Origin of the sequence: Psychrobacter sp. SC65A.3 (assembly GCF_025642195.1) — a bacterium.
Classification (GTDB): Bacteria; Pseudomonadota; Gammaproteobacteria; order Pseudomonadales; family Moraxellaceae; genus Psychrobacter; species Psychrobacter cryohalolentis.
The window spans coordinates 2,883,572-2,941,242 of sequence record NZ_CP106752.1 but is presented as its reverse complement, the minus strand read 5'-3'; the positions used below and the strand labels follow the sequence as shown (position 1 = coordinate 2,941,242).

Below are 57,671 nucleotides of genomic sequence, written 5' to 3'. Positions count from 1 at the left end.
GGGTACCGGCGATACCGAAGTGACCCTTGATAGGGGTGAAGTGAGTATCCCCGATAGCTGGCATGTGGCGCATATGGCGCAGGAAGTTGGCGCGACCACACAGACGGCGATTGATTATGTGTTAAGCGGTGATGAGCAGTGGTACGAGATTAATGCTACTTTGAGTGACTTAAGCAGCGTCAGTGATGAGCAGATTGGTGTGCTGCATCAGCAATTTGATGAGATTGATGGTTATCGTACACCAACCAAAGCCGCGCAAATCATGGCAGGACTTGGTTTTAATACTAACCAGCATGAGCTACCGGTAGAAGGGTTTTCGGGGGGTTGGCGTATGCGCTTAAACCTTGCTAAGACCTTGATGAGCCGCGCTGACTTGATGCTACTCGATGAACCAACCAACCATTTGGATTTGGATGCTATCTTGTGGCTTGAGACGTGGATTAATGCTTTTACTGGTTTGGTCATCGTGATCTCACATGATCAAACGTTCTTAGATAACACCGTTGGTCATATCTTGCACGTTGAGCAGCAAAAAATCACCCTTTATACCGGTAACTATCAGCAGTTTATTCGAACCCGTCATGAGCGTATGGCGCAGCAGCAACAAGCTTTTGAGAAGCAAGAAGCGACCAAAGCACATTTGGATGACTTTATTCGTCGTTTCCGTGCTAAAGCCAGTAAAGCAAAGCAAGCGCAGAGCCGTATCAAGCAGCTTGAGCGCATGGCTGAGCTGTCGCCGATGATGGCAGATAACCCGTTTTCGTTCCGCTTTTATGAGCCGGCTAATATGAGCTCGCCATTGATTGAGTTGACCGATGCAGATATTGGTTATAGCGACACGCCGCTACTTTATAATGCCAACGTACAAGTCACTCCTGATACTCGTATTGGGCTGCTTGGAATGAATGGCGCTGGTAAGTCGACCTTGATTAAAGCCTTGGTCGGTGAGCTTGGCGTATTAAAGGGCAGTTATAACGTTTCTGATACGCTAAAGCTTGGCTACTTTAACCAGCATCAAATGGATATCCTTGATCCGAAGGCAACGCCGATAGAGATGTTGCGTCGTTTAGCAGGCAAAACGTCTGATGCGATGTTACGCTCGTTTTTGGGTAGCTTTGATTTCCGTGGCGACCGTATCGATACCATAAGCGAGCTATTTTCTGGTGGTGAGCGTGCGCGCTTAACATTGGCTTTGATTGTTTGGCAACGTCCGAACGTGCTGGTACTCGATGAACCAACCAACCATTTAGACTTACAAATGCGTCAAGCCTTGACCATTGCTTTGCAAGGCTTTGAAGGGGCAGTAGTACTGGTCTCGCATGACCGCGAGTTGATTGCCAATGTCTGTGATGAGCTATTTTTGGTACATGATGGTCAAATCGATGAGTTCGATGGTGACATCAGTGATTATGGTAAATGGCTTGCTGAAAAACGTAAACAAGAAAATTCGCAAGACAAAAATACCAGTAAGAAGAAAAGCAAAAAAGAGAGTAAGAAGTTTGTTTCACGTGAAACAGATGCCAATTCAGTAGGTAGCCAAGCAAGCAAGCAAGTGGGTAAAGATGCACAGCGCAAGCTGGCGGCTGAGCAACGCAAATTAACCGCGCCTATTCGCCGTGATATTGAAAATACAGAAAAGACCTTGGCAACAATTGATGGAAAGCTGCTGGTGTTAGAAGAAAAGCTGGCGAATACGGATCTTTATGAAGAAAGTCGTAAGGCTGATTTGATGGTATTGCTGAATGAGCAAACCGCGCTACAGCAACAACATAGTCAACATGAAGAAAAATTGCTACTGGCAATGACAACCTTAGAAGAAATGGAAGCCAATATCGACTAATATAGTGAAGTTTTTATCAATTGGTTTTTAATCGAAACCAAGCGATAAAACTCAGTCATTAAAAAAGGGAAGGCTTACGCCTTCCCTTTTTTTTACTTTATTGCCTTACTCTCTACGATATCGACCATCACCATAAGATAGGATTTCCATCGTAGTAGTACAAAGCTGACAGTTTATTTGACCAGCAGCAGCTTTAGATAAATCAAGGATGCGACCTCGTATAAAAGGCCCTCTATCTGTAATTTTCACAATCACACTCTGCTTTGTCTTTTTGTTGGTCACTTGTACCTTCGTACCAAACGGCAGCGTTCTATGTGCAGCTGTCAGGGAGTTCATATTGAAGATACTACCACTTGCCGTACGCTTACCGTGGAACTTGCTACCGTAGTAGCTGGTATTGCCGGCGAAAGCAGTGGCGCTCAATAGTATTGATAAAGTGATGACTAAAGACTTGATTAAATAAGACATTTAAAACCTTTTCGCTATTGAAGAAATAGACAGATACTCTTGCCTATGTTATGCATACTCCCTATGAGTACAAATAATATAAAACATCATACAAGAAATAACTTTTCACATTCTTACAGCTCTGTAAAAAAACTCTTTAGGTCAAAAACGCTGTTTTAACAGTAAGTTATGATATATATACCTATTTTGCTATATTTAGATTGCTGTTAATATAAACAATTTATTGGTCGATTCTCTCATTATAAAATCAGTTGAAAGTAAAAATTTTTCGTATTAACTAGTATGTTTTAGAGACAGAGATCCCTTGCATACTATTATCCGTCTAGCAGAGACGATAATAATGTATAGCAAGCGCACGGTATCGCTTTTAAGTTGAATCCCCTATATTGGTAATATTTCTATAACGGTATTTGGTTTTTTTAGCGCTATCATTATAAGTAGACTAGGGTCACAATCTGTTATATCGCCAACCTAATTTCGATTACTAGCGTTTACAATTGGCATTTCATTATTATTAATAGATCTTATTTTGAGGAACATAACATGGCAGAAAAAAACTACTATGACATTTTAGGGGTCAACAAAGACGCCTCAGACGCCGATATTAAAAAAAGATATCGTAAGCTCGTCCGTCAATATCATCCGGATGTCAGCGATGCGCCAGATGCCGATAATAAGATTGCTGAGATTAATAATGCTTATGAAACCATCAGAGATAAGGACAAGCGTGCTGAATATGATGCGATGCTAAACAATCCTTTTGCTGGTCAAGGTGGCGGTTTTGGCGGGCAAGCAGGTGCTGGTCAGGGCGGCTTCCGTTGGGAAGATATCAAAGATCAGTTTGGGGAAGGTGAGGCTTACGGCGATGGAGGTTTCCGCTTCGATGATATTTTTTCGGCATTTGGACGCGGCGCACGCGGACAAAATAGTGGACAGGCGGGTGGTCAGTCACAGTATGGCGGCTTTGGCAACCAAGATAGCAAAGGTCAAGATCAACATGCCGAGATTACGGTTGATTTGGCTTCAGTCTATAACGGTGATGACTATAGTATTAAGTTAAATGTTCCGGTGCGTCAGCCAAATGGCAGTGTGGGCTACGATAATAAGACCCTTAAAATTAAAATTCCTAAAGGCATTACGGATGGCAAGCAAATTCGATTAGCTGGACAAGGAGCAGCTGGCAGCGGTAATGGTAAAAATGGTGATTTATTTTTAAAGGTTAAGATCAGTCATGCTTCAAATATCCGTATCGAAGGCGCAGATATTTACCAAACTGTAAACATCGCCCCATGGGAGGCAGCACTGGGTGAAAAAATTAATGTTAGTACGCCAGCGGGCACACTAGGTGTGACAATTCCTAAAAACAGCAAGTCAGGTAGTAATTTACGTCTAAAAGGCAAAGGTATTCCTGCTAAAGAAGCAGGCGATTTATACTTAACCCTAAATATTGTCAATCCGGATATCAATAGTGAAGCCGCTACCAATGCTTATGAAGCACTAAAAAAAGCCTTCACTGACACAACCATTGAGCGATAAACAAATAGATTTATAAAAGCCGTTTAATACCCTAATAGAGATGTAGACGATAACGATAAAATAAAGAAAAACGAGGATAATCGCCATGAAACACTCGCCTGAATTTAATGACATTATCATGAGCTTAGATGAGCTGATATCTGCCTGTGGTCAAGAGCGCCAGTGGGTGATCGAGCTGATTGAAGAGAACATCATCGAATATGATGTACCAGAGCGCGAGCAGTTTACTGGCTATCAGCTGACGACTGTGCGCCGTGCGTCCCGCCTAAGTCGCGACTTTGAAGCCAGCGTGCCAGCAATTGGTCTGATACTTGAGCTGCTAGATGAAATCGAGCAACTGCGCCAATTAAAACGTCAATTGGGTATGCAAGCACCTGTTATTGAAGTCACGATTGACCAATTAAAATAGTTAAATGAACAGTGAAAGCCGATCATAAAAAAGAGCCCAATCATTTATTGAGCTCTTTAGCATTTAAGCATACGATTTTATAGCAAATTAACGAGCATATTTTGGATCAGCAGCAGCGGTAAATAAGACGTCTGTTGATGAGTTCAAAGCAGTTTCTGCAGAATCTTGTATGACGCCGATGATGAAGCCAATAGCGACCACTTGCATCGCAATGTCATTTGGAATACTAAATAGGCTTGCCGCTAATGGAATCAGTAGCAATGAACCACCAGCAACACCAGATGCGCCGCAGGCACTAATCGTCGCGACCAAGCTTAATAGCAGTGCTGAGGCAAACGTCACTTCGATACCGAGCGTATGAGCAGCAGCAAGCGTTAAAACGTTAATGGTGATTGCAGCGCCCGCCATATTGATGGTAGCACCCAGTGGAATAGTCACTGAATAGGTGTCTTCATGTAGACCCAATTTACGCGCAAGGTTCATATTGACAGGGATATTTGCCGCTGATGAGCGGGTAAAGAAGGCGGTGATACCAGACTCACGTAAGCAGATAAACACGAGCGGATAAGGATTTTTTCCTGTCTTAACTAAGATAATGAGCGGATTGACGACTAGCGCGATAAATAGCATACAACCGACCAATACCATCAAGATGCGTGCATAGCCAGCTAAAGCTTCAAAGCCTGTCTCAGCAACCGTATTGGCAACCAAACCCAAAATACCAAAAGGCGCTAAGGCAATAACCCATTTTACCACTTGTGAGATGGCATCAGAAAAATCCCCGACCACGGTACGAGCAGTATCACTCGCCTGACGTAAAGCAAAACCAATGATAATTGCCCATGCCAAAATACCAATATAGTTGGCTTCAGCGATAGCCTGAACGGGGTTGGCGACCAAATTCATCAGCAAGTTGGTCAACACTTCTTTTAAATTTGCTGGCGGTACTTGTTCAATTACCGCATTGACTAAAACCAGCTCGGTTGGAAATAAGAAGCTTGCCCCTACAGCAGTCAGCGCTGCTAAAAAAGTGCCAAACATATACATGATCAGCACGGGTTTAACATAGACCTCGTTGCCACTACGATGTTGGCTAATGGCTGCCATGACCAAAACGAATACCAGTATCGGCGCGACGGCTTTTAGTGCCCCCACAAATAAAGTACCCAATAATCCTAATGCAATACCAACATTTGGTGCCAACCAACCTATTAATACCCCTAATACTAAACCGATAATAATAAGCGGTACCAGTCCTATACGCTGGTACATCGCAATCAATGAACGCATCTATACACCCTCAACCTTGTCAATAAATAAGATATTTATAGCGAAAACAGAAAAATAATCGGAGGATGGTAGCATTTTTTGGGATAAGCGCCTACCTTTAACCCGCATCTGACTGGGCTGGTAGAGCTAAAGAAAAGGCGTTATATGTGACAAAAAGAATGATTTTACCGTAACAAATAAAGCGGTTTGAAGAATTAAACTTTAAAGTGGGTCAGCTCATAGCCGAGTTGTTGATAGCTTTTATATTTATGACGACCTTCTTGCACACTAGCTGCATCAGGTTTTATCAGCTCAAGGACGCGAGTAGGTTTCGCATTGATAGTAGCTGTCATAAAAGTGCTTACTGGATGTATAGTGGTATTAAGAACCATACCTTTAAAGTTAGCAGGTATATAATTGCTAAGAAGTACAGGCGCTAACGCTTTATGGTTGATATCAGTATCAGCATTCAAAAGGCGTTGATGTGGGATAAAGCTAGTAGCCTCTTGCGCCCATAATGCCTTATCAAGCGTCGATAGCAATTCATCATCGTCGATAAGAATTAACAACGATTGATTGCTTTTATTAAGCGCGGTTTGGGTCAGCTGACAAATAAAGCCCAAGAAATCTTGGGCTTTATTCTCAGTTAATACATAGAAGCTAACGTTCATAAACTAATTTTCATTAATTGGTTTTCATTAATAAGTTATGCCATGTTTACACTATTTCTCAGATATTGCATAAACAACGGTACAGGACGACCAGTCGCAGCTTTGTCTTGACCTGAAATCCATGCCGTACCAGCGATGTCTAAATGCGCCCATGCTTGGCCTTCTTCTATAAAGCGCGATAAGAAACATGCGGCAGTCACAGCGCCAGCACCTTTACCACCGATATTTTGAATATCAGCGATAGGCGAGTCAATCTGCGCTTGATACTCGTCATCCATTGGCATGTGCCAGATAAGATCACCCGATAAATGACTCGCGTTTTCTAAGTCGAACAACACATCTTCGTCATTACTAAAGACTGCTGAGCGGACATGACCCAAAGCGACCACACAAGCACCAGTCAAGGTTGCGACATCGATGATGGCTTTTGGCTGATAATACTTCTGTACGTAGCACAAGGTATCGCACAATACTAAACGACCTTCAGCATCGGTATTTAATATCTCAACTGACTTACCGTTCATTGCTATGATGATATCGCCAGGACGCGTCGCCTCTCCTGATGGCATATTTTCAGCACAAGCTAGCGCACCGACGACGTTGATAGGTAGACGCGCTTCACATAATGCTTTTAGGGTACCGAGTACCGCAGCAGAACCGCCCATATCAAATTTCATCTCATCCATCGCCGCACCCGGTTTGATTGAGATACCACCTGAATCGAAGGTGACGCCTTTACCAACCAGTACGATAGGCGAGTCGTCATTTGCAACTTGCACATCGTCATTACTATCTTGTTTCGCGGCTTTTTTGCTAGCAGCTTTGGTTGGTAACTTATCAGCCAATGCTTTTAGACCACCCGCTACTTTTGCGCTGTTGGTAATGGCTTTACTAGTATCGCCATCAGCATTGACGCTAAAATTAGACTTGCCACGATATTCCATTAACACCAGCTTGCCCTCTTTGGTCGAGCCTTGCGCGACTGATAAGAAGCAGTTCATACCTAATGCTGACATCTCGTCTTCACCTAATACAGTGACTTTTAATAGGTCAGGATAGGTGGCTGCCAATTCCTGTGCTTGCTCAGCCATATACGCTGGGAAACAGATATTACCCGGCTCATTGGCGACGTCACGGGTTAAGCTTTGACCAGTAAAGACCGCTTGTGCAAAGTTTAACGATTCCTCTAAAGATGGCTCTGCCAGTAAGTAAATATCCGTTAAAACAGGCGTTTGCTGCTCAGATTTGTACTTGTCAAAACGATAGCTTGCTGCCAGTAGGCTCAGCGCGAATTGACTAAAATGGTTTTCTTCTAAAGCATCGCCCAGCGCAACAGTGATAGAGTCAACACGCTTTTGCGTGCTCTTATAAATGGTATTGGCAATTTTTTCTAGAACGCTATGACGCAATTTATCAACATTACCCACACCGACCAATAACAGCTGTACTGGATTTTCTTTAGTGGTTTTTTTATCGCCAGCCAACGCATAGTCAGCAACTGTCTCACAAGCTTTGCCATTAAAGTGCGATACTTCAATCAATTGCTCAATACGGGTTTGATAATCACTTAATACCGACTCAGCTAAGATGTTTTTCTTATCATCGATTAAGACGACAAGGCAAGCGGCGTCTTTACTTTTAGCTTCTTTTTTAAGAATTTTTTGTGTATGGGTTTTCGGTAAACTTTGCGTTAATTTAATATTCATATATTGTTATCCTTATTAGATGAATGCATTTTTTTAAAAGCGTGAATACAGTAAGGTGTCAAATTTAAAAAGATATCAAATTTCAACTGCTAACGCCTTTGAATCGATAGTGTATTCTAACTGCTACTTATCTTAAATAGCATGCCTATCAAGCAAGCATAGTAGTGTAGCATATCGGCACACAGTACGCAGTTAGCAAGGGTTAGGTAATGTTTCTGGAGCTATTTCTTGCATTATTTTAGCGTCTGTCGTTAGCTGTTAGTCAACTTATCAGTCGCTACTAGAGCGGCAAATCTATCTTGAAGTGCAGCCATCGCACTATCATGCACAGTACTAGCCGTTATGACTTGTCCTGCAACACTAGGCAGATCGCGCGTGGCACAAGCATCATGACACACGAAATTTTCAAAACCCAAATCAAAGGCTGCTCTGACGCTTGAGCTGACGCACATATGGCTCATAAAGCCTGCAAAAATAATTTGTTGCTTACCAGCCGATTTTATTAGCGCTTGCAGCTCGGTATCATAAAATGCATTAGGGTGCATTTTAACAATGGTTTTTTCGTCATTAATGGGCTGCAGGCTATTAATAATATCTACTTTTGATGATAATGGATTGAAAATTTTATCATTATCCTGCCCGTGATGAGTAACATGAAATATCGGGATAGCTTCGTTTCTAGCTCTATCGAGTAGCAGGCGCGCGTTCGCAGTGGCTTTATTACCGGCATCACCTAACGGCATCGCGCCGTCAACATATTCATTCTGAAAATCAATCATGACGATAGCGCAATTTGACCAATCAATCTCATTAAATTGACCACCAGCTAATCCAAGTAAAGTAGAGGGAATAGACATTTTATGCTCCGTTAATTAATAGACGATATAAGTGTAGATGCTAAATCTTAGATAATTTTGAATGGGAACTAACGTTAAATACTAACAACTAATGCTGATAGTATTCAGTACGTGATACGTACAGTACACAAATTCAGTTAGAAAGCATGCATGAGAGACTTAATCGTGATGTCTGAGTTAAAGCGCTTATATCTTATATAATGCGATTAGGTTTTAAATAGCGCAGTTACGTCCCCATTTAACCCTGTTGATGAGTGAGTACTAAATGCGTTATTGATAACGGCTAGGTAATGTTTTCAAACACATTTCCACGCTATTTTTTCTAGAAATATGCTAGCATTAGCGGTTATGCCTATCGTCTCTGGTCAAGCTTAACTGTCCTTATTAATACAGATGCGATGAACCGCACGAACGCCAACTTCTACAACCGCTAAGAGTGCCTACTGTGATATTACGCCGCTATATGACCCAACAAGTTGCCTCAACGACCGCATTGGTCTTGGGGTTTTTAGTGGTAATGATGCTTGGCGGACGTTTGATACGCTATTTTGGTATCGCAGCTGAAGGTAATTTAGACATCGGCTTGCTGTTTACCATCATTGGTTATAACCTACCGTATTTCTTAGAGCTTATCCTACCATTAGCGTTTTTTATTGCGTTAATGCTGGTATTTGGGCGCCTGTATGTTGATCAAGAAATGGCAGTGATTAATGCCAGTGGCGTGTCGCGCGGTCGGCTTGGGCGCTTGATGACGCCATTGATTTTGGCATTGTTCGTTGGTGAGGCAGCATTATCCATCGTTGGTAAGCCATGGGGCGTGCGTTCATCTGAGAATGTCTGGCAACAGCAAGCGTTGACCAGTGCCTTTGACTTAATTCGCCCCAATCAATTTATTAGCAGTGGCAATTATCATCTGTATGTGGGCAGTTTAAGTGATGATAAAAAACAATTACAAGATGTGATATTGATTCAGTCTGAGCCTGAAAAAAAGGGCAGTGGGGCTAAAAATAATACTGCTAAAAATAGTACCATGGATCTTGAAAATAACATCGATGTCGAAACTACCGAACAGCTCAATATTCCAGAATTGCCCACAGCGCTTGCCAATAATAATATTAGCAAAGACACGATTACGCTTGCCAAACGTGCTGAACAAGTAGATACGGGCAATAGTGGCGTAACCCAATTGGATTTGTTCCAAGGTCGCCGTTATGAAGTCGGGGCTGGTAGCTTGAAATACAATCAAGTAGGTTTTGATCGCTATCGTATTACCTTGACGGAGTCGTCGAAAGAAGTCATCACTGAAGACAATATCGAGACGCAAGCGATTGGACCGTTATGGCAAGCGGCAACAGGCAATGCGCAAGTGGGCAGTAATAATGCCATGCGTGCGGCCCAAGGCGAGCTTGGTTATCGTTTATCGTTACCATGGCTGATGATTATTGCGCCGATGCTCGCCGTACCACTGGCGCAAGTTCGTCCACGTCAAGGTCGTTGGTTACGCCTATTTCCCTCTATTTTACTGTTTGTCAGCTGCGCACTCGGTATCATCTCACTCAAAAATGCTGTCGGTAAAGGCAGTGTAAGCGTGTGGGCTTATGCATGGCTCATCTTAGGATTTATGGCATTGGCACTGTATATGAATTGGGGTAGCCGCGTGCAGCACCGATTGCGCTTTCGCAAGCCAGAAAATGAGCTTTTGACGGTTACCGACAATCAAAATAGTAGCTCACAAGGAGGGCAATCCTAATGAGTGCTCTATTCTCTAAATCATCGAAGCCGAATTCGCCAAATGCTAAATCTCTACTTAGCCCAAAACCGACTAACCTCAAAGTGCTTAGCCGCTATGTGAAACTAAATGCCTTGCTGGCGATTATCGCTGCGGTCATAGGATTGTGGGCATTACAGCTGGTATTCTCTTATTTATCTGAGCTTGATTCGCTAGATGCTAGCTATACGATGGGAGAGGCAATCAGATATATCTTTTATCGCTCGCCTTATTTTTTAGAGCAATTTATCCCAACAGGGGCATTATTGGGTGCGGTCGTTGGTTTGGGCTTGCTGGCCAATAACAGTGAGCTGGTCGTCATGCGAGCTGCGGGTATTAGCGTTTATCGAATCGTCAGTTGGGTATTGCAGCCAGCTATGATTTTTGTAGTATTAGCATTATTCATTAACCAGTTTGTGTTGCCGTATTCCAATCAATTGGCAAATGAGATTAATAGTGAGGATAACAGCTCGCTAGTGACTTCAGTACGCGGTTACTGGACAGTGCAACCACGCTTTGAGAATACAAAAGACGGCAGTGCCAAGCCGGATGGTAGTGATATCTTGTATATCGATTATGCTGATGTCAAAGGGAATATCGGTCAGGTAAAGCGTTGGCACTTAGATAATAACGGCAACTTGCAAACCGCCATTCATGCTGAAGGTGGTAAATATATCGGGCGCGAGGCGCTTGCTACCGCTAGCAGCAAGCCGAGCGAGCAATATCGTTATGAGTGGCAGCTGAACAATATGACCAAGCTGATGATTAATCAAGGCTTTGAAAGTAGCCAAGCCATATCGCCCACAGACACATTGAGTTTACCGTTTGCCCCTGAGTCTGTGTATTTGCTCACGCGTCAAGCTGAGGATTTATCTCTTACGCAACTTTATGAGCATCGTCTGTTTATGCGTCAACAAGGCACTCGCTCTTTAAGTCATGAGCTGGCGTTTTGGCAAAAGCTATTATCACCTTTATCAATTCTGTCACTAGTGATTGTCGCCTGCTCGTTTGTCTTTGGCTCCCTGCGTACGCACAGTCTCGGCTTGCGAATTGTCGTGGCATTATTGTTTGGGCTGCTATTTAGCTATGTACAGGATTTGGTCGGTTTTGTCTCGCTGGCGACAGGCTTTTCGCCGCTACTGATGGTGATATTACCGATTATTGCCAGTGCATTGTTGGGTGGATATTTACTGAAACGGCAGATGTAACTCTCAAAATGAGGTAAATCTAAAAGTTTAGCCATAAAAAAGCACGCTAAATCCTTATAATTTAGCGTGCTTTTTATTTGTCTGATTCTAGCGTTTAATCTTTGGTTGCCATGGTAATCGTATAAGTCTTGCCCTGTTTTACCTTTTCACTATTACCAAAGACTTCGGTAAATGAGCGTTTCATAAATTGACGTAAGCCATTAATCGTCACCACGTAAAAGCGTCCACCTTTACGCATACGCGCATGAGCATCTAGGAAATAAAGGTAATGCTGCTCTTTGCCTACTTTAGCTGGTAAGTTTGACATCACAAGGCTAAAGTCTTTGTCTTTGGCCACGTGATTAAAGCCATTTGATAAATGTACATCGACATTTTTTAGACCATTCTTTTCACAATTAAGGCGCGCATATTCTACTGCCATAAAGTCTTTATCAATCAAAGTATGCTGACCATTAGGACATTCGCGCGCTGCTGCCATACCCAGAACGCCGTAGCCACAGCCCAAATCTATCGAGTCATCATCCGCCTGAAAATCCACATAATCAAGTAACATCAAGCTACCGTCATCGAGCTTTTGTGGTGAAAAAATACCCCACGTGGTCGCAAAATCAAACGGCTTGCCGAGTACGTCTTCGCGAAAATTAATATCTTCGCGCCAGTATTTGGCTTTTTCTAATAGATCGCTAGGTGGTCTATGGCTCATGGAATTCTCGGATTATAGATAAGTAAAAGGTGGTGCATTGCTCAAATGAACAGGGTGCACATTATGATGAGTATTGTAACGATAAAAGGGAAGATTTGCAGCTACGTATTAGTGGAAATTGTGATGGGCACTAAAGGAGGGGTATTTGACAGGAACCATTATCAGATTTATGTCAGGTTGAAGTTACCCGTTTACGCATTTATATCGTAAATGCTATAGCATCCTTATTGAAGCTATGGAATACTAATAAAGCTAACTAATTGGTCAACTATTTATTGTAGTGTCTTCTTGATATGAAGAATTACGGTCATACTAGGAGTTGTACCAGCTTACTAAGATTAAACTCACCAAGCTTTACTTAATTAGAAAGGATGCTTAAATATGAAGTCTAAAATCAAAACGAAAATAAATCCAGCGCAAGAAACATTTATTCATATTGTACATAGTAAGCGTATTAAGCCTCTCAAAAAACAGCCGGGTGTCAAATGTGTGGAAGCAGTAAAAACTATCGACAAAGCTTATTTGGCTGAGCTATCTGGTTGTGATGAATATGTGTCTATCGCTTTTTGTTATAAAAACTATAATGAAGAGAGCAAGCCTCGTCTTAGTGAAAATGAAAGCTGTGCTGTGATTAGTGTGGCCAAAGCCAAAGAGCTATTAAATACCACAGAGTTGGCTGAAGAAGCATTGTCTGCTGTCAGTATTATTCTGTTTAGCGCTGTATCACAGACGTTTGGTGGCTTCTTAACGGATGGGGAAACCAGTAAGCGTTATGTACTATCAAAAGGCACAGAATATGCAGGCTTGTCCTCATTATCGCTATAGCATATAAGCAAGATTACGTTGCTATTAAGTATGAAAAAACGGCAGTATTATTATAATATTGCCGTTTTTTTGCTTCAATATATAGGTTTTTATATTGGTAATAATATCTCGTAAATCAGCAAGCTAACCCCTTGGATGATGTTCAGCATGAAGTTTTTGCAATCTAGCCGTCGCCACATGGGTATATATCTGCGTCGTCGATAAATCACTATGTCCCAGCAATAACTGCACGCTCCGTAAATCCGCACCGTGATTGAGTAAATGGGTAGCAAAAGCATGGCGTAAGGTATGCGGTGACAGCTCTTTATCAATACTGGCAACTTTGGCGTATTTCTTTAGCAGATACCAAAAGTTTTGCCGGGTCATATAGCCACCTTGCGCAGTTAAAAACACTGCTTGGCAATTTCCTGCTTTTAAATAGGCTATCAAATCACCACGTCCATGCGTCAAATAATCTTCAAGCGCATCTGATGCATATTCCCCTAAAGGCACTAAGCGGGTTTTATTGCCTTTCCCCGTGATTTGTAGCCAGCCTGAGTTTAGATTCACTTGTTCAAGAGACAAATTAACCAATTCACTGACGCGCAAACCGCAAGCGTAAAGTACCTCTAACATGGCTTTATCACGTAGCCCTAGCGCAGTACTGCTATCGGGCGCGGCAAGGAGATTATCAACGTCAGCTTCTGCCAAATCTTTTGGCAGTGGACGACCAAGTTTTGGGCTTTTGATACGCTCACAAGGATTGTCTTCACGTAGGTTGCTGGCAATCATCCACAGATAAAACTGACGCAAACTTGAAAGCATGCGCGCTTGCGTACGCGGCGTTTTACCATCTTGAGTAAGAATAGACAGGCAGTGCAGCACATCTTCGGGCTGCCAACGCGTTAATGCCGTATGATTGGTTAATTCGCAGGAGCGCAAATCACGCACATAGGCGTTACGGGTACGCGTGGCCAAACCACGAGCCAGCATTGCTTGACGAAATTCGGTTATATAAGCCGGTTCATCATCTACGGCCAGCGCTTTTGGTTGGCGCTGCTGTACGGCACGGTCGCGGCTCATAAGACATACTCGGCAGTGGTATAAGAAATTACAAGTGGATATAAATGATATTTTTTATATTAAGTTGACTATCAGTTAATAAAATTTTGCAAAGTCATTTTTACCCTTTAAGTATTAACAGCTACCAAACACCATAGCGAGGTAACTTCCGCATTACGCGCTGCAAATAGTGGATCAGTATCGTCTTGGCTTCGACCGTGTTTAGGTTGGGTATCGAGACGGTATTTTACTTCTAAACCAGCATTAGCAAACCAGCCCAATAATTCATCGCGGCTGCGCAACTGCAAATGTTCTGCCAAATCTGACAGAATCAACCAGACCTCTCCTTGCTCAGCTAAATGTTGCTTTGCGCCTTGCAAAAACCCACGCAACATCGTGCTATTGGCATCATAGACGGCGAATTCTAAGGGCGAGGTTGGCTTGGCAGGCAACCAAGGTGGATTACAGACCAGCAGATTAGCCAGTGGCGCATCAGTCGGATACAAGTCCGCTTGCTGCAATTGCACTGCAGGTAAATCTAAACGTGTAAGGTTGTCACTAGCGCAGGCTAATGCACGCGGATTTAAGTCTGTCCCAATCACTTGCTTCACACCGCGCTGCGCCAGAATAATAGCAAGCAAACCGGTTCCGGTACCGATATCAAAGGCGACATCATAAACAGCTGGCAACGGTGCATCGAGTAACAGCTGCACGTATTCATGACGGGTTGGTGCAAAGACGCCATAATGTGGGAAGATTGATAAACCCAAATTTTCGATTGCCACCCCTTTTACGCGCCACCCTGCCGCACCTAAGGCACCTTGCAGGTCACGAAATGAAATTAGACATGACTCATTCAACTCACCAAAAGCAGCGGTACAAGCAGCACTGACATCAGGGGCGCGGCGTAACTGGCTGACATAACCGGCATCAAGCTCTAATAATAAACGGCTTAATAGGCGCGAACGCTGAGATTGGACTTGGCGTTGCTGATGAAAAAGATTAGGGATGTCTTTAGAGGGTGCCAAAGTCTCATCTGTAGATTTAGCGGACTTAGCAGGTTTATTAGCTGCTTTATTAGCTGCTTTATTAATTTTACGCTGCTCAGAACGCTCATTCGCACGGTCAATGCGTCGAGTGATGGCTTGCAGCAGTTGCCTTGCATTATTAAAGTCACCGCGCCATAGCATTGACGTTCCAGCACAAGCCAAGCGATAAGCCTCATCGGCTGTCGTTTTGTCGTCGACCACAACAATACGTGCAGGCGGCACATGATTGCTTTGAGACAACCAGCGAGCCTGACATAAGGTTTCATTTTCGTGCCATTGCACGTACTGTATTTCTGTTGCTAACACGCGACCTACCTTTCAGATGTGAATGATGTATTTTTTATAATGCAAAGATATTTCTGCATTATATATTGCGCTAAGCGCTCTTTTTCTTGACTAAATAACGATAGGTTGGCGCATCGTTTAGCGTTTCTTGATGGACAAGGGTATGTCCCAAGTGCCGGCAGAAATTAGGAATGTCACGCGTAGTGGCAGGATCAGTGGCTAATATCTCAATCACATCGCCGCCATCCGCTTTACGAATCGTCTTATGTAGCATCATGACCGGCTCAGGACAAATCAGTCCTTGGGTATCTAGATGATGGTGAATAGTCGTGTCTAATATTGAAGTCGTCATATTTTGTTTTATAAACCTAATAGATAAGTTTGGTAGCTGAATACTTGTTTTCTAATGATTTTATAAAGGCCTATTTTCTGCGTCAATAGCGATAATATCTTTATTGTTTTCAGTGCTGTTATGATTCTCAGGTAAGTCGGCTAGGGCTAAGAAATTAAAGAAGCGCTTAAAGCTCACCTTAAATAAAAAAGCCACACCGAGCCACGATGCCAATCCTAACCAAGCCGTATCGGCAAATAACAGTCCGCCGATCAGGATAATACTTGAGACACCAATGGTCATAATCACCATCGAGGTTTGATTGAGACGATAGCGATAGATGATAAAGGCATTATATAGCGTCAGTGGAATGGTCAGCGCCACCAAAGCATAAGGTAAGTTGTAGAATAGTTGATACAGGAGCTGATTGTCATGAAAGGCTTTGATACTAGCAATGGTGCCAAAAACCATAAAAGCAATAATAGCGGCATAAATGAGATAGACGGCTATTTGGTTGACACGTTGGGCGCCTTTGATACGCGCAATAGCAAGCGGTGCAAAACCATGTCGCGAGCTATTGTGCAAAGAGTGGTCTGAGACAGTGGTCATAGTAATCAGTCATTTATTCGTTTGGATTGAGGAGGTACAGTTAATTCACTTTTAAAAGGGTACAGAACTACTGGGGTTAATTATTCGCAGCCTCTGTCTGCGTAGGCACAGCAAGCAAGGAAAATTAACCCCAGTAGTGATTGATAACATTTGTATTTCTTTTATGTAGAACCGACTATATCAGGTATTGATGGGACATTAAAAAGAAAGCTAATGCTCAATTAATCTGCTTTGATGGCGTCGATGGCGATACTGCTATGAGGATCAGCAAAGTAGGTCGACATTAAAATACAGGCAGAGATATCATCAATCGGAGCGCGCTCATGTTTAATCCAGCCATTTTCCCATGCTATCTCACGCGCGGCGACCGATGTTAGGCGCTCATCGCATAGAGATACGATGACAGGTAAATGCTGCTCCATGATTCTATGTGCCAGACGACGGGCAAATTTATGTGCGCGTTTTGACAGCATAGAGCTGCTACCGTCCATATTTAACGGCAGTCCGACTACTACCTTTGCCACGCCCCAAACCTTGATAATACCGAGTAGATTATCCCAATCAGGTTGCCCATTATTCATCGCTAAAATATCAAAGGCACGCGCCGTTTCTGTCAAGCTATTACCGAGTGCCATGCCCATTTTTTTAACCCCATAATCTAAGGCTAAGATAAGATGTGGCTTAATCGCTGGCTCAGCAACGCTAGTATCAGTACTATCTTTTATAAGAGTGCTATCTACCATAATAAGGGGTGTTTCCTAGTTTTAGTTCTGTATTCGTTCAGCGTATGAAATTAAGCATGACCGATGTCGCTGCTTAAATAATCAAAATTGACCCCAATCTTATCGGCGGCCATTTGCCAACGTTCCTCAAATGGCGTATCAAACAATAAGTTTAAATCAGCAGGGCATACCAGCCAGTCGCCGTTAGCAAGCTCACGATCGAGCTGTTTTTTACCCCAGCTGGCATGACCTAAACAGAGCTGATAATGACCAACGCCTTGACCGGCTGCAATACGTTTGAGGATATCTTGGCTGGTAGTGATGCAGACATTTTCTGAGATGGCAAATGAGGATGCCCATTCTGGCTGCCCTGTATGCAGTACAAAGCCAACCTCAGGGTACATAGGTCCACCTTCTAATGCCAGATCTTCCATCACCTGTGCGTCTGTAACCTCAATATCCAGATCTTCTAGCAGTTTGCCCACGCGTGCCTGCTCTAACGGACGATTGACCATCAGACCGAGGGCGCCGTGTTTATCATGGCGGCAAATATAAATCAGCGCCTGCTCAAACCGTGGGTCTGACAGCTCAGGCGCCGCGATTAAAAAATGATGGGTCAAATTGGCTTTGGACATAGAGACAAACGCAACCTACTAATAAAGGTAAAATAACAGAGCTGATACCACTATATGGCGATAATGAATAAAAAATCAACTAAAGCAAGGATTTAGCAATAAAAAGGTGTTTATGGTGGTCAATTAATGATCATTTAACATCGCTCAATAAACTGCGTGCATGGTCACGAGTGACATCGGTGATAATAACACCACCAGACATACGTGCCAGCTCATCTACTTGCGCACTCTCGGTTAAGATGACAAGCTCACTTTCAGTTTGCTCGTCATGGTGTTTTTGTACCAAGATATGCTGATGTGCTTGCGCAGCGACTTGGGCTTGGTGGGTAATGGCGAGTAATTGCTGCGTTTGCCCAAGGGCGCGCAACAGCTCACCCACCACTTGTGCCGTACCGCCACTGATACCAACATCAACTTCGTCAAAGACCAGCATAGGTTTTGCCGCATTATTATCTGCATTGGTCGCTTGCAAGACCTGCATCACTAGCGCCATACGTGATAGCTCACCGCCTGAAGCGATTTTGTGTAGGGGCTGCATCGGCATACCGACGTTGGCGCTGAATAACAAATCGATATCATAACAGCCTTGCCCATTATATTGGCTGACATCGGTCTTTTGAGTAAAAACGAATTCACAACGTGCATTAGGTAGGGCAAGCGGCTGTAGTTGCTTAATCAGCTGTTTGCTGACAATCGGCGCAGCTTTAGCCCGTTTTTTATTTAGCTCCGTTGCTAGTGCTATATATTCTTGCCATGCTTGCTCAATTTGTGCCGCCATTGCATCACTGCTTGGCTCGTTTTCTAATTGTTCTAATTGCGCTTCCCAGCCTTTTGCTTCATGAATCAAGTCGCTCGCTGGCAAGTTATGCTTACGTGATAGGCGATGACCTAAACTGATTAAACTGTCTAATGACTGCAAACGCTCAGGGTCAGGCAATTGCTGCTCAGCATAATCTGACAATAAGCCAGTCACTTCAGTGATTTGCTGCTGCGCCAAATGCAGCTGTTCTGAGGCTTGCTCAAAGGTTTGGCTTACGCTCATTTGATTGTCGCATAGTTTAATTGCTTGCCCGAGCAAGGTCATTACATCGGGCTCATCGGTATCATTATCGAGTAAATGCAAACCATGACTGGCCTCTATCATTAGTGCTTCAATATTAGATAATTCTTCGTGTTCCGCTTCTACTTCTGCATAATCAACGACCAATAACGGTGCGATATCTGCTAACTGGCTTTGCAACAGTTGAATACGATCTTGGCGCTGAGCTTCACGGCTAGCGAGATCGTCAGCGCGGCGTTTAAGTTGCTGATAAGCTTGATAGCTACTTGAGGTCTGCGTAGCAAGAGAAGTTATCTGTGCCATTTCATCTAGCCATTGCACTACAAATTGTGGCTTGAGTAGCGCCTGCTGAGCATGTTGACTATGAATATTGACCAGCAATGCACCCAAACTCTTAAGCTCGGCCAAACTGACAGGTGTGCCATTTAACCATGCTTTTGAGCGCCCTGTATTGCTAAGCTGGCGGCGAATCAATACATCTGGCTCTTCTAACGCCCGCTCATTTTTGGCAAACCATTCAGCAATGATACTATTGTTTTCTACATCAAATTGCGCGTAGATATCCGCGTGCGCCGCGCCATGCCGGACCATCGCACTGTCTGCGCGCTCGCCGATACATAAAGACAGCGCATCGAGTAATAGCGATTTGCCAGCGCCTGTTTCACCAGTGATGACATTGAAGCCTTCAGCCACACTCAGCTCATGCTGAGCAATTAACGCAAACTGATTTAAAGTTAATGATACTAGCATCAACGCCTCTCATGACAGACAACAAACCTCAAATACGATGTAATGTCGTACAAGGAGGTTATCTCTACAATAGGTTAAATAAAGGAATGAATCGGTTCAGTTCATACTGCAACATAGATAAATGCAATTGGCAAATAGTATGGTGGCAAATAATCTTAAATACAAATATTAAAGGTAATCAATAACATCACTTAAAGCCATCATAATAAGCGGAACTTTCCTGCCGCTGTAACAAACTTTATAGATATAATGTGGTAGCATAATCTCACATAATGATAAACTCTTACCACCAGATTTTCGTGCATTCTACGACAGAGCAGTTAGCTTGTAGGACATGATACAAACCTGTGTGTCAGTAAGTATCAGTAATAAATGGTTATTTTTAAACCTATAAGATAAATCAATTCTATAATCAGCGTACAGTAAAGTAAAAATGATTTAGAGTCGATGGTAAAAGGTAGATATAACAACGCTTATCTAAGCATTTGCTTATCTACACATTCAATTTGGTTTTTTAGTTGGCAATAATTATTTGATAAGGAAGCCACTATGACAGCGGCGCAATTTACTAATGTAACAGTCAATGCTCAAGCCACGATATCCTATGATGGTCGTTGCTCAAGCCATACCATTATGTTCGAGGACGGTCGTCATAAAACATTAGGTGTTATCTTACCTTGTGATAATTTGGTCGAGCATTATCACTTTAGTACCAATACATCTGAACGTATTGAAATCACTAGCGGTGAGTGCGAAGTCAAAATAAATGGGGAAGAGGATTTCAGCTACTACCGCGCAGGACAGTCATTCGTGGTTGAAGGTAATAGCGGTTTCAATTTACGCACAGAACAGATCGTCCAGTATATTTGTCACTTAGAAGGCTAATGTGCCTCAAAGTATCGTTATATAATTGATGAAGCCAAAAGCCAATGATTCCAAAGAAATAAATCTTATGAGGTTTATTTCTTTTTTTTGCTGACATTATTTAGATGAAGCTGGTCATTAATTGCTACAATTACACATCTCTATTTTTATTGCATGTTTTTTATAACACTGTGCAATACCCACTTTATAATCAATAGGCCTATTATGGCAAAACCTACCTATTTTTATGGCATTCATGCCATTGATGCCTTGCTCGAATACCGTCCTCTTGATGGACTGAGCTTGTTTGTACAGCAAGGGCGCGAGACTGACAGTCATGTACAGTCTATTATGGCGCAAGCACGTGATAATGGCATCAGTATTCAACCAACGCAAAAAGACAAACTTACTCAGCTGTGTGGTAGCCCGCAACATCAAGGCGTAGTGCTGAACGCCCGTCCTTTAGGCTTTGCTGATGAAGGTTTGCTAGATACGCTTGCTGGTCGAGATGATTGTTTGTTACTGGTACTAGACCAAATTACGGACGCCCATAATTTTGGCGCTTGTTTGCGTACAGCAGTAGCCATGGGTGTCGATGCAGTCATTTGTCCGAAACATCATGCAGCTAGCTTGACGCCAACGGTTGCCAAAGTATCAGTCGGCGCGGCTGAAATGATGCCTATTGTTAGCGTGACCAATCTGGCACGCACGCTGACAAAAATTAAAAATGCCGGCGTTTTTGTGTTTGGTACCGCTCTTAATGCCGATGCCAAACCAATCCATGCTGCAGATCTGACTGGTAAGACGGCTATTATCATGGGTTCAGAAGGTGAGGGGATGCGTCGCCTGACAACAGAAAGCTGCGATGAGCTGGTTTATATTCCGATGTCAGGCAACGAGCATGGCAACTTGCAAAGCTTGAATGTCAGTGTGGCGACAGGTATGGCTTTGTATGAGATTAATCGGCAGCGAACTTTAGCTGCTGGGCAAGCTTAAGATAGTCTTGATGGAGCGGCTCTAATTGTACATATAGCGCCGCAAGATCACTCTCATTTAATACCACATCATCCGCATGACGATTGCGCTCTTCACGGCTAAGCTGATTGACCATAATGGCTTCAATTTTTTGCACACTTAGCGCATCACGTTGACTGGCTCGCGCAAGTTGGGTATTTTCCGTAGCATCCATCACCAAAATACGTTGACATAAATTGGCAAGCCCAGCTTCTGCTGCTTCAATTAATAGCGGCGCTGACAACACTACATACGGCGAGGTACTCTCTGCCAATTGCTTTTTTGCAGCTTCGCGTATCGCGGGATGGGTAATCGCTTCAAGTTCAATTAGAGCATCAGGGTAAGTAAACACATGGGTTCGTACAGCGGCGCGGTCCATATCGCCATCAGCATTTAGCACCCAATCACCAAATTTCCTCTGGATCTTGCGCAATGTTGAGCTGCCTTTGACCACCACTTCATGTGCAATGACATCTGCATCAATAATATCGATTCCCTGCTGTGCGAACCAGTCGCTGGCGGCTGATTTGCCACTGCCGATACCACCCGTTAAACCCACTACCAATGTTTTACTTTTATGCTCAGGCGTTTGCGGCTGATGCGAATAAGGTGAAGGTGCTGCTGCGTATTTTGACATAATGATGACTTATCTGACTGATAGAAGGATAATGACTGTAATCAATGGAAGGTTACACATAACTATTGGGAAATGGCTACTGCTTAAGTATACATACCTAAATACCAATTAACGATATCTGAGCTGTATAACAATGCCACAATACCGGCAATAGCAATATAAGGACCAAAGGCAAAAGGCTTGCTCTCACCTTGTTTTTTCATCAAGATAAGCCCAACGATAGAGCCGAGCAATGATGATAATAAAATAATCAAGGGTAACATCATAGGTCCAAGCCACGCACCCAGTACTGCCAATAATTTAAAGTCGCCTTGTCCCATGCCATGCTTTTTGGTGATTAAATAAAATATCTTGACCACTATCCATAACGATAAAAATCCCAATAACAAGCCCCATATCGACTGAGTAGGGGGCACAAACCAACCTTGTGAATTGACCGCCAATCCTAGCCCTGCTAATGGAAAAGTTAAGCGGTCAGGCAATAACTGAGTATCAAAATCGATACCAGTTAAGGCGATGAGTGTCCAGACTAAAACTAATGCCGACAGCCCTACCATATTAACGCCAAAATGATAAATGACTAGTGCAGATAGCAGAGCAGTGACCAGCTCAACGATAGGATATCGAAGCCCGATAGCCGCTTTGCACTCTGAGCAACGTCCGCGTAGTACTATCCAGCTAATTAAAGGTATGTTTTCATACCACTTAATTTTGTGGGCACAGTGCGGGCAGCGCGATGCTGGTTTACTTAAGGTAATAGGTGTATCAGTGGCAACAATATTAACTAGTGGCATCGTATGCTCACGCGGCATATCTGCTTGCTCATACATAAACTGGCTACACTCTTTTCGCCAAGCCGATACCATCATCAATGGAGTGCGATGAATTACCACGTTTAAGAAGCTACCGACGCACAGCCCTAGTAGACCAAATACGACCAAAGCAATGGTCATATTTTCTTGTAGTAACTGTATAAATTGCATGAATTAGCTGTCCTTTAATTAGCTTTCAACCTACTACTGAGCCCATCTGGAAGATTGGTAAGTACATGGCAATGACCAAACCACCAACTAATACGCCAAGTACCGCCATAATAAGCGGCTCCATCAAGCTGGTCAAACCATCAACAGCGTTATCAACTTCGTTTTCATAATAGACTGCTACTTTATCGAGCATCTCTTCTAAGCTACCAGACTCTTCACCGATACCTACCATTTGAATAGCAAGACTTGGAAATAAATTGGTTGAACGTATTGAGAACTGTAATTGTTGTCCCGTAGAGACGTCATTTTTGATTTGCTGAATAGCGTTATAGAAAACTACATTATTGGCTGCACCAGCAGTAGAATCGAGCGCATCAATAAGCGGTACGCCGGCAGCAAAAGTCGTAGACAGCGTACGAGCAAAACGCGCAATCACCGCTTGGTAAGCGATATTGCCAAATATTGGCGCTTTTAATACCGCACGGTCTAAGACATCGCGAAATTTCTTTGAACGCTTCTTAGCTTCTGAAAAGCCAATAATAGCGCCACCAATAAATACAATTAAGATGAACCACCATGCTTGCATCCACTCAGACATACCTACGACCATTTGGGTAAAAGCAGGTAATTCTGCACCAAAAGAGCCAAATAAATCAGCAAACACTGGAACGACTTTAACAAGCAGAATAATGGTGACAATAATAGCAACTACAACGACCGCGATAGGATATTTCATGGCTTTTTTAATTTTAGCTTTTAACAGCTCGCTTTTCTCTTTATAAGTCGCAACTCGCTCTAGCATGGTTTCTAACGCACCTGACTGCTCGCCAGAATCGACAAGCGAGCAAAAAAGATCGTCAAAATAGCGGGGATGGCGACGTAATGCCGATGCAAAAGTACCACCCGCTTCAATATCGGCTTTGATTTGTAACACCAAATCTTTCATACTTGGATTATCGAGAGAGTCCGCGACAATCTCAAAGGATTGAGTCAATGGCACCCCAGCTTTCATCATGGTTGCTAATTGACGTGCAAAAATAGCAATATCGATAGGCTTGATAGACTTTTTAAAGGTGTATAAGGGTTTTGGCTTTTTCTTGATACCTTTAACCGTAATACCTTGTTTGCGCAACGTGGCTTTGGCAAGCTCTAAGCTACGACTGGTCGTCTCACCTTTTACCTTTTGCCCGCGACGGTTGACGCCATCATATACAAAGTCTAACAGCATGTCGGTCTTAGCTTTTGCCATGTCCGTTCCTTCAAAAAATGGTCTAATATAGATAATGCCTGCTATAAAACGTAGTTAACCCATTGTTTTAAGCGGATATACTTTATTTTAGCGCAAAAAACCAGTGTTTATCTGTTTTATTTTTCCTACTGGCTATTATTGTTTAATAGTAATTAAACGACAAGCTTTACGGACATAATGAACTTTACTCAAAGCAATATCTGTACCAAACTTTTCAACCAAATATGCTATTCAGAAGTCACGCGCATCATTTCTTGAATACTGGTGACGCCTTGTAAAACCTTTAAAACACCAGAGCGACGTAAGTCTCTAAAACCGTTTTTAAGTGCAGCATCTTTGATATCTATCGCGTTACCATCTTCCATGATAATACGTGAAATATCTGGAGTGACTTTCATCACCTCATAAATGCCCACACGGCCTTTGTAGCCTTCACGGCACTCATTACAACCGACTGGCTCGTAGATTATATTGTCTGTATTGTCTAAGTCAGCATCTGTAAAGCCAAGCTCAAGCAGACTTTGACGTGGGATACTAATAGGTTTTTTACAGTTTTTACATAAGCGCCGTGCCAATCGCTGAGCAATGACCAAGTTCACGGAAGTAGCAATATTAAAGGAAGCGACACCCATATTGCGTAATCGCGTTAACGTTTCGGGCGCTGAATTGGTATGTAAGGTTGAAAGTACCATATGGCCTGTTTGTGCCGCTTTAATCGCAATCTCAGCAGTTTCAAGATCACGAATCTCACCAACCATCACAATATCAGGATCTTGGCGTAAGAAAGACTTAAGCGCGGTGGAGAAAGTCAACCCCACTTTTGGATTGACGTTGACCTGATTAATACCTTCAAGGTTAATTTCGACAGGATCTTCAGCAGTCGAAATATTGGTCGAACCCGTGTTCAAGATATTAATACCAGTATAAAGTGAGACGGTTTTACCAGAGCCAGTAGGACCTGTGATAAGAAGCATCCCTTGCGGTTTATGTAACGCCTCCAAGAACATATCTTGTTGGTCAGGCTCATAGCCCAACGCTTCAATACCAAGCATGGCTGATGAGGGATCTAGAATACGCAAAACCAGCTTTTCACCAAACAAGGTAGGTAGGCAGCTTACCCGAAAGTCGATGGCCTTATCTTTAGATATCTTAAGCTTAATACGACCATCTTGTGGCACCCGGCGCTCTGAGATATCCATTTGTGACATCACTTTTAAACGCGCAGCAATTTTCCCCGCGAGTTGTACGGGCGGGTTGGCCATTTTTTGCATGACCCCATCAACTCGAAAGCGCACTCGATAGCTTTTTTCATAGGGCTCAAAATGTAAGTCGGACGCACCCATACGAATGGCATCTACTAGCATTTTATTAACAAACTTGACGACCGGTGCTTCCTCGACGCTATCAGAGATTTTGGTCTCGCCGTTATCTTCTTCTTGACTCTCATCAAAGCCAATATGCAAATCACTATTAGAAAAGCTATCAAAATTCTGCATGCTATCAGCATAGAAGCTTTCAATACGCCTTTTAAGCTTATCTTCTTCGACCACGACTGTTTCAATCGACAAGCGAGAGTTAAAGGCAATAGCATCAATCGCATCGATACGGGTCGGATCACTCAGTGCCACAAATAAGCGTTGCCCACGCTTAAACATTGGCAAGGCATTAAACTTACGGACGATTTTTTCGTCGACCAAGTCTTTTGGGATGACCTCTGAGCTGAGCGTATCAAGATCAAATAAAGGATCGCCGAATGCTTGCGATAGCATTTGAGCCAATTGATAGGCATTGGCGAGCTTATGCTCTACCAGATAAGAGACCAGTCCTACTTGCTGCTGCTGCGAATCAGTCTGCGCCGCTTTCATATGCGCTTCACTTACGATACCTTCGCTAATCAGTTGCTGTGCTAAGCCACCGTATTTACTGGTTGTGATAGACATTAAGACTTCTCCTTGCTCGATATCTGGTAGGCGATATATTTACCTAAATAGCAGGCTATTCACCATGTTTTACTTATTGCCATTTTATCGTTGATAGTTGAGCTAATTATTAAAATAGTTATTTTAAATACGGGTTTGAGATAAAAAAATCGATTGTCTGCACTTTATCCTATATTGAGAAAATCATATAGGGATTTACGTGAGCGCAAAGGTTTTATAGTGAGTAGAGCTCAATTGGCTCATAAAAAATAATTATTTAGCAATAGTTACTAAAGCAACGGTTGAAAGGTCAGTTTTGATTTGGGGCGCACTATACTATAGCACTTGTGAAATATTTGTTATACTTGCGCGCATATTAGCCATATTGGCAGCCATATATAAGACAAGGTAGAGAAGAATGCAAGCTTGGGTAATTGGAAATTGGAAGCAGAATCCAGCAACGAGCCATGATGTAAACGCACTACTGGACGACTTATGCGCTGCTATTAGTACAACCAAGCAAATGAGCCACGATAACTCCGCACGTTGTCAAATAATGGTAGCACCAAGCTTGATACATTTAGCAGCAGTGAATGGTCGCCTAAAAGACACATCAATACTGTGTGCAGCTCAAGACGTTAGTGGGCATAGTGCCAGTGTTGGTGCCTATACAGGTGAATGTTCGGCGCAGCAGATAGTCGATGCTGGAGCGACTTGGACAATCCTTGGTCACTCAGAGCGCCGTCAGTATCATCAAGAATCTAACGATACTTTATTGCAAAAAATGATTCATGCGTTGTCACAAGATTTAGGCGTGGTATTTTGCATTGGTGAAAGCCAAGCGCAATATGATACCAAGCAAACTCTTACAGTCATCGATAATCAGTTAGCGGTTATCAAAGAATTCATTGCACAGCAGCCAGAACTTATTGAGGCATTACCGACTCTTCTCATTATTGCTTATGAGCCAGTATGGGCAATAGGTACAGGTAAAGTGCCAACGGTAGCAGAAGTCAGCGCCACTCATAAGCATATCAAGCAAACGTTGGCAGGATTTGCCGACTCATTGTCTAATATGACAGTTTTGTATGGCGGTAGTGTCAATGCTGATAATGCTAATAGCTTTGCTGCTGATCCTATGATTGATGGCGCTTTAGTTGGCGGTGCTTCATTGAAAGCTGACAGCTTTCTGACGATTGCCACCGCTTTTAGCCAAGCCAGTATCTAGTAGATTCTTGATAGATATAATAAAAACGCGAGTCTTTATTGTAATTGTTATTCACAAAATGTCTTTATCAGTTGGCAAAAGTGGGTTTAACAGTGCCCTTGCAATCGTGTACAATACGCCCTATTTATATCATCGATATGGCAACATTTACCGCCATTCTTTATCACTATTACACCATACGATTTGTTTTTCGTTATCAGTCGTCATTACGCGGCAAAAGAGGCCACCATGTTTACGTTTATATTAGCCCTGCATATTATCGTGGCGATTGCCATGATTGGCTTGATTTTGATACAGCATGGTAAAGGGGCAGATGCAGGGGCTTCTTTTGGTGCCGGCTCATCAGGTACAGTGTTTGGTGCAGCGGGCACTGCCAACTTTTTAACACGCGCGACAGCTGTATTGACCGCCATCTTTTTTATCACGAGTATGACCCTTGCAGTCCATGCTCGTAAGCAGGCAGAAGATCAGTTTCGTCTAGATGCACCGGTTTCAGCACCACAAACGCCGCGGCCTTTGACACAAAATCCTCAGTAGCTGCTGTTACTCTAGTTTTTTAAGTAGGCAGCCCTTGCTATTTGAAAGCGTTACATTTACAATGCTTTTTCTGTTTTTACAATTCTTAGACCTTTGATGCTTACCTTACGCGTCAACTATAATGGGTATTGAGAATATAGAGAGAACAGTTAGAGTAATGCGATTGTGGTGGAATTGGTAGACACGCCATCTTGAGGGGGTGGTGGCGCAAGCTGTGGGGGTTCAAGTCCCCCCAATCGCACCAAGTTTTAAAGTTGTATCGTATTAAGTGAGTCGTTCATAAATAGCTAAGATTTTTAATTTAAATTATTTTTAAATAAAGATTGACACTACTATAAAACCTCCCTATAATACGCGTTCTAGATTGATGCGGGGTGGAGCAGTCTGGTAGCTCGTCGGGCTCATAACCCGAAGGTCGTTGGTTCAAATCCAGCCCCCGCTACCACTTTTTATACTGATGTTTTGCACACTAAATTTGTCAGTAACAATTAGCCCACCATTATGCTTGTGGGTTTTTTTGTATCTGATGGTCTGTGTAATCGCGATATCTATCCTACTTATGCTAAGCTCTATGTCTATAGAGTGCGATACCATTTATAGAAGCTTGTCATCACATGTCATTCATGGCGCGATGATACTTAAGCACACTATCTTTTATTCCTCACTCTTTTATCGATAGTACTGCTTTATAAGTAATAAAAGCATAGCGCGGCTGAGCTTGATATTTGTCAAGCTTACCCTGATATAAATACCCGGTAGATATCATTTGTGTTTATAATTTAAGCATAAGACAATCACTGTGGTTTAAATAACGATAGGTTCTTATTAAATAATGATGAAGAAAAACTTCAGCAGGATTTATTAAGTAAGATAGATAAGTGAATAGGAAAATATAAATAGATTATGAAGCTTTCGACTAAAGTTACAGAATTGACTAATATCATTGCCCCTGCCGTCGCGGCTTGCGATGTGGCACTATGGGGTATAGAGTTTGCACCACAGGGCAATCGCTCTTTGTTACGCATTTATATTGAGGCATTGCCAGAAGAGCAAGCTCAAAATAAACAAGTAACGATTGAGAACTGTGCAGCAGTGAATCACCAAGTGAGCGGTATTCTTGAAGTTCATGACCCGATTTCCGGTGAGTTTATTTTAGAAGTCTCTTCACCTGGTTTTGACCGTGCGTTCTTTTCAGATGAGCAAATGCATGCTTATGTCGGTCAGACAGTGAGCTTGCGTTTGATACAAGCGATTGGTGAAGGTGATAAAAAACGCCGTAAAGCAACTGGTACTTTGAATAGTATCGATGCCACCTCTTTAAAGCTGACTGCCACTGATGGTGAGCAGTTTGAGATTGCATTAAGCAATATTGATAAAGCCAATTTGATTTACGAAGATGCTTAATCTATTCGCTATTAGAGCTTTTAGTGTATAAACGCGGTTAGTCTAATAGCTTAGATGACTGATGGTGAAAATATAGAGTAAGTCAAAAATTATAAAATTTAAGTCAATTAAAAAATGATAGGACAGGCATAGTATGAGTCGTGAAATCTTAACGGTAGTAGAAACTGTCAGTAACGAGAAGGGCTTAAATCCTGAAGATATCTTTGAAGCAATCGAAGATGCTTTGGTCGTCTCGACTAAGAAAAAAGTATATACCGATCAGCCGGAAGTAGAAGTGCGGGTCTCAATTGACCGTACAACAGGCGATTATGATACTTATCGTTATTGGACAGTGGTTGCAGATGAAGACCATGAAATGCCTGCTTGTCAGCTTGCGATTACTGACCTTGATCAAGAAGAATGGTCAATCGGTGATATTAAAGAAGAGCAAATTGAGTCGATCGAGTTTGGTCGTATTGCTGCCACTCAAGCCAAACAAGTTATCATCCAAAAGATTCGTGAAGCTGAGCGTAATTTAGTAGCAGATGCTTTCGAGCCACGTGTTGGCGAGATGATGTATGGCGAAGTCAAAAAACAAACCCGTGATGGTTACATCATTGACTTAGGTGATAATGCTGAGGGTTATCTGTCACGTGATCAGATGCTACCACGTGAGCAATTGCGCGCAAAATCGCGTATCAATGCCATCTTATATCATGTGAACCGTGAAAATCGCGGCGCTCAGTTGCTTCTATCACGTACTCATCCTGAAATGCTCTCGGCATTGATGCAAAAAGAAGTGCCTGAGATTGCAGAACAAATTATCGAAATCCGTAACGTCGCGCGCTTACCGGGTACTCGTGCTAAAATAGCGGTTAAGACCAACGATCATCGTATCGATCCGGTTGGTGCTTGTATTGGTATGCGTGGTACACGTATCCAAGCAGTACAGCAAGAGCTTGATGGCGAGCGTATTGATGTAGTGGTTTGGTCAGATGATCCTGCCCAATTTATCATCAGCGCTTTAGAGCCTGCAGACGTAAGCAGTATCATCCTAGATGAAGATACGCAAACGGCTGATATTATCTTTAGTACCAATGATCAGCTAGCACGTGCGATTGGCTCACAAGGTCAAAACGTACGCTTAGCTTCTGAGCTGACTGGCTATAAGCTAAATATGATGCTAGAAGAAGAGTATCAGCAGCGTCAAGCAAACGAATCTAAAGCATTCATCGAACTATTCTATGAACGCCTAGAAGTGGATAAAGACTTAGCACAAGCACTTGTCGATATTGGTTTTACCAGTATTGAAGAAGTGGCTTATGTACCTGTCGAAACCTTCTACGATATTGAAGGATTAGATGATGAAGCGATTGATATGATCCAAGAGCGTGCGAAAGAAGTCGTTATTGCAGACGAATTGGTCAAACAACAGAACATGAAAGAGCCAAGTCAGGAACTACAAGATCTTGAAGGAATGACAGTCAGTTGGGCTTATAAAATGGCTCAAAAAGACATCATTACGGTGGATGACTTGGCAGAACAAGCCGTCTTCGACTTAGAAGATATCGAAGACTTAGATACTGAAACCGCAGGAAAACTCATCATGAAAGCTCGGGAATCTTGGTTCAATGAATAAGCGGTAACTGCATATCGCTGTCTTTTGGTGATATGCTATCGATAATAAAGTGTTGGTATGAGCAAAATTTATATCAGCCTTACCCCAATCATTTGTAGCCAACAACTGAATTGAACATATAGCAAATAATAGACAGTAGGTGATAATAAATGGCAGATAAGACCGTCAAAGAACTGGCAGATATGGTAAGCAAAACCGCAATTGCTGTACAACAGCAATTGGTAGATGCTGGACTGCCTGCGCGTGCAGAGGGTGACTTAGTCACTGAGCTTGAGCAGGAAAAGTTGGTGACGTATTTAAAGCAAAGTCATGGACAGGAAGAAAAGCGTCGCATTAGTCTGAAGTCTAAAACGACTAGTACTGCGCGTGTGACTGGCTCTTCGGGCAAATCTAAGAGCGTCAATGTTGAAGTGCGTAAAAAGAAAGTGTTCGAGAAGCCTGACCCAGAAAAGATGGCTGAAGAATTGGCTGCACGTGAGCAAGCGATGATTGAGTCGCAAGCACGTGCTGCTAAAGACGCCGAAGACCGTGCTGCTACTAAGAAAAAATCTGAGGAGCGTCAAGCTGCTACTTTAGCTGCGATGCGTGCAAGCCTTGGCTCTAGCAAAAAGTCAGACGACAAGAATGACGATATTTCAACGTCAGTGGTTGTGAAAAAAGGCGGCAAGACTACTATTGAAGTTAAGCCGAAAGAACAACCTAAGAAGAAAGTGACAGCGACGAAACCAAAAGTTGAGACGGCAGTTGAGCGTAAAGCTCGTGAAGTGCGTGAAAAGGAAGAAGCTCGTTTACGCGAGATCGAAACTGAAACACGCCGTACCCAAGCTGAAGAAGCGCAAAAGCGTACGCTTGAGCAAATGCGTAAAATGGCTGGTCAATATACTGATCAGCCCGCAACTGAAGTTCGTAAAGATGAGCCATTGGCAGAAGGTTTGGTCGGTGACGCATTAGAAGAATCGTTTGAGAAAGAACGTCGTGAAATCAAGCGTGGCACCAGTACCACTAGTGCACGTGGCCGTGGTCGTCGTAAAAATCAAGACGAGCGTGAAATTAAGAACCGCAAAAACGGTCTACGTTCAAGCCAGTCTTCACAGCATAAATTTGAAAAACCTGTCGAAAAAATTGTTTATGATGTAGAAATCAGTGAGCAAATCACGGTTTCTGATCTTGCCCAGCGCATGGCAGTGAAAGCTCGTGAAGTGACTAAGTTACTCATGAAAATGGGTGAAATTGCTCGCGAATCAGACATGATTGATCAAGCAACTGCTAGTCTAATTGTAGAAGAGATGGGTCACAATCCAGTACCCGTCAGTGATACTAAAGTTGAAGACGATCTACAAGATGCTGTTGATGAGCGCAGCAGTAACGTACAAACGCGTCCACCAGTAGTCACTATCATGGGTCACGTTGATCATGGTAAGACGTCATTACTAGATAAAATTCGTGAAACGAAAGTGGCTACGGGCGAAGCAGGTGGTATTACTCAGCATATCGGTGCTTATCATGTGAAAACAGCGCGTGGTGTTATTACTTTCCTTGATACTCCAGGACACGCCGCCTTTAGTGCAATGCGCTCACGCGGTGCTCAAGCGACAGATATCGTTGTATTGGTCGTTGCTGCAGATGACGGCATGATGCCGCAAACTGAAGAAGCGATTGATCATGCTCGTGCTGCTGGTACGCCGCTGATTGTTGCTATCAACAAAATGGATAAGCCAAGTGCTGATCCTGATCGTGTTCTTAACGAATTGACTGCAAAAGAAGTGGTATCGGAAGATTGGGGTGGCGATACTCCTATGGCTCGTATCTCAGCCAAGACAGGTGATGGTATTGATGAGCTGCTAGAGCTTATTAGCTTACAAGCTGAGCTAATGGAATTAGAAGCACCATTAGATGGTCCTGCTCAAGGTGTGGTTATTGAGTCAAGACTTGAAAAAGGTCGTGGTCCTGTCGTTAGTGTCCTTGTCAAAAAAGGTACATTAAAACAAGGCGATTTAGTCTTAGCTGGTGAATATTACGGTAAAGTTCGTGCGATGACTGATGAACATGGCAAACGTATTCAATCAGCTGGACCTTCTATCCCTGTAGAGATATTAGGCTTACCTGAAACGCCAGCAGCTGGTAGTGAATTCTTAGTCTTAACGGACGAGAAAAAAGCCCGTGAAGTCGCGGACTTTAGAACCAACCGTGAGCGCGAGCGTCAGCTTGAGCGTCAAAACGCGATGCGTCTAGAGAGCATGTTTGATCAGATGGAACAGGGTAATGTTTCATACCTAAATATTGTTCTAAAAACCGATGTTCGTGGTTCGCTTGAAGCACTACTTGCCGCATTGAATGAGTTATCGACGGATGAAGTTAAAGTTCGTGTGATCAGCTCAGGCGTTGGTCCTATCTCTGAGTCAGATGTGACGCTAGCAGAATCTAGTGAAGCGGTATTGCTAGGCTTCAACGTTCGTGCAGATGCTACCGCACGTCGTAAATCAGATTCTGCCAACATGGATATTCGCTATTACAGCGTTATTTATGGCTTGATTGATGATGTGAAAGCGGCAATGAGCGGTATGCTTGCGCCAGAACATCGCGAGAAAATCTTGGGTGTTGCAGACGTTCGTGAAGTATTCCGCTCTAGTAAGTTTGGTGCAGCTGCTGGTTGTATGGTGGTTGAAGGTACGATTTATCGCAACAAACCTATCCGTGTATTACGTAATGACCAAGTTATCTTTACTGGTCAATTACAGTCATTACGTCGCTACAAAGAAGACGTTAATGAAGTACGTACGGGCATGGAATGTGGTCTAGCCGTTCGCGGTTACGATGTAGAAGCTGGTGATAAAATCGAAGTCTTTGAGATTCAAGAGTTCGCACGTACTATCTAAAGTCACTGGTAAAATTAGGATGGTGCATCATGCAATCCGCTTTATTAACTGCGCATGGCATGATGGATTAGCTATCTTATAAATATTCAGCTGTACTTAGGCCTAACAGGTACATCCTGCTAGGCCTTTTTTAACAAATATTAGTCGTTAAACTTATTAATAACTGATTATATTGATCAATAAAAACAAGGTAATAACATGAACCAACGTTTACAACGTTTAGCTGATCAGATTCAGCGTGAGCTTGCTGTCCTTATCCGCGACGCGGTCAATGATCCTCGTCTGACAGGTTTTGTCACTATCTCTAGCGTTAAAGTCAGCCCAGATTTGGGCTATGCTGATGTGTATGTGACCATTATGGAGCCTGAGCTCAATGATGCTATGACTATGTCAAATCATGAAGAAAGTATCAAGGTGCTAAATAAAGCAGCAGGCTTCTTGCGTACTGAGCTGAGTCATAGCTTGAAAACTCGCACAACACCGCGTTTGCGCTTTCATTATGATGAAGTGACTGCTCGTGGTAATTATATGATGGATTTAATCAGTAAAGCGGTTATTAAAACTGAAGAAAATGAGTCTGACGAGCAAGAAAACGAAGAGTAGAAGGGTAAAAGCCATTATGTCGATTGTTTCTACAAAAGCCTCTACACAAGCGGATAAAAAGTCTAGTAATCACCCTAACAAGATTAAAGTTTCTGGTGTTATTTTAGTCGATAAGCCTCAAGGTATGACTTCTCAGCAAGTGGTTTCAAAGGTAAAATATTTATTTAAATCGCCTAACCATGATAGTAAGAAAGCAGGTCATACTGGCACACTTGATCCAATGGCAACAGGATTATTGCCTATCTGTTTGGGTGAAGCGACCAAGTTCAGTCACTATCAGCTTGATGCGGATAAATCTTATCAAGCGACTATTTTACTTGGCAGTCAAACTGATACCGGTGATGCCGATGGGCAAGTCACTGCTGAGGCACCGATTCCAGCGTTTAATGATGTGATATTAGACAAAGTTGCTCAGCAGTTTTTAGGTGCTCAGCAGCAAATTCCACCGATGTATTCTGCCTTAAAAAAAGATGGCAAAAAACTCTATGAATATGCTCGTGCTGGTATAGAAGTAGACCGCCCGTCAAGAGACATTGTCCTTAAAGCCATTAAGTTAAAAGCAATCGATAAGCAGCAAATCCAGTTAACAGTAACCTGTTCAAAGGGCACTTATGTGCGCGTATTGGCAGAAGATATTGCCAAAACTATGGCTACACTTGGCCATTTGACGGCACTACGTCGTCTACAAGTGGGTGATTTTAAAATCGATGAGACAATTGCGCTTGCAGATTTAGAAGCATTGCCATTAGAACAACGTCAGACATATCTATTGCCAGTAGATGCCTGCATTGATATTAGTGCTGAGCTGTCACTATCGTCAGAGCAGTGCGAGCGCGTACAAATGGGTCAACGCTTGAATGTTATGGATCAGTTGACTGATGATGTGCAAAGTTATATCACAACAGCTATCGATCAGCATTTAGCTGCTAACAATAACAGCGCTGCTCATAGTCAAAATATTGAAGATACTAACAATGATAACGAGCAGCAATTTGTACATGAAATACCGATAGATATTCGTCTTATCGATGAGCAGGGCGCGTTTATTGGTCTAGGGGCAGTGAGCTTAAATGGTCGATTGCAACCTAAAAAGCTGATTCAGTTGTAATTTCAACACGTAAATTTGGCTAGATTTATAACTTAAAAGCTGCAAAACTTACTAAGAGTTCACACAAATCACATATCGTCACATTTTATTGCAGGTTTCACCTATAGTGAAACCTGCTTTTTTTGTATCTTGATTAAGTCAGTTAAGGAAAGCATGACATGGATGAAAATAATAAGAAATTACAAAAAGTACAATATGAAAGGATGATAATAATAAAAAATGGATTTACTATAAATTTCGTTGAATAAAATAATGATAATGATAAATCTGAGCAGTAAAACTAAATAAAAATAATAAGACATTAATTCATATAAATTAATTTCTACAATTATAAGAAAATCATTCAGTCATAAAGATAATTTACAAATAATAGGAAGTACTATGAGAACGATTGCTTTTTTACTTCATAACAACTTTGAACAAGCAGAATATGAAGAGGTTAACAGCCAACTAAAAGCCAAAGGTTACAGCACACTTCTAATAACGACTAATAAAGAAAAAGAAGTTCAAGGTATGCAGCAAGACGTCAACAAAGGCGATACCTTTACCGCTGATATTTTTGCAAAAGACGCAAAACCTGCTGAGTATGATGCTTTGGTTTTGCCGGGTGGTACGGTTAATGCTGATACCATGCGTGGTAACGAAGATGCACATAGTATTATTACTGCTATAAATGAGGCTGGTAAACCGCTTGCTGTTATCTGCCATGCGCCTTGGATATTAATCAATACTGGTATAGCTAAGGGTAAAACATTAACGGCTTATCATACTCTACAACTTGATTTAGAAAATTCTGGGGCAAAATTCATAGACGCAAGCGTGCAGATAGACGGTAATCTGATTACCTCTCGCAACCCAGATGATATTAATAATTTCGTCGCAGCGATTGATAAAGCTTTAACATAAGTTCCAATCGTTTCAACTTAGAGTAATTTTTATTCATTATCTATAAGGATATAACACGATGACACAGCCTAATCCAAACGATACCAAATTTGAGCAACAACGTTCTGATTCTGCCAAAGCAGCGCTTAAAAGCCAGACGGAAGATAATCATACAGAAGACACTGAAGCTGCCGCAGAGCGTATTGCTGATAACTTGGAAACGAAGGAAGATAAATAGCTTCTTAAGTATGAATATATGAGTTAAATATAAATAGGAGTTACTATGAGCAATTCAGTAAAAGATATGGATGAGCAAGAACAAGAGATTAATCAACTTGTAGAAGATATCAATCCTCGTGCTGATAACTCTCCTGATAGTTTAGCAGAAGCTACGACTGTGCCTTTAGCAGACGATGAGCTAGGCGGTACGGCTAGTGAAGAAGATATCCAAAAAAATAAATAAGTCTTAGATTATAAGGCTAGTATCTATATCTCATGTTTACTTTTGATGGGTACTAACTATTTACTCAACTTACTTACCAATAATCAGATATTCTTAAAACCATAACAAAAAACTGCTGTTAGCCCAGCAGTTTTTTGTTATAATTGGCGTCATATTTAAATACGGTTTAGATTATTCTAAATGGTTTTAAATGACAGTTATGACTCATTGAGCTTGTCGTACACTAGGTCAACTCTAGTAATGCAGGGTTGTCCTGAATGACGTACAGGCTATTTTATTGACTATTCTATTGCTCCTCGATACTTAAACTTTTAAGGTTATCTTGGTGCTCTTAGCATTGCCGGAGAGATTTATGCTAACTAATGCCGATCGCGAACAAATAATTGCTCAATATCAACGTGGTGAAAGTGACACTGGTTCACCAGAAGTTCAAGTAGCTTTATTAAGTGCTCGCATCAACGATCTACAAAACCATTTTAAAGCACATAAAGCGGATCACCATAGCCGCCGTGGTCTTATCCGTATGGTTAATACCCGTCGTAAACTGCTTGATTACTTAAAAGGTAAAGATCTTGGTCGCTATACCACCCTTATTAGCCAGTTAGGTCTACGTCGTTAATTTGACGACAGTAGTACAAATGGTTGCTAAAACGAGATATGCCTTAACTGGGAAGTATTTTAGATTTTTTGCGCAGCTATTTGGAACTTGCTTGTTGATATCGATAAAATAGATTTTTCTAAAAACGGTGTGGAATAGTTTCACGCCGTTTTTTTATGCTTATTAGTATGGTATGAGTTTAAGTACAGAAACAAAAGCTTATATTTAACTAATTATTAAGAAATAGATAGTAGTGCATTAGGTTGGTCAATGACCATAAATCACTGTAAAATGATGCCTTAGTCGGTTTTTGCACTGTTTATGATAGATAAACATGCATAGGTAAAGTAGTGAAGAGGCTCCATAGATGGAGTGGTTTTAATGCTATAAAAATCCAAATGATCGTTATAGCAAACCGAATTTTAGCATTAACCAATATGCAGGGCTAAGCGAGCTAGACAAGCCAGTAGCATAAGATAAATATTTGATAATAATAGTTTCGATAGACAGGATTTATAACTGTAAAGACAGTCAATTAGAAGCTATATACAAAGAATTTTAATGACAGATATCAGTGTTTTTTGTGCTGATATTATTTCGTCAGTCAATATTAGGAAAATTATATGACAATGTTTAATACCATTAAGCGTGAATTCCAATACGGTAACCAGCAAGTTGTTATCGAAACAGGACGTATTGCGCGTCAAGCCAACTCGATTTTAGTCCACATGGGCGGCGTTACTGTATTGGTAGCAGCGGTTGTAAAGTCTGATGCTAAAGAAGGTCAAAACTTCTTTCCATTGACCGTAAACTACCAAGAAAAAATGTATGCAGCAGGTAAGATACCAGGTGCTTACGGCAAACGTGAAGGTCGCGCGAGCGAGTCTGAAACCTTAACCTCGCGTCTGATTGACCGCCCAATCCGTCCACTATTCCCTGAAGGCTATGTAAACGAGATTCAAATCACAGCGACGGTTGTGTCATCTGACAAAACTCAATCAGCGGATATCGCAGCACTAATCGGTGCTTCAGCAGCGTTAGCTATCTCTGATGCCCCGTTCAATGGTCCTGTTGCTGCGGCGCGTGTTGGTTTTATCAATGGCGAATACGTACTGAACCCGACCCTTGAAGAGCTTAAAGAAAGTGATCTTGACTTGGTCGTCGCTGGTACCAAGTCTGCAGTATTGATGGTTGAGTCTGAAGCTGCAGAGCTATCAGAAGATCAAATGCTAGGTGCGGTCTTATACGGTCATCAGCAGCAGCAAATCGTTATCGATAACATTGCCTCAATGGCAGAAGAAATTGGTACTGCTAAGCAACAATATACCGCTCCTGTACGCGATCAAGCATTAGAGACCAGCATGAAAGAGCAGTTCGGTACGCAAGTATCTGACGCTTATACCGTTACTGATAAGCAAGCTCGTTATGCGAAACTTGACGAAATCAAAGACGCTGCCCTTGCTGCTCTTGCTGGCGATGCTGAATCAGAAGCGTATAGCAATAATGTTGCTGAGCTTAAAGAAATCTATAACGATCTAAAATATCGTACTGTTCGTGACAATATCTTGTCAGGCAAGCCACGTATTGACGGTCGTGATTTAGAAACCGTTCGTGCCCTTGATGTACAAGTGGGCGTATTACCATTTACTCATGGTTCAGCATTGTTTACACGTGGTGAAACCCAAGCATTGGTAACGACAACCCTTGGTAATACTCGTGACGTCAATATGATTGACTCACTAGCGGGTACCATTCGTGACCATTTCATGTTGCATTATAACTTCCCGCATTTCTCAGTAGGCGAAACGGGTCGTGAAGGTATTCCTAAACGTCGTGAAATCGGTCATGGTCGTTTGGCACGCCGTGGTGTACAAGCGATGCTGCCTGATAGCGATCGCTTCCCATATGTTATCCGTGTGGTTTCTGAGATCACTGAATCAAATGGTTCATCGTCTATGGCCTCTGTTTGTGGTGCAAGTTTGGCATTGATGGACGCTGGTGTGCCAATTAAAGCACCGGTTGCTGGTATTGCCATGGGTCTGGTTAAAGAAGGCGAGCGCTTTGCTGTATTGTCTGACATCTTAGGTGATGAAGATCATCTTGGCGATATGGATTTTAAAGTCGCTGGTTCTAAAGACGGTATTACTGCTCTACAGATGGACATTAAAATCGAAGGTATTACCCCAGACATCATGGAGCAAGCGTTAAAGCAAGCTCATGCTGGTCGTATCCATATCTTAGACGCAATGAACAAAGTATTGCCTGAAAGTCGTACTGAAATTAATGCTCATGCACCTAACTATGCCGTAATTGAGATCAATCCGGATAAAATCCGTGATGTTATCGGTAAAGGCGGCGCAACGATTCGTCAGCTAACGGAAGAAACAGGCGCGGTTATCGACATTGATGATGCCGGTACCATCCGTATCTTTGGTGAAAACAAAGCGGCAACTAAAGCGGCAATTGCTAAAATTGAAGCAATCACAGCAGAAGTTGAAGTAGGTAAAACTTACGAAGGTACGGTTGCTCGTATCGTTGACTTCGGTGCCTTTATTAACGTATTGCCAAATACTGATGGTCTCGTCCATATCTCGCAAATCGCAGACGAGCGCGTAGAGAATGTATCTGACTATCTAAAAGAAGGTCAAATCGTTAAAGTATTGGTCCAAGACGTTGATAATCGTGGTCGTATCAAATTGACTATGAAAGGCATTGAGCAGAGCTAATGCTTGATGTTTGATAGCGTTAATATTTAAAAAACCGCCTTGAATCACTTATTATGAGTGCTCAAGGCGGTTTTTTTATGGACGTAAAATATAACTAAAATTAGAAAATATGCTATATGGCAACGTCTTTAGGTACATGGATATCAATGCGAAGCTTAGGTAAATTTGCTAAATAATGGGCTATGAGAGGCAATATATCAATATGCCAATCTAATGGAAGCGCGTTTGTTATAAGAGACTCATTCGTCGAAGGATTGGCTTCATTGCGTGAATGGTTGTAGATAAGTGGACGGGCAAGCAGAGCAATGTGACGGATACCTTGATAGCGTATCAGCGTTGTCAGTTGTTGTCGTAAATCTACTAAAGCTGCCGTCAACCAGCGTACTCTTACTGGATGATAAGGGTGATCTGATATAACAAGGTTAGCGATATAACTGGGTTGGTTGCCATTACTACTGACACTAAGCCCAGCTTGCTCACGTATGCGTTTATGTAGCAAACAGCTACCAACCATTAAGCTACCATCACGGCACGCACGATAGTAACGTTGATAATTATCAGGATATAGGGTTTTTGCGCGAGTCAAAATAGGATCTAAAAGGAGACCAGCGCTATTAACAGGAAGTATGAGCAGCTGAGCGCTGCTATTTAGAATAGGATTATGAGTGAGTTGCAAAGATGCCATCATCAACCCCTGAATAAAAGCATACATTATTTGGCGATAACTGCTAATTAGTGTTGGTTTTAACCGCAGTATCAGCCTCTAATTGGGCAATTTGTTGCTCAAGTAATGCGATTTCTTGAGCCTTAAGTTCGGTTAATTGTTTGGTCATGGCAATCTGTTCAGCAGCGATCTTTTCTTGTTCGGCTAAGCGCTTACGTTCATCTTCTAAACGATCAATCTCTTCTTTGGCTAAGCTGTTCGTTTTTGGTAATGGGGCTTCTAAGATGGCTTTAGCATCTGGGATATCAGAATCCGTCATGCTAGCGCTACCTTGATTTTCATCATCAATAATATTATTAACGTCATCTTCTAATGGTACAGAAGCAATCTGTGTAGGCTTATCTTGTTCGGAAGTCACCGGCAAATTTTCAGCAGAGCTCTGATCGGATTGAGATGCCGTGCCTTTCCAAACGAAATAACCGATTAACAGCACAATTAATAAAATACCAAACCACCATTTTTGACGTGGCTTAGCAGAATGGGTAGATTTTTTTGAGACTTTATGGGAGAAAGGACGCATTTTTTTGCTTTTCATACTACGTTCAATTTAGGTTAAAGATATCCTGCCATACTATAGCAAACTCGAAATAAAAAAGCCCATCTATTGATAGAAGGGCGATTAAATACAGCATTGTTTATAGCAATCATGAGATATGACTGTCTGATCGTCAAATATAAAGAGTTATTCTTTGAATTTGACCGTCCCACTGGTTCCGGTAATCATAGCGTCACGAGTTAATTGGTCTTCAAGATGGTTCTTTGCGCTGATCTCATCAGGATCAGGGCGATGTTCAGTATGCCCGCATAGCGTACATTCAATATATTCATCAGGCGCTGGCACAACGATATTGACTTGTACTACCGCATCCATGACCTGACATTTCGGGCAGCGAACGCCCGCTAAAAACTGCCGCTTTGGGCGCGTTGATTGATAGCGCATTTAAATCACCTCGCGTGTTATTGAGGCATTGGCAGCCGTACTACTTTTAGTCTGGTCTTTAGTATCAGAAAAACCGCTATGACGTAGCAAAGCATCAATACTGGCGCTACGACCACGGAAATTTTCAAAATTCACCTTAGCTGGAAAACTACCGCCCACTGATAAAATAGTCTCACGGAAGGCTTTACCTGTGATGGGATTAAAAATGCCGTCTTCTTCAAATTTACTAAAAGCATCAGCAGACAACAGCTCTGCCCATTTATAAGAATAATAACCAGCGGCATAACCACCAGCAAAAATGTGACTAAAGCCATTGGCAAAGCGGTTGTAATCAGGCGTCTGTAAAATGGCAATATCATTACGTACGCTGTTAAGCGTAGTCAAGATACCTTCATAATTAAGCGCTGGCGTGTGCGCATGAATCAACAAATCAAACAAAGAAAATTCGATTTGACGGAGCGTTTGCAAACCACTTTGGAAGTTTTTGACTGCCAATAGCGCATCGAGTTTCTCTTTTGGTAATGGCGTGCCAGTTTCGACATGACTGCTAATAAGAGCAATACCTTCAGCGTCCCACGCCCAGTTCTCCATAAACTGGCTTGGCAGCTCGACGGCGTCCCATTCTACGCCATTGACGCCAGCAACATCACCTATCGTTACTTGAGTCAACAGATGATGTAAACCGTGACCAAACTCATGAAACAAGGTGACAACTTCATCATGAGTCAATAAGCTTGGCTTACCATCGAGTGCTGGGGTGAAGTTACCGACCATAAAGCACACTGGTAGCTGTTGATGGTTTTGCTCTTCATAACTATAACGTGACTGAAAGCCACTCATCCAGGCGCCGCCGCGTTTACCACTACGGGTAAATAAATCAAAGTAAAAACCGCCAAGCAAGTTATCATCAGCATCAAATAACTGATAAAAACGCACCTCATCATGCCAGCGTGATACGGATTCATTTTGCTCTTGTACTTTGATACCGTATAAACGCTCAACGATAGCGAATAACCCGCTAATCACTTTTGGTAATGGGAAATACGGGCGAATCTCTTCTTGTGATAAGCTGAACTCGCTTTGTTTGACCTTTTCGGCGATATAAGCACTATCCCACGGCTGCAAATCTTCAATACCGTAATCTTGCGCATATTTTTGCAATTGCATCAAATCTTGCGCAGCAGTTGGCGTTGCTTGAACTGCTAAATCACGTAAAAAGGTTTCTACTTCTGCCACGCTGTCTGCCATTTTGGTAGATAGCGATACCTCTGCATAGTTATGAAAACCCAATAGTCTGGCTTTTTGTTCACGTAACTGCAAAATCTCACTCATGATATTTGCGTTATTTAGAGACTGACCTTTAGCATTAGTATGCTCATCAAACTCAGAGGCGCGAGTGACATAGGCACGATATAACGTCTCGCGTAAGTTGCGATCATCGGCATGGGTCATAATGGCAAGATACACAGGAATATTTAAGCTTGCCACATAATAAGGCATCGGTAAGGTATCAATCTCTGTTTGCGTGAGCGAACCATTTGCAAGCTGGCTTGTTTTGTACTGCTCACCAGCATCGGCTATTAATGCCAAACCACTTTCAGTCAAACCTGCTAACTGCTCTGTTTTAAGCGGCAACGCATAAGCTTGAGTGGCGTCTAAAACATGGTCTGAGAAAGTGGCTGATAACGTAGACAGCTTACTTTGAATAGCCGCAAATTTATCTTGCTCAGCTTTTGGTAATGCGACCCCTGATAACTCAAAGCTACGTAGCGCAAGCTCAATAGCTCGTGCTCGTGCCGGCTCAAGAGCTGCGAAGAAAGCTTTATCATTGACAATCGCTTGATAACGACTAAATAGCGGCTGATGCTGCCCAACGCGCGTACCATAAGCTGATAGCTTTGGTAACAGCTCATGATGGACATGGCGGATCTCATCATTGCTCATGACACTATTCAGATGCGACAAAATGCCCCAACTTCGATCCAATGCCAAATTGATGTGGTCAAAGTTTTCTATATCAATTAGCGCTTGCTCAGCGTCTATCGAGGTAGACGTATCCTTGCTATCTGTACACACCGTCAACTCATCTAAAAACGCATTAGCCGTGTCAATGGCGCTGATTACTTGCTGTTGTAAAGTGCTTGGTGCAGTATCGGCAAAATCGACAAGATGTAAATTTGAAGAAATAGAAGTCATAAAAGGTTCCGTTATAAATAATGAGTTTGGCAGATAAAAGGGTTTAATTTGGCGTAATTACTCAAATCGTTCAAATGATTAATAGGCGTTACTGTTTATATTTTAAAGACATATTAGTATCAATGTTTCTCAAAGTTAAATAGCTTGATGTGAGGCTAATTATTATAGGGTATTGATAACCATTGTTAATAATCAGCATTTCAATATTTAAATGATGGGTCTTCATCGGTGAAAATACAAGCTGAAAGCTTGAGCTCTGCTAAGCTGTTAATCAAGTGACCTTTATTAATGCTACTGTTATTAAGGTTATTGTGGCAAGCGTTGATATTATTTACAAAGCATCATCATTTGCTTGCAAATTAACCCTATAGCTTGTGTGGTCAAGTTGGTAGTGTAATAGGATAACAGGCGTTAATAGTGCTGTAGTATGAATAGCCTGTTAAGCATGCTATGTTATTAAGAGTATGCAGTCGCCTGCCCGCAAAAATCTAGAATAAGTAACAGGCAAGGCGTACCAAAAGTAGTATTGGAAATTTATAGTCATAAAACAAGGAGTATTAAATGAAAGCAACTCTTAAAAGCTTACGTGAGACAAAGGCGAATCCAGCAGTCAGTATTTTTGTCAAAACGCACCGCGAACACCCTGCTAATGACAAAGACCCTATTGCCCTAAAAAACCAATTAAAAGTCGTCGAAGAACGTCTAACCAATGAGTATGACAAGCGTACGGCAACCACTATCTTAGACAATATCCATGCTAAGACCAAAGAGCTGAATCATAATCTTAATCTAGATACCTTAGCTATTTTTGCTAGTACTGACGATGTGCAAGTGATCCGTATGCCTATTGATACCACTGAGCGCGTGGTTATCTCACATCGTTTTGCGACCCGTGATTTAGTGCGTGATATGGCAAGCGCTGTGCATTATTATACTTTGGTATTGACTCGTGATAAGGCACGTTTAATTGAAGCCTCTAATGATCGCGTGATACGAGAGTTTGATCTAGACGATACTGCCCAAAATAATATGGAAAACATTCCTTTTCCTATCGACAATAATGGACTTCATACGACAAGCGATGGCGGATCAGATCGCTCAGCGAATAATGAGAGTAGTGCGTTAAAAGAGTTCTTTAACCAAGTAGATAAGAGTGTTCAAGAGCTGTGGGGCGAGCATAAAATGCCGCTAGTCGTAGTCGGTGATAGCAAAAATATTGGCTACTATAAAGATGTCTGTGACCGTCCGGATAATATCATCGCTACGGTATCAAACGCCACCAATCTAGATGAGGGTGGTGCACAGCATGTTATTAACAGTGTACAAGAAGCAGTAGAAGGTTATCGTACCTCCTTACACCAAGCGGCACTGGGCGAGATTGATAAAGCGCGCGGGGCGAACAAACTACAGACTGATTTGCAAGAAGTCTATCGCAGTGCTTTTCAGGGTATAGGCGATACCTTGTATGTCCGCCGTGGCTATATTCAACCAGCCAAAATTGATGAAAAAGCGCAAACGCTAAGTCTTGCGGACGACTCAAGTGCAGAAGGTATCACTGATGATGCTATTGGTGAAATTATTGAGCATGTCATTCATAATGGCGGTAAAGCGGTCTTTATGCCACAAGATATTATGAATGCAGACCAACCGATTGCTCTTGTCACCCGCTATTAATAGATGACATAGGCTCAGTAACGAATTAGCCATTGGTCATTGATAGCACATAGGTATAGTATGAGAGCATTGGTTCAGTATGAGCCAATGCTCTTTTTATATGTATGGTTTTATAGTGCCTCGATTCTATCTCAAACGATTATTTTTTATTTTGAGCTGACCATATTCAAAACCCAATATCTACTCTATAAATACTGAGTTTATGACTACTACCATTATGACTAATACCACCTCTTTTGTACTCACAAGTTATAACATTCATAAAGGCATGTCGCCGATGAATCGCCAGGTCAAAGTTCAGGGTATCGCCCAAGCACTTGATATTATTGGTTCGGACATACTCTGTCTACAAGAAGTACAGGGGCAAAACCTTAAGCGCAATATTCAATACAACGAGTACCCTGACCAGTCTCAGCACGAATGGTTTGGTGAATATCTGCAACTAGAAAACAGTTATGGCAAAAATTCAGAGTACGATAACGGCCATCATGGCAATGCGGTGTTGAGCCGATTTCCACTTGATCCCAAGCACAACGTCAATATTACGGTCAATAAGCTTGAGCAGCGCGGGGTTTTGCACTGTGAAGTGCAGCCGGTAGGTTGGGAGGTGCCAGTGGTGGTTTTATGCGCCCATTTAAACCTATTTGAGCGCGATCGTATCAAGCAATATGAAGCGATTTCTAACTATGTCCGAGATGAGATTGCCCCTAACCAGCCACTGATTTTGGCGGGCGATTTTAATGACTGGAAAAAAATGTCTTGTGATAGATTGGCATCAAGCTTGGGTATGACAGAAGCTTTTAAACATTGTCACGGCAAGCTGCTGCCTACCTTTCCAGCAAAGCTACCTGTATTGAGCTTAGACCGTATCTATGTCCGTAATCTCAGAATAAAAGATGCTTGGGTACATACGGGTAAACCGTGGTCAACCCTGTCTGATCATCTGCCTTTGAGTGCAGAACTGGCGTTGCTATAGAGTAAAAATTATTAATGGAATAAATAACGCTAAACCGTAAAATAAACAAGGATGATAAACAATGTCTGATAAAAGCGTACCAATTACTCAAAATGCCGTACTCATACGTGAGTTTGGTGAACCTGAAGTCATGATATACCAAGATAATGTTGCCGTACCTGATTTGACAGATGATCAAGTGCTGGTAAAAGTTGCTTACGCCGGTATCAATCCAGTCGATTATAAAACTCGTCAAGGTAAAGGCTGGGGCGCCACCAATATCCAAAAAGATAAGTTTGATCATAATCAACCAGCGATTTTGGGTTTTGATATGTCAGGCACAGTAGTTGACAGTCAAAGTACAAAATTTGCTGTTGGTGATAAAGTCGCAGCATTAACTTTTAACGGTGGATGCTATGCTGAATATGTCGCTGTTGATGCTAAAATGCTGGCACGTGTACCTGAAGCTGTCACCTTAGAGCAGGCAGGCGCCTTACCTTGTATCGGACAAACGGCGCTACAGTTTGTTGAGTTTGCTGATATCAAAGAGGGCGAGCATGTAGTGATGAATGCCCCAGCAGGCGGTGTTGGTCATCTATTGATACAGCTTTTGACGAAAAAAATCGCTAAACATAATATCAAAGTTACGCTTATTTGCTCAGCAGAAAAGTATAAAAAACTGGATAGCTTGATAGATACTAGCCAGCTTACAGGCTGGATTGACTACACCAAAAATGATTCGTTCCCTGAGCTGCAAGCCGACGTCTTATTAGATTTGGTCGGTGATGAAGCGGGTGTAAGGGCGCTAGACGTTGTCAAAGAGTCTGGACGTGTATATGTCCTACCAACAATTTGGGTAGATAAACTCAAAGAAGCAGGCAGTCAAAAAAATCTAAGCGTTGAAGGTTATGCGGCTCAGCGTAATGGTGAGGATATGGCACGAGTGCTACAGTTGGTAGCAGATGGTCAACTGACTTTACGTTTGCAAAAGACTTATCCATTGTCAGAAGTCGTTACCGCCCATCATGAGCTGCAAAAAGGCGATGCTTTTGGTAAATTGGTATTGAAAGTTAGTTGAGCCGAGGTTGATTGGATAATAGATTTAGCTAATGGTTAGCTTCGATTATTTGGATATATTTGCCGAAAAGTTAGGCTAATGCGTCCTGTGGTTACCTTTTTAGTCTTGGTAATACTGTGCTTCCAAAAGCTTTGGGTATCACCATGCATGACAATTAGCTGACCTGACTCAAGATAAAGCTCAACTTTATCTTGAGTTTTTTTATGTTTAAAGACAAATTTACGCGTAGCACCAAGAGATAATGAAGCAATAACGGGTTGCTCACCAAGCTCTCGTTCATCATCGGCATGATAGCCCATACCATCCTCACCAGAAGGATAATAGTTAAGTAAACAGGAATTAAAATTGGCATCAATGCCAAGATCTAATAATTTCTGTTCGATATGATGTTTCACATGAAACACAGTATCTGTCCAAGGTATGGTTTGACGCGTATGACCAGAGTACTGATAGTCAATATCGCTATCACCCATCCAAACGATTTGACGCGTTGTGACATGTGTCTTGCCAAATAAAGTAACAATATCTTCTTGCCAAGGTAACTCAGTCACCAAGTTGTAAAATAAGGGGCTGGGATAATCGATCACAATTCCTAAGTCATTTACCTGACCGTCATAAGGCAGTAGATTGTTAGTCGGTTTGGGCGCAAAAAGGTCAGTCATAGGTCAGCTTATTTATTGCTCTGATAATGCTCATTGATAATTTGAGCGCAGATTTCTGGCGCCTCCATGGGTAATAAATGTCCATACTCTGGTAAGGAAATAATACTGCTATCAGGAACAAATTTGTGCCATTGTTTACGCACTTTTGGATTGATAAATAAGGTGGGTTTGCCAGTAATCAAAGTGTAAGGGCAGCTTAATTTCTTGAGTGCGGCATCAATATGAGGGGCACCAAAATAATTAGCTAACTCTTGTTCTGGTGAGAATAGCAGAGTATAGCTATCGTCATTGTTAGCGCTCAAGCTTTGTGTAGCAAAGGTTTTTAAGTGAGCATCACTGATACGTTGATACGCTCTCTGTGCCCGCAAGTGATCGAAGTATTCCTGAATACTTGCCCAAGTGGTTTGCTTAGTTAATGTGCTTTTAAAGGGTTCTTGGCTTAGTAAAAACTGCCGCGGCAACAGATTATATATTCTTGCTTGTTTTTTGGTAAAGGTAACAGGCTCGATAAGATAGAGCTCTGAGAAAAGCTCTGGACGCTTTGCTGCCGCTATTGCAGTAGCAGTTGCGCCCTGCGAATGTCCAATGCCAACAACTGGTTTATCTTGGGTTTTTTCTAAAAACTCAATCAGCATTTCAGCATCTTGCTCACGTGTTAGGCGGCGTGCTTGCGGTTTATCATACCAATAGCCGCGTAATGCCAATGAGCTCAGTTCAAAGCTGGCTGCCAGCTCATTTAACAATGGTGTATAAGTACCAACGGTAAAGCTGTTACCCCCATAGAAATGGGCAGGCGCACGTTTATAATTAGTTTGATTGGCTGAGCGTAGTTGCTGTAAGTCATAATAGCGAGCCTGTCTGCCAGCAAGGTTGATGCGATTTGTATAAGCTTCCATAAAATAAACACGTCCCTGTGAGAAGTTGCTCTTAATAAAGCGCTTTTAATTAACTGTCTTCACCTAAGAAGCCGCCGCTTTGGCGATGCCATAATCGTGCATAGATACCATGTAGATTCAATAGTTCATCATGGCTGCCTTGCTCAATAATTTGACCTTTATCCATCACAACCAGTCTATCAAGAGCGGCAATGGTTGATAAGCGATGGGCGATGGCAATAACTGTCTTGCCAGTCATAATATCGTTTAAGCTTTCAGTAATTGCAAATTCGATCTCAGAATCGAGCGCACTGGTGGCTTCATCTAACAGTAGAATAGGCGCGTTTTTTAGCATAACGCGTGAGATGGCAATACGTTGACGCTGCCCACCCGAAAGTTTGACGCCGCGTTCACCCACTTGAGTATCAAGCCCCATGTTGCCCTTATCATCATATAAATCTTTGATAAAGTCCCATGCCTGAGCTTGTTTTGCCGCGATGATAATCTGCTCATCAGTGGCATCCGGACGACCATAAGCGATGTTCTCGCGTACGGTACGATGTAATAAAGAGGTATCTTGGGTCACCATGCCGATTTGCTGACGTAAGGACTCTTGGGTCACCTCATCAATCGCTTGACCATCAATGAGGATTTTACCTTTATCGACATCAAAGAAGCGTAAGAGTAGATTGACCAAGGTGGATTTGCCGGCACCTGAACGTCCAACCAGACCGATTTTTTCGCCGGGTTTGATGTCCAAGTAAAAATTATCGAGAAGTTTGATAGTAGACGTGGCTGATAGGTTACCGTCGTTTAAATTTCCACCATCGTTATTGTCTGTATCATCGCTGTCATTCTCATAACTGAAGTCAACATGATCGAAGACGATACGACCTTCTGTGACTTTTAAAGCTGGTGCATTGGGTTTGTCAATGATGGTTTGCGGTGCAGATAAGGTACGCATACCGTCCTGTACCGTACCGATACTTTCAAACAAACTTGCCGTCTGCCACATAATCCAACGCGTTAAACCATTCAAGCGTAGCGCCATAGCAGTTGCAGCAGCAATAGCACCGACACCAATGGCTTCTTGTTGCCATAAATACAAGCCGATACCGGCAGTACTACTGACCAAAACAACACTAATCAAATGCGTTGAAAACTCAAGATAGCTGACCCAGCGCATTTGTGCATGGACGGTACCCAAAAACTGCCCCATGGCGTTTTTGGCGTAACTGAGCTCACGGCGCGAGTGACTAAACAGCTTGACGGTCATAATATTGGCGTAGGCATCAGTAATGCGCCCCGTCATCAAGGCGCGAGCATCTGCTTGTACAATAGCCGTTTGTTTGAGTTTAGGTATGAAATACCACATCGCAAGCCAAACTAATACAAACCACGCGATAAAGGGAATCAGTAGCAAACTATCAAGATTGAAGAGAATGATACCTGAAGTAATAAAATAGACAGCGACATACATAAACATGTCAGTAACTGTCATAACGGTATCACGTACTGCCAATGCGGTTTGCATCACTTTAGCAGAAACGCGACCGGAGAATTCATCTTGATAGAACTGCATCGATTGACCAAGCATACGCTGATGAAAACGCCAGCGCATCTGCATGGGGAATACCCCTTGCAAGGTTTGAAAATGGATAAATGAGGATAAGGCAATCCATAATGGGCTGACAATCATCACCGCCAGCATAAGCAGCAGCATGTCGCCTTTTTCTAGCCACAGATTTTGCGGGGTATAAACCCCAAGCCAGTCAACAATATTACCAATCCAAGCAAAGAGCATGGCCTCGTAAATACCGATACCGGCTGACAAAATCATAAATATCAGTAGCCAGCCACGTAGACCATTAGTGCATGCCCACAAAAATTTCAGCATGCCATCACGAGGTGAGGGTAGTGGCATCGGCGTTTCAGGGAAGGCAGGTAGGCGATTTTCAAAAAAGCGAAATAGAGCGTTCATAGGCAATAGCAATACGTCAAGAAAAGCGTGAATAGACGCCATCTTGAGCAATTATATAGGTGAATAAGTAGGCGTCTATTTTAGCAAATCTTGACCAACACACTTACAGGCTAATTGTAATTTGAACGCAGCAGACACTAATTTGCATATCTTATGACTCGTCAAAATAAATGGCTTGCTGCATAAGAAATATATTGTTACATTCTATGTTTTTTTTCTCTTTTAAAATTAATTTTGATATATACCCTCGATATGATGGATGACTAAGGTAAAGCGTTATGATGTATTTAACGATAGCAGTGCTGTGTAGCGTTGCCGTCTCTGTGTTACTTAAAATATTGCGCCAACGTGATATTGATATTCGTCAAACCATCGTTGCCGGTTATCCGGTCGCCTTTTTATTGACTTGGTTTTTATTGAAGCCAGATGTCAGTGGCATGAGTGACCTTGGTGGAGCATGGGCAATTATTATTGCCCTTGGTGTACTACTGCCTGCGGTATTTATCATTCTTGGGCGCACGATTGAAGCAGTCGGTATGGTAGCTACTGATGCCGCTCAGCGACTGTCATTGATCATTCCTATCGTCGCCGCCTTTTTATTATTTGGTGAAGTGCTCACCGGCACACGCATTTTTGGCTTATTGCTCGGATTTTTGGCGCTCGGGGCGCTGATTTATCGTCCGCAGCAGGGTGAGATTAGCAAACAAGCCAAACATACACCGCTATGGTTGTTTGGCGTCTGGGCAGGCTATGGCGTTATTGATATTCTATTTAAACAAGTTGCCAAGCAAGGTGCTGCCTTTCCACTGACATTATTTGTCAGTTTTGGGTTGGCAGGTCTGCTATTGTTGATTTATCTGCTCATCATGCGCGTACGCTGGCAGGGCAATGCACTTACAGCAGGAATGTTACTTGGTGTGCTAAATATGGGTAATATTTATGCCTATATTCGCGCCCATCAAGTATTGTCAGAATCGCCAAGTATCGTCTTTACTGGGATGAACGTTGGTGTGATTGCTATTGCTACTATTATAGGCGTTGGAGTATTTAAAGAATCACTCAACCGTATCAATATATTGGGTTTATTATTGGCGATTTGCTGTGTCGCGGTCTTGTTTTTGGGGTAGATATTTTTGGCGTAATATAGGTATGACAACAATTTTATAAATGCTTTTGCCGTTCAGTTATAGGCACATATAGCATCCTATGGTAAGGTTATCTACGAACAGTTAAACTAATATCAGCTAAAAATATCATTTGTGACACTTGACCTCAATAAATAAAATAGGATGCTCTTTCCATGGAATACCAAAAGCAATTACAACGTATCAAAAATGGTTCAGGATTTATCGCAGCCCTTGACCAAAGTGGTGGCAGCACGCCAAAAGCGTTAGAGAATTATGGGGTTATGGGCGATGCCTATGACAATGACGAAGCCATGTTTGACCAAGTGCATGAGATGCGAGCGCGTATTATGACGTGCGACTGCTTTGATAATGAGCGGGTACTTGGGGCGATTTTGTTTGAAGATACTATGGAGCGCGCGGTCAATGGCAAGCCCACTGCCAACTATTTATGGGAAGACAAGCAAATCGTCCCGTTTTTAAAGGTGGATAAGGGCTTAGCAGAGCGTATGAATGGCGTGCAAGTCATGCGCCCGATGCCAAATCTAGATCTATTATTGGACAAAGCAAAAAATTATCCAGTATTTGGTACTAAAATGCGCTCCGTGATTTATGAGCCAAGTGTTGATGGCATTGAGTTGGTTGTCCAACAGCAGTTTGACGTAGCAAAACAAATCCTATCAAAGGGTCTAATGCCGATCGTTGAGCCAGAAATTGATATCAATAGTGATAAAAAGCATGATTGTGAGCTGATTCTTAAAACCAGTATTTTGCATAATCTTGAGCGCTTAAATGATGAGCAACAAGTGATGCTCAAGCTGACCTTGCCTGAAGAAGCTGGATTTTATCAAGAACTGATTGATCATCCAAAAGTATTGAAAGTCGTGGCATTATCGGGTGGTTATAGTCGCACGGATGCCTGCGCAAAATTGAAGCAAAATCCGGGTATGATTGCTAGCTTCTCGCGTGCCTTTACTGAAGGCTTGAGCAAGCAGCAAAGCGATCAAGAATTTGCTGATACTATTAACACTTCGATTAATGAAATTTATCAGGCTTCTAAAATTTAACTTGTAAAGTCTAATTTGAAATTTTAAGTTTAAAGCATTCATCTATTAGTATAAAAAAAGCCCCTGTTATGTGCAGGGGCTTTTTTTATACTTGAACAATAGTTGTTAGCGTTGTATTTCTATACTTTTTTATATAACTGCCGAGCTTCTTTGTGAGATTTTTCTGTCAGTTTATTGGGCATTTAGTCCTTTGGCATACTCACGGACATTCTGAGTGATTTTCATTGAACAAAACTTTGGACCACACATGGAGCAAAAGTGTGCCGTCTTGTGTGCATCTTTGGGTAAGGTTTCATCATGAAATTCACGCGCAGTATCCGGATCAAGCGCCAGATTGAACTGATCGTCCCAGCGGAACTCAAAACGCGCTTTGGATAACGCGTTGTCACGTGCCTGCGCACCGGGGTGTCCTTTGGCAAGGTCAGCAGCATGAGCGGCGATTTTATAAGTGATGATGCCATCTTTGACATCTTTCTTATTCGGCAGACCCAAATGCTCTTTTGGGGTCACATAACACAGCATCGCCGTGCCAAACCAGCCAATCATCGCCGCGCCTATCGCACTAGTGATATGGTCATAACCCGGTGCGATATCGGTGGTTAAGGGTCCTAGTGTATAAAAGGGCGCATCAGCACAAACTTCAAGCTGCAAATCCATATTTTCTTTAATACGGTTCATTGCCACGTGTCCCGGACCTTCAATCATGACCTGTACGTCATGCTTCCATGCCACTTGAGTCAGCTCGCCAAGGGTACGCAGCTCACCAAACTGCGCTTCATCATTGGCATCTTGCAAGCAGCCCGGACGTAAGCCATCGCCCAAACTAAATGCCACATCATACTGTTTCATAATCTCGCAGATGTCTTCAAAATGAGTATATAAAAAGCTTTCTTTATTATGAAACATGCACCACTGTGCCATGATAGAGCCACCACGCGAGACGATACCGGTTAAGCGTCCGGCAGTTAGCGGAACGTATTCAAGCAATACGCCAGCGTGAATGGTGAAGTAATCAACGCCTTGCTCGGCTTGCTCAATCAAAGTATCACGAAATATCTCCCACGTTAAATCTTCGGCTACGCCATCGACTTTTTCTAACGCTTGATAAATCGGCACCGTACCAATCGGTACAGGTGAATTACGAATCAGCCATTCACGGGTTTCATGAATATGGTTACCAGTAGACAGATCCATGATGTTATCCGCGCCCCAACGCGTCGCCCATGTCATTTTCGAGACTTCTTCATCGATAGAAGAACCCAGCGCTGAGTTACCGATATTGGCGTTAATTTTTACCAAAAAATTACGCCCGATAATCATAGGTTCAGATTCAGGGTGGTTGATATTGTTCGGGATAATAGCGCGACCAGCAGCCACTTCACTGCGTACAAATTCTGGGGTAATAATCGCTGGCGTGTGCGCACCAAAAGTCTCGCCTTCGTGCTGGCGCATATCAGTTAGCTCATGCTGTTTTTGGGTTTCGCGGATGGCTATATATTCCATTTCTGGGGTAATAATACCGCGACGAGCATAGTGCAATTGAGTAACGTTACCTACTTTCCCATCAACAGCTTTAGCACGGCGAGGCTTGTCAATATGAGCAAAGCGTAAGTTTGCAGTACTGATATCACGTGCGCGCGCCAGACCGTATGAGCTTGATAAACCAGCTAGCTGTTCGGTATCACCGCGCTCATCTATCCAACCTTCGCGTAGTTTTGGCAGACCTTTGGTCAAGTCAATCGTGGCATTGGGGTCGGTATAGACGCCTGAGGTGTCATACACATAAAACGGTGGATTTTGCTCCCACTCGGACTCGGACACGCCTTGAATAGGAGTAGGGTCTAGGGTAATCTCGCGCATCGGCACTTGAATATCAGGGCGTGAGCCTTCGATATAGACTTTGCGAGAGGCAGGCAAAATGCGATGTAGGTCGCGTGCGTCTTCTTCAAAACGGGCGTCAGTTTCGCTGCGATGGGCGGGAGTTTTTAGTGCGTCTGCTTTGCTTGCTTTTACAGGGGTATGCGTAGTGGCTTGCGAGCCAATATCTGAAATAGTCATATGCTGTCCTAGCGTGTTGGTTTTTGAATAAAATCAACACCGCCAGTATCTGCGGGGCAAGCCTATCCCATATCGATAAATTCAATCATGAAACAATAATGCTATCAAAATAAATTTTAATAGCATTATCTATAAAGGATTGGTGGGCATCATTTTATTTATTGGCATACAGCAATATAAAGCGCTGCTAGATATGAACAATAATAAGAAGGCATTTCTGCGCGCCCTTTATACAGATATAACATAAGCTTAAGACTTCCCTGCGTCGGTACTAACCGCATCAGGTTCGGCGGGTGGTTTCTCAGCGACCATACGTCAACTGCATATTAAGCAGTCAATATATATCGCACCCCGAGTCTGTCAGTGTTGTGAATCTTGTTAATACTATCAAACTTCGACGACAAGTCCTAGTCATTTACCGATTTGTTAGTACCGTTTCAATATTAACTTTCTGGTGTCCATCCCTGAGCACGCTCATAATCTTCATTATCTAAAAATTTATCACGCTGCTCAGTCAAAAATTGCTTCGCTTTTGGATCCAGCATACTAAGATGGTTTTCGTTAATCAGCATGGTTTGCTGCTCAAGCCACTCTTTCCAAGCCTTTTCAGACACGGTTTCTTGCAGTTCTTGACCTTTTTTATTCGGAAAAGGCGGATGCGGCATTTTTGGTAACTCTTGCTGATATTTGCGGCAAAAAACGGTATTGGCTTGTGGGTTAAAGGTTTCGGTCATGAATGACTCCTGTTTATAATGGTTTTTTTAATAAGGTTAATAACAAATGATATTACCTAATACTGTACCTGATTATGCTCAAAAAAACACCCGCAACGAAGGCGGGCATTTTTAATAATAAAGCGCTAATACTATTAAACAGATACTAAGCGAATAATTCCAATCGGGTACGACCACGGCTAACGGCTTTTTTGACTTGATTCGGCGCAGTACCGCCCAAATGGTCACGTGCGGCAAGTGAACCTTCTAAGGTTAAATACTCAAACACGTCTTCACCAATCGCATCGCTAAACTGCTGGAGTTGCGCAAGAGATAAGTCGCTTAAATCAACGCCCTCAGCAATGCCCAAAGCGACGGCATTACCGACCACTTCATGAGCATCACGGAACGCCACGCCACGGCGCACCAGATAATCCGCTAAATCAGTAGCAGTTGCATAACCTTTCATCGTGGCGGCGCGCATATTTTCTTTATTCGGCGTGATATTTGGTAGCATATCAGCAAATGCTAGTAATGAACCGGTCAAGGTATCAACACAATCAAATAGCGGTTCTTTGTCTTCTTGATTGTCTTTATTATAAGCAAGCGGCTGGCTTTTCATTAGGCTAAGTAGCGTCATTAATTGACCAAATACGCGTGCGGCTTTACCACGAACCAACTCTGGCACGTCAGGGTTTTTCTTTTGCGGCATGATTGATGAGCCAGTACAAAAGCGATCAGGAATCTGCACAAAGTTAAATTGTGCTGACATCCAAAGAATAATCTCTTCGCTCATGCGTGACATATGCATCATTAAAATAGATGCTGCCGAAGTAAATTCGATGGCAAAATCACGATCTGATACCGCATCAAGCGAGTTTTGGCAAATACCTTCGAAACCTAATAGCTCAGCGGTAATGGTACGGTCAATTGGAAAAGTCGTACCAGCAAGTGCCGCGCTACCAAGCGGCATTTGGTTAATGCGGCGACGGGCATCGACTAGGCGCTCTGTATCACGGTATAGCATCTCAAACCATGCCATGACATGATGACCAAAGCTGACCGGCTGCGCGGTTTGCAAATGAGTGAAGCCCGGCATGATGGTATCAGTATGCTGTTCAGCCAAATCTAGCAAGCCACTTTGCAACCGCACCAATAGCGCAATGATAT

General features: G+C 42.5%; 52 protein-coding genes, 2 tRNA genes and 1 riboswitch (2 of these 55 running past the window's edge). Of the genes, 27 read left to right on the top strand and 27 right to left on the bottom strand.

The window, feature by feature from the left end:
• A protein-coding gene (locus tag OEG80_RS12480) for an ATP-binding cassette domain-containing protein (protein WP_263241091.1) crosses the window boundary here: on the top strand, positions 1–1,840 show its 3' portion. The gene continues 152 nt to the left of window position 1, outside the view; the window shows 1,840 of its 1,992 coding nt (coding positions 153–1,992); the start codon falls outside the window, past its left edge; it ends in the stop codon at positions 1,838–1,840.
• Positions 1,841–1,945: 105 nt separating this feature from the next.
• Here the strand turns inward: OEG80_RS12480 and OEG80_RS12475 are convergent, their stop codons facing one another.
• Positions 1,946–2,308 (bottom strand): septal ring lytic transglycosylase RlpA family protein, encoded by a 363-nt coding sequence (locus OEG80_RS12475; RefSeq protein WP_011512421.1) that lies wholly within the window; start codon positions 2,306–2,308, stop codon positions 1,946–1,948.
• 543 nt (positions 2,309–2,851) lie between these two features.
• Here OEG80_RS12475 and OEG80_RS12470 point away from each other — a divergent pair.
• The gene (locus OEG80_RS12470; protein ID WP_263241090.1) at positions 2,852–3,844 is read left to right on the top strand and encodes a DnaJ C-terminal domain-containing protein; all 993 of its coding nucleotides are present in this window, start codon (positions 2,852–2,854) and stop codon (positions 3,842–3,844) included.
• An 85-nt stretch (positions 3,845–3,929) separates the two neighbouring features.
• On the top strand, positions 3,930–4,253 hold the full coding sequence (locus OEG80_RS12465) for a chaperone modulator CbpM (protein ID WP_263241089.1): 324 nt from the start codon (positions 3,930–3,932) through the stop codon (positions 4,251–4,253).
• An 87-nt stretch (positions 4,254–4,340) separates the two neighbouring features.
• Here OEG80_RS12465 and sstT read toward each other — a convergent pair whose 3' ends face one another.
• The 4 genes from sstT to OEG80_RS12445 all read right to left on the bottom strand — a co-directional run bounded on the left by sstT (position 4,341) and on the right by OEG80_RS12445 (position 8,756).
• A complete protein-coding gene (gene sstT, locus OEG80_RS12460; protein ID WP_011512424.1) occupies positions 4,341–5,543 on the bottom strand; it encodes a serine/threonine transporter SstT in 1,203 nt (400 codons plus the stop codon).
• 194 nt (positions 5,544–5,737) lie between these two features.
• Positions 5,738–6,193, bottom strand: coding sequence for a DNA polymerase III subunit chi (locus OEG80_RS12455; protein WP_020442446.1), 456 nt, complete (start codon positions 6,191–6,193; stop codon positions 5,738–5,740).
• A gap of 35 nt (positions 6,194–6,228) precedes the next feature.
• A complete protein-coding gene (locus tag OEG80_RS12450; protein WP_263241088.1) occupies positions 6,229–7,899 on the bottom strand; it encodes a leucyl aminopeptidase in 1,671 nt (556 codons plus the stop codon).
• A gap of 251 nt (positions 7,900–8,150) precedes the next feature.
• Positions 8,151–8,756 carry a cysteine hydrolase family protein gene (locus OEG80_RS12445; protein WP_263241086.1) on the bottom strand — a complete coding sequence of 202 codons (606 nt, stop codon included), beginning with the start codon at positions 8,754–8,756 and terminating at the stop codon, positions 8,151–8,153.
• A gap of 463 nt (positions 8,757–9,219) precedes the next feature.
• Here OEG80_RS12445 and OEG80_RS12440 point away from each other — a divergent pair, with 463 nt between their 5' ends.
• On the top strand, positions 9,220–10,506 hold the full coding sequence (locus OEG80_RS12440; RefSeq protein ID WP_263241084.1) for an LPS export ABC transporter permease LptF: 1,287 nt from the start codon (positions 9,220–9,222) through the stop codon (positions 10,504–10,506).
• On the top strand, positions 10,506–11,732 hold the full coding sequence (gene lptG / locus OEG80_RS12435; RefSeq protein WP_263241083.1) for an LPS export ABC transporter permease LptG: 1,227 nt from the start codon (positions 10,506–10,508) through the stop codon (positions 11,730–11,732). Before OEG80_RS12440 ends, lptG begins: the two co-directional genes overlap by 1 nt.
• A 94-nt stretch (positions 11,733–11,826) precedes the next feature.
• Here the strand turns inward: lptG and OEG80_RS12430 are convergent, their stop codons facing one another.
• Positions 11,827–12,435 carry a class I SAM-dependent methyltransferase gene (locus tag OEG80_RS12430; RefSeq protein WP_020442451.1) on the bottom strand — a complete coding sequence of 203 codons (609 nt, stop codon included), beginning with the start codon at positions 12,433–12,435 and terminating at the stop codon, positions 11,827–11,829.
• 381 nt (positions 12,436–12,816) lie between these two features.
• On the opposite strand from OEG80_RS12430, the gene OEG80_RS12425 reads away from it, so the two are divergent.
• Entirely contained in the window at positions 12,817–13,260 is a 444-nt protein-coding gene (locus OEG80_RS12425; RefSeq protein WP_181209334.1) for a hypothetical protein, read from the top strand.
• Between the two features lie 123 nt (positions 13,261–13,383).
• On the opposite strand, the gene xerD is transcribed toward OEG80_RS12425, so the two are convergent.
• The 7 genes from xerD to recN all read right to left on the bottom strand — a co-directional run bounded on the left by xerD (position 13,384) and on the right by recN (position 19,742).
• The gene (gene xerD, locus OEG80_RS12420; RefSeq protein WP_263241081.1) at positions 13,384–14,322 is read right to left on the bottom strand and encodes a site-specific tyrosine recombinase XerD; all 939 of its coding nucleotides are present in this window, start codon (positions 14,320–14,322) and stop codon (positions 13,384–13,386) included.
• Between the two features lie 107 nt (positions 14,323–14,429).
• A complete protein-coding gene (locus tag OEG80_RS12415) occupies positions 14,430–15,656 on the bottom strand; it encodes a class I SAM-dependent methyltransferase (protein ID WP_263241079.1) in 1,227 nt (408 codons plus the stop codon).
• Between the two features lie 70 nt (positions 15,657–15,726).
• A complete protein-coding gene (gene tusA / locus OEG80_RS12410; protein ID WP_020442453.1) occupies positions 15,727–15,987 on the bottom strand; it encodes a sulfurtransferase TusA in 261 nt (86 codons plus the stop codon).
• A gap of 60 nt (positions 15,988–16,047) precedes the next feature.
• Complete coding sequence (locus OEG80_RS12405) at positions 16,048–16,575, bottom strand: hypothetical protein (protein WP_263241077.1); 528 nt, start codon at positions 16,573–16,575, stop codon at positions 16,048–16,050.
• Positions 16,576–16,796: 221 nt separating this feature from the next.
• Positions 16,797–17,318, bottom strand: coding sequence for a Holliday junction resolvase RuvX (gene ruvX / locus OEG80_RS12400; protein ID WP_020442455.1), 522 nt, complete (start codon positions 17,316–17,318; stop codon positions 16,797–16,799).
• A 50-nt stretch (positions 17,319–17,368) separates the two neighbouring features.
• Positions 17,369–17,932: a YqgE/AlgH family protein gene (locus OEG80_RS12395; RefSeq protein ID WP_011512437.1), complete on the bottom strand. Its 564-nt coding sequence runs from the start codon at positions 17,930–17,932 to the stop codon at positions 17,369–17,371.
• Between the two features lie 130 nt (positions 17,933–18,062).
• Positions 18,063–19,742 carry a DNA repair protein RecN gene (recN, locus tag OEG80_RS12390; protein ID WP_263241076.1) on the bottom strand — a complete coding sequence of 560 codons (1,680 nt, stop codon included), beginning with the start codon at positions 19,740–19,742 and terminating at the stop codon, positions 18,063–18,065.
• Between the two features lie 549 nt (positions 19,743–20,291).
• Between recN and ppnP the strand changes: the two genes are divergently transcribed.
• Both ppnP and rlmB read left to right on the top strand, forming a co-directional pair.
• Positions 20,292–20,627, top strand: coding sequence for a pyrimidine/purine nucleoside phosphorylase (ppnP, locus tag OEG80_RS12385; RefSeq protein ID WP_020442457.1), 336 nt, complete (start codon positions 20,292–20,294; stop codon positions 20,625–20,627).
• Between the two features lie 204 nt (positions 20,628–20,831).
• Positions 20,832–21,602, top strand: a complete 771-nt coding sequence (gene rlmB / locus OEG80_RS12380; RefSeq protein ID WP_133103981.1) for a 23S rRNA (guanosine(2251)-2'-O)-methyltransferase RlmB — start codon at positions 20,832–20,834, stop codon at positions 21,600–21,602.
• On the opposite strand, the gene coaE is transcribed toward rlmB, so the two are convergent.
• From coaE to pilB, 4 genes are all read right to left on the bottom strand, one after another.
• Positions 21,565–22,257, bottom strand: coding sequence for a dephospho-CoA kinase (gene coaE / locus OEG80_RS12375; RefSeq protein ID WP_263241074.1), 693 nt, complete (start codon positions 22,255–22,257; stop codon positions 21,565–21,567). The two genes, rlmB and coaE, sit on opposite strands and share 38 nt — an antisense overlap.
• Before the next feature lie 83 nt (positions 22,258–22,340).
• The gene (locus OEG80_RS12370; RefSeq protein WP_263241073.1) at positions 22,341–23,240 is read right to left on the bottom strand and encodes a prepilin peptidase; all 900 of its coding nucleotides are present in this window, start codon (positions 23,238–23,240) and stop codon (positions 22,341–22,343) included.
• A gap of 25 nt (positions 23,241–23,265) precedes the next feature.
• Positions 23,266–24,489 (bottom strand): type II secretion system F family protein, encoded by a 1,224-nt coding sequence (locus OEG80_RS12365; protein ID WP_181209343.1) that lies wholly within the window; start codon positions 24,487–24,489, stop codon positions 23,266–23,268.
• A gap of 227 nt (positions 24,490–24,716) precedes the next feature.
• Positions 24,717–26,429, bottom strand: coding sequence for a type IV-A pilus assembly ATPase PilB (gene pilB / locus OEG80_RS12360; protein ID WP_263241071.1), 1,713 nt, complete (start codon positions 26,427–26,429; stop codon positions 24,717–24,719).
• A 397-nt stretch (positions 26,430–26,826) separates the two neighbouring features.
• Here pilB and tpiA point away from each other — a divergent pair, with 397 nt between their 5' ends.
• The 14 genes from tpiA to pnp all read left to right on the top strand — a co-directional run bounded on the left by tpiA (position 26,827) and on the right by pnp (position 40,454).
• Positions 26,827–27,636 (top strand): triose-phosphate isomerase, encoded by an 810-nt coding sequence (tpiA, locus tag OEG80_RS12355; protein ID WP_263241070.1) that lies wholly within the window; start codon positions 26,827–26,829, stop codon positions 27,634–27,636.
• A 228-nt stretch (positions 27,637–27,864) separates the two neighbouring features.
• The gene (gene secG / locus OEG80_RS12350; RefSeq protein WP_011512446.1) at positions 27,865–28,173 is read left to right on the top strand and encodes a preprotein translocase subunit SecG; all 309 of its coding nucleotides are present in this window, start codon (positions 27,865–27,867) and stop codon (positions 28,171–28,173) included.
• A gap of 159 nt (positions 28,174–28,332) precedes the next feature.
• Positions 28,333–28,417: transfer RNA gene (locus OEG80_RS12345), tRNA-Leu, on the top strand.
• Positions 28,418–28,541: 124 nt separating this feature from the next.
• A tRNA-Met gene (locus tag OEG80_RS12340) sits at positions 28,542–28,618 on the top strand.
• 458 nt (positions 28,619–29,076) lie between these two features.
• On the top strand, positions 29,077–29,577 hold the full coding sequence (gene rimP, locus OEG80_RS12335) for a ribosome maturation factor RimP (protein WP_011512447.1): 501 nt from the start codon (positions 29,077–29,079) through the stop codon (positions 29,575–29,577).
• A gap of 133 nt (positions 29,578–29,710) precedes the next feature.
• Entirely contained in the window at positions 29,711–31,195 is a 1,485-nt protein-coding gene (nusA, locus tag OEG80_RS12330) for a transcription termination factor NusA (protein WP_011512448.1), read from the top strand.
• 149 nt (positions 31,196–31,344) lie between these two features.
• Positions 31,345–34,071 (top strand): translation initiation factor IF-2, encoded by a 2,727-nt coding sequence (gene infB / locus OEG80_RS12325; RefSeq protein WP_263241069.1) that lies wholly within the window; start codon positions 31,345–31,347, stop codon positions 34,069–34,071.
• A 198-nt stretch (positions 34,072–34,269) separates the two neighbouring features.
• Entirely contained in the window at positions 34,270–34,674 is a 405-nt protein-coding gene (locus OEG80_RS12320; protein WP_011279383.1) for a ribosome-binding factor A, read from the top strand.
• A gap of 16 nt (positions 34,675–34,690) precedes the next feature.
• Positions 34,691–35,782, top strand: a complete 1,092-nt coding sequence (gene truB, locus OEG80_RS12315) for a tRNA pseudouridine(55) synthase TruB (RefSeq protein WP_263241068.1) — start codon at positions 34,691–34,693, stop codon at positions 35,780–35,782.
• A gap of 381 nt (positions 35,783–36,163) precedes the next feature.
• Positions 36,164–36,688 (top strand): type 1 glutamine amidotransferase domain-containing protein, encoded by a 525-nt coding sequence (locus tag OEG80_RS12310; RefSeq protein WP_263241067.1) that lies wholly within the window; start codon positions 36,164–36,166, stop codon positions 36,686–36,688.
• A gap of 58 nt (positions 36,689–36,746) precedes the next feature.
• Positions 36,747–36,905, top strand: coding sequence for a hypothetical protein (locus OEG80_RS12305; protein WP_188004066.1), 159 nt, complete (start codon positions 36,747–36,749; stop codon positions 36,903–36,905).
• A 45-nt stretch (positions 36,906–36,950) separates the two neighbouring features.
• A complete protein-coding gene (locus tag OEG80_RS12300; protein WP_133103973.1) occupies positions 36,951–37,130 on the top strand; it encodes a hypothetical protein in 180 nt (59 codons plus the stop codon).
• A gap of 352 nt (positions 37,131–37,482) precedes the next feature.
• The gene (gene rpsO, locus OEG80_RS12295) at positions 37,483–37,749 is read left to right on the top strand and encodes a 30S ribosomal protein S15 (RefSeq protein WP_011512454.1); all 267 of its coding nucleotides are present in this window, start codon (positions 37,483–37,485) and stop codon (positions 37,747–37,749) included.
• A gap of 602 nt (positions 37,750–38,351) precedes the next feature.
• A complete protein-coding gene (gene pnp / locus OEG80_RS12290; protein WP_133103972.1) occupies positions 38,352–40,454 on the top strand; it encodes a polyribonucleotide nucleotidyltransferase in 2,103 nt (700 codons plus the stop codon).
• A gap of 112 nt (positions 40,455–40,566) precedes the next feature.
• Here pnp and OEG80_RS12285 read toward each other — a convergent pair whose 3' ends face one another.
• The 4 genes from OEG80_RS12285 to OEG80_RS12270 form a co-directional block, all read right to left on the bottom strand.
• A complete protein-coding gene (locus OEG80_RS12285; RefSeq protein ID WP_181209350.1) occupies positions 40,567–41,139 on the bottom strand; it encodes a hypothetical protein in 573 nt (190 codons plus the stop codon).
• A 43-nt stretch (positions 41,140–41,182) separates the two neighbouring features.
• The gene (locus OEG80_RS12280; RefSeq protein ID WP_263241066.1) at positions 41,183–41,713 is read right to left on the bottom strand and encodes a hypothetical protein; all 531 of its coding nucleotides are present in this window, start codon (positions 41,711–41,713) and stop codon (positions 41,183–41,185) included.
• 147 nt (positions 41,714–41,860) lie between these two features.
• Positions 41,861–42,118, bottom strand: a complete 258-nt coding sequence (locus OEG80_RS12275; RefSeq protein ID WP_133103969.1) for a YheV family putative metal-binding protein — start codon at positions 42,116–42,118, stop codon at positions 41,861–41,863.
• On the bottom strand, positions 42,119–44,314 hold the full coding sequence (locus OEG80_RS12270) for a M3 family metallopeptidase (RefSeq protein ID WP_263241065.1): 2,196 nt from the start codon (positions 44,312–44,314) through the stop codon (positions 42,119–42,121).
• 561 nt (positions 44,315–44,875) lie between these two features.
• On the opposite strand from OEG80_RS12270, the gene OEG80_RS12265 reads away from it, so the two are divergent.
• The 3 genes from OEG80_RS12265 (at position 44,876) to OEG80_RS12255 (ending at position 48,021) form a co-directional block, all read left to right on the top strand.
• Entirely contained in the window at positions 44,876–45,988 is a 1,113-nt protein-coding gene (locus OEG80_RS12265; protein WP_011512460.1) for an AOC03_06830 family ribosome hibernation factor, read from the top strand.
• A 217-nt stretch (positions 45,989–46,205) separates the two neighbouring features.
• Positions 46,206–46,964, top strand: coding sequence for an endonuclease/exonuclease/phosphatase family protein (locus tag OEG80_RS12260; protein WP_133103967.1), 759 nt, complete (start codon positions 46,206–46,208; stop codon positions 46,962–46,964).
• A 61-nt stretch (positions 46,965–47,025) separates the two neighbouring features.
• Positions 47,026–48,021 (top strand): NADP-dependent oxidoreductase, encoded by a 996-nt coding sequence (locus OEG80_RS12255; protein WP_263241064.1) that lies wholly within the window; start codon positions 47,026–47,028, stop codon positions 48,019–48,021.
• A gap of 35 nt (positions 48,022–48,056) precedes the next feature.
• Here the strand turns inward: OEG80_RS12255 and OEG80_RS12250 are convergent, their stop codons facing one another.
• From OEG80_RS12250 to OEG80_RS12240, 3 genes are read right to left on the bottom strand one after another with little or no spacing between them, the layout of a single operon-like run.
• Complete coding sequence (locus OEG80_RS12250; protein WP_263241063.1) at positions 48,057–48,683, bottom strand: alpha-ketoglutarate-dependent dioxygenase AlkB family protein; 627 nt, start codon at positions 48,681–48,683, stop codon at positions 48,057–48,059.
• Positions 48,684–48,691: 8 nt separating this feature from the next.
• Positions 48,692–49,579 carry an alpha/beta fold hydrolase gene (locus OEG80_RS12245; RefSeq protein ID WP_263241062.1) on the bottom strand — a complete coding sequence of 296 codons (888 nt, stop codon included), beginning with the start codon at positions 49,577–49,579 and terminating at the stop codon, positions 48,692–48,694.
• 49 nt (positions 49,580–49,628) lie between these two features.
• Entirely contained in the window at positions 49,629–51,539 is a 1,911-nt protein-coding gene (locus OEG80_RS12240) for an ABC transporter ATP-binding protein (RefSeq protein ID WP_263241061.1), read from the bottom strand.
• 278 nt (positions 51,540–51,817) lie between these two features.
• On the opposite strand from OEG80_RS12240, the gene OEG80_RS12235 reads away from it, so the two are divergent.
• Complete coding sequence (locus OEG80_RS12235; RefSeq protein ID WP_263241060.1) at positions 51,818–52,666, top strand: EamA/RhaT family transporter; 849 nt, start codon at positions 51,818–51,820, stop codon at positions 52,664–52,666.
• Between the two features lie 173 nt (positions 52,667–52,839).
• Complete coding sequence (locus OEG80_RS12230; RefSeq protein ID WP_011512467.1) at positions 52,840–53,730, top strand: fructose bisphosphate aldolase; 891 nt, start codon at positions 52,840–52,842, stop codon at positions 53,728–53,730.
• A gap of 171 nt (positions 53,731–53,901) precedes the next feature.
• Here the strand turns inward: OEG80_RS12230 and thiC are convergent, their stop codons facing one another.
• From thiC to argH, 3 genes are all read right to left on the bottom strand, one after another.
• Complete coding sequence (thiC, locus tag OEG80_RS12225) at positions 53,902–55,788, bottom strand: phosphomethylpyrimidine synthase ThiC (RefSeq protein WP_263241059.1); 1,887 nt, start codon at positions 55,786–55,788, stop codon at positions 53,902–53,904.
• A 240-nt stretch (positions 55,789–56,028) separates the two neighbouring features.
• Positions 56,029–56,152: riboswitch (TPP riboswitch) on the bottom strand.
• Positions 56,153–56,231: 79 nt separating this feature from the next.
• On the bottom strand, positions 56,232–56,522 hold the full coding sequence (locus OEG80_RS12220) for an oxidative damage protection protein (protein WP_011512469.1): 291 nt from the start codon (positions 56,520–56,522) through the stop codon (positions 56,232–56,234).
• 145 nt (positions 56,523–56,667) lie between these two features.
• A protein-coding gene (argH, locus tag OEG80_RS12215; RefSeq protein ID WP_041772188.1) for an argininosuccinate lyase crosses the window boundary here: on the bottom strand, positions 56,668–57,671 show its 3' portion. Its footprint extends 370 nt past the window's final position; the window shows 1,004 of its 1,374 coding nt (coding positions 371–1,374); its start codon lies beyond the right edge, outside the window — the gene reads right to left on this strand; its stop codon occupies positions 56,668–56,670.

What these genes read in the sequence shown, in the direction of transcription:
- OEG80_RS12230 (WP_011512467.1), top strand. Translation starts at nt 52,840, where the DNA reads ATGGAATACCAAAAGCAATTACAACGTATCAAAAATGGTTCAGGATTT.
- OEG80_RS12470 (WP_263241090.1), top strand. Translation starts at nt 2,852, where the DNA reads ATGGCAGAAAAAAACTACTATGACATTTTAGGGGTCAACAAAGACGCC.
- OEG80_RS12240 (WP_263241061.1), bottom strand. Translation starts at nt 51,539, where the DNA reads ATGAACGCTCTATTTCGCTTTTTTGAAAATCGCCTACCTGCCTTCCCT.
- truB (WP_263241068.1), top strand. Translation starts at nt 34,691, where the DNA reads ATGTCGATTGTTTCTACAAAAGCCTCTACACAAGCGGATAAAAAGTCT.
- OEG80_RS12310 (WP_263241067.1), top strand. Translation starts at nt 36,164, where the DNA reads ATGAGAACGATTGCTTTTTTACTTCATAACAACTTTGAACAAGCAGAA.
- OEG80_RS12445 (WP_263241086.1), bottom strand. Translation starts at nt 8,756, where the DNA reads ATGTCTATTCCCTCTACTTTACTTGGATTAGCTGGTGGTCAATTTAAT.
- OEG80_RS12285 (WP_181209350.1), bottom strand. Translation starts at nt 41,139, where the DNA reads ATGGCATCTTTGCAACTCACTCATAATCCTATTCTAAATAGCAGCGCT.
- OEG80_RS12440 (WP_263241084.1), top strand. Translation starts at nt 9,220, where the DNA reads ATGACCCAACAAGTTGCCTCAACGACCGCATTGGTCTTGGGGTTTTTA.
- OEG80_RS12270 (WP_263241065.1), bottom strand. Translation starts at nt 44,314, where the DNA reads ATGACTTCTATTTCTTCAAATTTACATCTTGTCGATTTTGCCGATACT.
- OEG80_RS12320 (WP_011279383.1), top strand. Translation starts at nt 34,270, where the DNA reads ATGAACCAACGTTTACAACGTTTAGCTGATCAGATTCAGCGTGAGCTT.
- OEG80_RS12265 (WP_011512460.1), top strand. Translation starts at nt 44,876, where the DNA reads ATGAAAGCAACTCTTAAAAGCTTACGTGAGACAAAGGCGAATCCAGCA.
- xerD (WP_263241081.1), bottom strand. Translation starts at nt 14,322, where the DNA reads ATGAGCCGCGACCGTGCCGTACAGCAGCGCCAACCAAAAGCGCTGGCC.
- OEG80_RS12235 (WP_263241060.1), top strand. Translation starts at nt 51,818, where the DNA reads ATGATGTATTTAACGATAGCAGTGCTGTGTAGCGTTGCCGTCTCTGTG.
- coaE (WP_263241074.1), bottom strand. Translation starts at nt 22,257, where the DNA reads ATGTCAAAATACGCAGCAGCACCTTCACCTTATTCGCATCAGCCGCAA.
- OEG80_RS12370 (WP_263241073.1), bottom strand. Translation starts at nt 23,240, where the DNA reads ATGCAATTTATACAGTTACTACAAGAAAATATGACCATTGCTTTGGTC.
- pnp (WP_133103972.1), top strand. Translation starts at nt 38,352, where the DNA reads ATGACAATGTTTAATACCATTAAGCGTGAATTCCAATACGGTAACCAG.
- OEG80_RS12250 (WP_263241063.1), bottom strand. Translation starts at nt 48,683, where the DNA reads ATGACTGACCTTTTTGCGCCCAAACCGACTAACAATCTACTGCCTTAT.
- OEG80_RS12255 (WP_263241064.1), top strand. Translation starts at nt 47,026, where the DNA reads ATGTCTGATAAAAGCGTACCAATTACTCAAAATGCCGTACTCATACGT.
- OEG80_RS12425 (WP_181209334.1), top strand. Translation starts at nt 12,817, where the DNA reads ATGAAGTCTAAAATCAAAACGAAAATAAATCCAGCGCAAGAAACATTT.
- OEG80_RS12300 (WP_133103973.1), top strand. Translation starts at nt 36,951, where the DNA reads ATGAGCAATTCAGTAAAAGATATGGATGAGCAAGAACAAGAGATTAAT.
- infB (WP_263241069.1), top strand. Translation starts at nt 31,345, where the DNA reads ATGGCAGATAAGACCGTCAAAGAACTGGCAGATATGGTAAGCAAAACC.
- OEG80_RS12260 (WP_133103967.1), top strand. Translation starts at nt 46,206, where the DNA reads ATGACTAATACCACCTCTTTTGTACTCACAAGTTATAACATTCATAAA.
- OEG80_RS12430 (WP_020442451.1), bottom strand. Translation starts at nt 12,435, where the DNA reads ATGAGCCATAGACCACCTAGCGATCTATTAGAAAAAGCCAAATACTGG.
- pilB (WP_263241071.1), bottom strand. Translation starts at nt 26,429, where the DNA reads ATGTCTATCACAACCAGTAAATACGGTGGCTTAGCACAGCAACTGATT.
- tusA (WP_020442453.1), bottom strand. Translation starts at nt 15,987, where the DNA reads ATGACGACTTCAATATTAGACACGACTATTCACCATCATCTAGATACC.
- nusA (WP_011512448.1), top strand. Translation starts at nt 29,711, where the DNA reads ATGAGTCGTGAAATCTTAACGGTAGTAGAAACTGTCAGTAACGAGAAG.
- OEG80_RS12245 (WP_263241062.1), bottom strand. Translation starts at nt 49,579, where the DNA reads ATGGAAGCTTATACAAATCGCATCAACCTTGCTGGCAGACAGGCTCGC.
- secG (WP_011512446.1), top strand. Translation starts at nt 27,865, where the DNA reads ATGTTTACGTTTATATTAGCCCTGCATATTATCGTGGCGATTGCCATG.
- ppnP (WP_020442457.1), top strand. Translation starts at nt 20,292, where the DNA reads ATGACAGCGGCGCAATTTACTAATGTAACAGTCAATGCTCAAGCCACG.
- OEG80_RS12280 (WP_263241066.1), bottom strand. Translation starts at nt 41,713, where the DNA reads ATGAAAAGCAAAAAAATGCGTCCTTTCTCCCATAAAGTCTCAAAAAAA.
- OEG80_RS12450 (WP_263241088.1), bottom strand. Translation starts at nt 7,899, where the DNA reads ATGAATATTAAATTAACGCAAAGTTTACCGAAAACCCATACACAAAAA.
- OEG80_RS12365 (WP_181209343.1), bottom strand. Translation starts at nt 24,489, where the DNA reads ATGGCAAAAGCTAAGACCGACATGCTGTTAGACTTTGTATATGATGGC.
- OEG80_RS12220 (WP_011512469.1), bottom strand. Translation starts at nt 56,522, where the DNA reads ATGACCGAAACCTTTAACCCACAAGCCAATACCGTTTTTTGCCGCAAA.
- OEG80_RS12455 (WP_020442446.1), bottom strand. Translation starts at nt 6,193, where the DNA reads ATGAACGTTAGCTTCTATGTATTAACTGAGAATAAAGCCCAAGATTTC.
- OEG80_RS12275 (WP_133103969.1), bottom strand. Translation starts at nt 42,118, where the DNA reads ATGCGCTATCAATCAACGCGCCCAAAGCGGCAGTTTTTAGCGGGCGTT.
- OEG80_RS12395 (WP_011512437.1), bottom strand. Translation starts at nt 17,932, where the DNA reads ATGTCCAAAGCCAATTTGACCCATCATTTTTTAATCGCGGCGCCTGAG.
- OEG80_RS12305 (WP_188004066.1), top strand. Translation starts at nt 36,747, where the DNA reads ATGACACAGCCTAATCCAAACGATACCAAATTTGAGCAACAACGTTCT.
- lptG (WP_263241083.1), top strand. Translation starts at nt 10,506, where the DNA reads ATGAGTGCTCTATTCTCTAAATCATCGAAGCCGAATTCGCCAAATGCT.
- OEG80_RS12465 (WP_263241089.1), top strand. Translation starts at nt 3,930, where the DNA reads ATGAAACACTCGCCTGAATTTAATGACATTATCATGAGCTTAGATGAG.
- ruvX (WP_020442455.1), bottom strand. Translation starts at nt 17,318, where the DNA reads ATGGTAGATAGCACTCTTATAAAAGATAGTACTGATACTAGCGTTGCT.
- rpsO (WP_011512454.1), top strand. Translation starts at nt 37,483, where the DNA reads ATGCTAACTAATGCCGATCGCGAACAAATAATTGCTCAATATCAACGT.
- rlmB (WP_133103981.1), top strand. Translation starts at nt 20,832, where the DNA reads ATGGCAAAACCTACCTATTTTTATGGCATTCATGCCATTGATGCCTTG.
- tpiA (WP_263241070.1), top strand. Translation starts at nt 26,827, where the DNA reads ATGCAAGCTTGGGTAATTGGAAATTGGAAGCAGAATCCAGCAACGAGC.
- rimP (WP_011512447.1), top strand. Translation starts at nt 29,077, where the DNA reads ATGAAGCTTTCGACTAAAGTTACAGAATTGACTAATATCATTGCCCCT.
- OEG80_RS12405 (WP_263241077.1), bottom strand. Translation starts at nt 16,575, where the DNA reads ATGACCACTGTCTCAGACCACTCTTTGCACAATAGCTCGCGACATGGT.
- thiC (WP_263241059.1), bottom strand. Translation starts at nt 55,788, where the DNA reads ATGACTATTTCAGATATTGGCTCGCAAGCCACTACGCATACCCCTGTA.
- sstT (WP_011512424.1), bottom strand. Translation starts at nt 5,543, where the DNA reads ATGCGTTCATTGATTGCGATGTACCAGCGTATAGGACTGGTACCGCTT.
- OEG80_RS12475 (WP_011512421.1), bottom strand. Translation starts at nt 2,308, where the DNA reads ATGTCTTATTTAATCAAGTCTTTAGTCATCACTTTATCAATACTATTG.
- recN (WP_263241076.1), bottom strand. Translation starts at nt 19,742, where the DNA reads ATGCTAGTATCATTAACTTTAAATCAGTTTGCGTTAATTGCTCAGCAT.